Source organism: Burkholderia sp. SRS-25 (assembly GCF_004343765.1).
In the GTDB taxonomy this organism is placed as follows: Bacteria; Pseudomonadota; Gammaproteobacteria; order Burkholderiales; family Burkholderiaceae; genus Burkholderia; species Burkholderia contaminans.
The window spans coordinates 221,325-277,983 of record NZ_PTXM01000006.1; the positions used below are offsets into that span (position 1 = coordinate 221,325).

The window sequence follows — 56,659 nt, forward strand, 5'->3', positions numbered from 1 at the left end:
GTCGCGCGGTGCGCGATTACGTTCGGCGCGTCGCCACGCACGCCGAAGCGTGCGATCAGCGCGGGAATCGCGTCGGCCGGCACCGGGCGCGAGAACAGGAAGCCTTGCGCCTCGATCTCGCCGAGCGCGGCCAGCCATGTGATCTGCTCCTCGGTTTCCGTGCCTTCGACGACGACGGTCAGGCCGAGCGAACGCGCGAGATGCACGATCGACGACACCATCACGCACACGCTGCGATCGTTCGGGATCGCCTGCACGAACGAGCGGTCGACCTTCAGCGTGTCGACGGAGAAGCGGTGCAGGTACGACAGCGACGAGTAGCCGGTGCCGAAATCGTCGAGCGCGATGCGGATGCCGAGCTTCTTCAACGCGACGATCTTCTCGGACACGAGCTCCGGATATTCCATCATCGCGGTCTCGGTGATCTCGATCTCGAGCCGGTTCGCGTCGATGCCGGTGTCCTGTAGCGCCTGCGAGATCGTCTCGATCAGGTCGCCGCGCCAGAACTGCACGGGCGAAATGTTGACTGCGAGCGTCAGCGTGTCGTGGCCGTCGTCGCGCCAGCGCGCGATCTGCTCGCACGCGGTGCGGATCACGAAGTCGCCGATCGGCACGATCAGGCCGGTGGATTCGGCAATCGAAATGAATTCGTTCGCGGAGATGATCCCGTGCTCGGGGTGATCCCAGCGCGCGAGCGCCTCGAAGCCGGTGATGTGGCGGTGCGTGAGGTCGATCTTCGGCTGGTACGCGAGGAACAGCTGCCCCTCGGCGAGCGCGACGCGCAGTTGCTGCTCCCAGCGCATCAGGTGGTCGGCGCGGTGCGACAGGTGCGGCGCATAGAACTGGTAGCAGTTCTTGCCGGCGTCCTTCGCGCTGTACATCGCGAGGTCGGCTTTCTTCAGCAGGTCGATTTCGCTCTCGTTCGCCACCGTGTGCAGCGCGATGCCGATGCTCGCATGCAGCACGAACGAGCTGCCGCGCACGTCGAACGGTTCGCCGAACATCCGGATGATCGCTTCCGCGAGCCGCACCGCGCGCCGCTCGACGTCGTCGCCCTTCATCACCACGACGAACTCGTCGCCGCCGATGCGCGCGAGCGAGCCTTCGTCGCCGACCGCATCGGACAGGCGCGACGCGGTCATCTGCAGCACGATGTCGCCGGCGTTGTGGCCGAGCGTGTCGTTGACGGTCTTGAAGTTGTCGAGGTCGATGAACAGCAGCCCGAGCCGCGATAGGCTCGCCGGCATCGACACGTCGTTGCGCAGCCCGCGCAGCGTCGCATAGCGGTTCGCGAGGCCGGTGAGCAGGTCGTATTCGGCGAGCTGCGTCATTTCACGCTCACGGCCGAGCAGCTTCCCGATCAGGCCCGTTGCGACGCCGAAGAACGCGAGCATCGCGAGCGTGATGAAGCTCGTCATCAGCAGGTAGACGTTGCGCGTGTGGTAGTAGTCCGCGAATTCCTCGGTTTGCGACAGCCCGACCATCACCGCGAGCGGGTAGCCGTCGAGGTGGCGGTACGACACGATGCGCGTCACGCCGTCGATCGGGTCGATGATCGTGCCCGTCACGCGCTCGGCGATCGGGTAAACACCCGACGCGGAAAACGCGCCGGGCGCGTTGCTGACCGAGCCCGTGCGCCGCGCGAGCACCGTGCCGGTATCCGACACGACCGCGATCACGCCTTCCTTGCCGATCGCCGCGTTGTTGTAGAAGTCGTTGGTGAAGTAGCTCGGGTCTTCCGACACGACGACGATGCCCGCGAAGCTGCCGTCCGGGTTGTTCAGGCGCCGCGTCATCTGCAGCGTCCAGTGGCTCGACACGCGGCCGAGTACGGGCTTGCTGATGAACAGGCGGTCGTCGTTGTGCGCGAGGTGGACCTTGAAGTGCTCGCGATCGGACAGGTTGATCGGCTGCGGATGCAGCTCGGCCGTGTTCGCGAACAGGATGCCCTTCGCGTTGACGAGCGACACCTGGATCAGCGTGTCGCTCGGCACGACGCCTTTCTCGACGGCGCTGGCGAGGTTGAAGCGGGCGGGCGATTTCTCGAATTCGAACTTGACGAAGCGGGTGATCTGGTCGACCTGGTGGATCGCCTTGACCGTATGCTGTTCGAGCGCGGAGGACAGGATCGCGGCGGAAGCCGCTGCCTCCTTGTACGCGCTGTCCTTTTCCACCGACAGACGCGCGATGATCACGGCCCACAGCAGCGCGAGCGCCAGCATCCCGAGCAGCGGGATCGCAAATAGCGCACGCCGGCGCGATTTGCGCGGCGCGCGCAGCGGCCGGGTCGGCGGCGTGTGGTTGGACCGGGCGGAGCTCATCGAAGAGGGTGGCGTCCTGCTCGCGTGCGTCATCCGTCTGGATGGCTGACTATGGTTGGGGTTGTCCCGACGTCTGTTCGTTCGCGGGACACGCAACCATGGACAGACCTCCGAAACAACGGATTAGGCCCGATATTACTGGCTGGAACGTTTTTGCGATAGTTGGGCGAATCGTAGGGGGCGCCGGACGGGCCGGCGCCATCGCACATCGCGAAATGTCAGGCGGGTGACAGGAAGGTGCCGTCGACGACCGTGACGACATGGCCGCCGATCCACGTGGTGCCGTCTTCGTCATAGCTGACGAAGATGCGGCCGTCGCGGCCGATCGCCGTACCCTGGCGGGCCGTATACGACTGACCGGGGCGGCGTTCCTGGCGCGTCAGCAGCCCGGCGAGCGCGGCGTTTGCGCTGCCGGTGACGGGGTCCTCGCCGAAGCCGAAATTGCCGCCCGTCATCAGGCAGCGGATTTCGAACGTCGCGGGGCCGCCTTCGGCGTGCGGCGCGTAGACCGCGACGCCGTCCGTGCCGTAGCGGCGCGTGAGTGCCGCCAGTGCGGCCGGATCGGGCGTCAGGCCGATGCAGGCATCCGCCGACTTCAGCCGCACGACCAGCCATGGCGCGCCGTTGTCGACCGCGCACGGCTCGGCATCCAGATCGAGCGCGTCGCTGCGCAGTGCGGCAGCCAGCGCCGCATAGTCTGAACGATCGAGCGGTGTGACGCGTGCCGGGGGCGCGGCGAACGCCCAGCCGTCAGCCTGCTCGCGCAGCGCGACCCGGCCGACCCCGCACTGCTGGATCAGCCGGCCCGGCGTACGCGGCTGTGCGCCGCTTTCCAGGAACGCATGCGCGGTGCCCAGCGTCGGATGGCCGGCGAACGGCAGTTCGCCCTCCGTCGTGAAGATCCGGACGCGGTAGTCGGCTTCCGGATCGGTCGGCGTGCAGAGGAACGTCGTTTCGGAAAGGTTCGTCCAGCGGGCGATCGCGAGCATGTCGTCGTCGCCGAGCGAATCGGCGTCGAACACCACGGCGAGCGCGTTGCCCTTGAACGGCACCGACGTGAACACGTCGACCTGCCTGAAACGGACGAGACGGCCGGGCATCGTGCTGCGTTCGTTACGCAACTTCGGCGATCAGCTCGATCTCGACGCACGCGCCGAGCGGGATCTGCGCCACGCCGAATGCCGAGCGCGCGTGCTTGCCCGCGTCGCCGAACACTTCCGCGATCAGTTCCGACGCGCCGTTCGTCACGACGTGCTGTTCGGTGAAGTCGAGCGTCGAGTTGACGAGGCTCATCAGCTTCACGATGCGCGTGACCTTGTTCAGGTCACCGGTGTGCGCGTGCAGCGTCGCGAGCAGGTCGATCGCAATCGAGCGAGCGGCGGCCTTGCCGTCTTCCGTCTGCAGATCCGCGCCGAGCTTGCCGGCCCAGACCTTGCCGTCTTTCTTCGCGATGTGGCCCGACAGGAAGACCGTGTTGCCGGTTTGCGCGCTCATCACGTAGGCGGCGGCCGGTGCGCCGGCGGTCGGGAGCTCGATGCCGAGCGACTTCAGCTTGTCGTAGACGTTAGCCATGGATTCGATTCCTCGTAGAGAGTCGTGACAGGAAAAAGGGGATCAGAGACGTTCGCGCAGCAGCTTGCCGAGGCGCGCGACGCCTTCCTCGATCTTCTCGGGCGGCACCGTCACGAACGACAGGCGCAGCGTGTTCTGCTGTGCGTTGTCCGCGAAGAATGGTGCGCCCGGCACGAACGCGACGTGATTGTCGACGGCCGTGGCGAGCAGCTTCATGCTGTCGATCTGCGCGGGCAGGTTCACCCAGATGAACATCCCGCCTTCCGGGCGGTTCCACGTGACGCCTTCCGGCATGTGGCGCTCGAGCGCGCCGAGCATCGCGTCGCACTGCGCGCTGTACAGCTCGCGGATCGTCGGGATGTGCTCGTCGAGGAAGCCGTCCTTGATCACTTCGTGCGCGATGCGCTGCGTGAGCGTCGGCGTGTGCAGGTCGGTGGCCTGCTTGGCCTGCACGAGCTTGAAGTGGAGTTCCTCGGGCGCAATGATGTAGCCGATCCGCAGGCCCGGTGCGAGCACCTTCGAGAACGTGCCGAGGTGCACGATGTGATCGGGCGCCATCGACAGCATCGTCGGCAGCGGCTCGCCGCGGTAGTTCAGCGCGCCGTACGGATCGTCTTCCAGCACCGGGAACGGGCTCGACTGCGCGAACGCGGCGAGCGCGCGGCGGCGCTCGACGGGCAGGCGGCGGCCGGTCGGGTTCTGGAAGTTCGGCTGTGCGTACAGCAGGCGCGCGCCTTGCGTGAGTTCGGGCGTCAGGCCGTCCGGCAGCAGGCCCTGCTCGTCGGTCGGCACCTGCACGTAGCGCGGCTCGTACAGCGAGAACGACTGCAGCGCGCCGAGGTAGGTCGGGGTTTCGACGAGGATCGGGCTGCCCGGATCGACGAGCGCCTTGCCGAGCAGGTCGAGCGCCTGCTGCGAGCCGGTCGTGATCAGCACCTGCGACACGCGCACGCTGTAGCGTTCGGCGATCCATTCGCGCAGCGGCAGGTAGCCTTCGGTCGCGCTGTACTGGAGCGCGGCGGCCGGCGCGTCGCGCAGCACGCGATCGGCGGCGGCGCGCATGCGTTCGGCCGGGAACGTGGCAGGGGCGGGCAGGCCGCCGGCGAACGAGATGACCTCGGGGCGTTCCGTGACCTTCAGGATTTCGCGGATCGCAGAGCTCGTCAGCTTGCGTGCGCGTTCGGAAAGCTGCCAGTGCGGCGGATGCAGGTCGCTCGGATTCATAGTCTCCTCGTTCGGATATCGTGGTCAGTCAAGAAAGGTCGTTCGGGCAAATCGCTTCGACGCCGCCGGGTGGGCGGGCGCGAGCGCGATGAAGCCTTCGCGGCCGGGTGGGCAAACCGATCAGGCAAAACGCCCATTATGGCGCAGCTGTTCAGCCGGCGCGAGCCGGTTGCGCGGCGGTGGCGACCGCCGAGCGGCGCCCGAGCACCACGGTGGCGATCACCGCGGCTGCGAACAGCCACGTCGACGGCGTCACCGTTTCGCCGAACAGCAGCGCGGAAAAGGCGATCGTGAAGAAAATCTGCAGCAATTGCACCTGGCCGACGCGCGCGATGCCGCCCATCGCGAGCCCCGCATACCACGCGAAAAAGCCGATGAATTGCGAAAAGAGGGTCACGTAGCCGAAGGCGAGCCACGTGCGCAGCGCGAGCGGGCCCGGATTCGCGGCATGCTGCATCCACGCGAGCCAGCCGACCGGCAGCACGAGGAACGGCGCGGAAACGACGAGCGCCCAGCAGATCACCTGCCAGCCGCCGATCTGGCGCGCGAGGCGCGCGCCTTCCGCATAGCCCAACGCGCCGATGCCGACCGCGACGAGCATCAGTGCGTCGCCGGCCTGCACGGTGCCGCCGCCGTCGCGCAGCGCGAACGCGATCACGAGCGCGCTGCCGGCCACCGCGCTGGCCCAGAACGCCTTCGACGGCCGCTCGTGCGACAGCCAGGCCGCATACAGCGCGACGAACAGCGGTTGCAGCCCGTTGACCACCGCGCCGTGCGAGGCCGGGACCGATTTCATCGCCCACGCGGAGAACACCGGGTACGCGATGATCACGCCGAGCGACGTGATCGCGAGGCTTTTCAGTTGCGCGCGGGTCGGCAGCGGCTCGCGGCGCCACCACAGCAGCAGGCCGGCCGGTACCGCGGCGGCAAGCGCGCGGCCGAGCCCGTTGAGCAGCGGATGGAGTTCGGAGACGACGATCCGCGTCATCGGCAGCGTCAGGCTGAAGATCATCACGCCGATGAGGCCGAGCAGCATGCCCCGGGTTTCGCGCGAATTCATGTGAGGGTTGTCTCCGTGTTGCCGGTATTGGTGTCGTTCAGGGGGGCGAGGTGTTCAGCGCAGCGTGCGCGCGCCCTGCGGCGTGTCGAATTCGGCGACCAGCGCGGGCGGGCCGTCGGCGGTGTCGAGGTCGAGCAGGTGGGCGGCGCCGAGCCAGTCGAGCTGCTCGCGGATCGCGTCCGCACGCGGGTGGGTACCCTTGAGTGCCTTCAGCGCGACGCCGTCGCCCGGCAGCGATTCGGCCGGATGGCGCGCGCTGTCCCACTGGATCAGCGACGGCAGGAGGCCGTCGCCCGCGTCTTGCCATGCGGGGAACGTGCCGTCGTCCGGCACCGTGAGGCCCCAGCTCAGGTCGCCGCGCCGCATTGCGACGACCGGCGGAATGCGCGCCGGGTATTGGCGCTGCCACAGCGCGAGCTGGCGCGGACGGTCGACGCGCGCGACCCAGTGCGCGAGAAACGGGCCCTGCGCGAGCCGCGCGTGCATGGCCAGATCGTCGAGCCCGAACAGGCGCGCGCGCGGCGGCTCCGCGCCGTCGTCCGGCACCGGCGCATCGGGATCGATCGCGATCACTTCGAGGTAGAGCCCGCCCCACGCGCCGAACAGCGCATTGTGGGTCCGCATCAGCGGATGGCGGCCGCCGCCGGCCGGTTCGATGCCGAGGGCGTCGGCGACATGGCGCACGCCTTCATCGAGCGTGCGCGCGGCGATCACGAGATGGTCGAGTGTCAGGGAGCGGGCTGGCATGAACGTCGGTCGGGAAGCGAAAGTGTCATGGTGGGCAGGCGATGCGCGCGGCGGTAGCCGGCCCGGCCGGCGTACCGGCCGCGATGCGGCCGGCGGGCACGGTGCCAGGTGCGGCGGAGCCGGAACGGTGGCCGCACGGCCGCCATTCCGGTCAACTGTAATCGTCGCTACCGGCACAGTAACGGTACAATCGGCGCGATAGCCTTCGGTACAGTTGGAGCTGCCGCCCATGTCCACCGTTCCACTCGCCCAGATTCCCGCGCCGCACGACACGGCCACGCTCACGCTCGTCGACCAGCTTGTCCAGTGGGCGCGACGGCGCATCGACGAGCGCGTGTTCCGGCCCGGCATGCGGATGCCGTCGATCCGCAAGCTCGCGCTCGACAAGAGCGTGTCGCGCTTCACCGTCGTCGAGGCGTACGAGCGCCTCGTCGCGCAGGGCTACCTCGATTCGCGGCGCGGCTCGGGCTTCTACGTGCGCGAGCGCACGGCCGCCGGCCCGCAGCCGGCCGACAGCGTCGCCCGTGTGGCCGAGGCCGCGCCCGTGCACAACACGATCGACGTCGTCTGGCTGCTGCGCAACATGCTGCACACCGTCAGCCCGGAGAAGGGCCCGGGCCTCGGCTACCTGCCGGGCCGCTGGCTCGACGGCGAGCTGATCACCGGCGCGCTGCGCGCGCTCGGGCGCCAGTCGGGCGCGCAGATGCTCGGCTTCGGCACCGCGCAGGGCTTCCTGCCGCTGCGCCAGCAACTGCAGACGCGCCTCGCCGAAGTCGAGATCGGCGCGAAGCCCGAACAGATCGTGCTGGTGTCCGGCATCACGCAGGCGATCGACCTGATCTCGCGGATCTACATGCGGCCGGGCGATGCGGTGATCGTCGGCGATCCCGCGTGGTTCCAGATGTTCGGCCGTTTCGCGGCGCAGGGCGCGCAACTGGTCGGGATGCCGTACACGCCGGACGGCCCCGACCTCGACGCGCTCGAAACCCTGGTGCAGATGTGGCGGCCGAAGATGCTCGTGATCAACTCGGTGCTGCAGAACCCGACCGGCACGTCGTTGTCGGCTGCGCAGGCGTTCCGGATCCTGAAGCTCGCGGAGGCGTACGACTTCCTCGTCGTCGAGGACGACGTGTACGGCGACCTGTGCCCGCCCAGCTATCCGGCCACGCGCCTCGCGAGCCTCGACCAGTTGAAGCGCGTGATCTATCTCGGCAGCTATTCGAAGACGCTCGCGGCGAACCTGCGGGTGGGCTACGTGGCCTGCGCGCCGGAGATCGCGAAGGCGGTCACCGACCAGAAGATGCTGGTCGGGATGACCACGCCCGAGCTCAACGAGCGCGTGCTGTACAAGATCCTGACCGAAGGGCATTACCGGCGCCACGTCGAGCGGCTGCGCGCGCGGCTCGACGGCGTGCGCGACAAGACCGCGCGGATGCTCGAGCGCACGGGGCTCGGGCTCTTCACGATGCCGGCGGCCGGGATGTTCCTGTGGGCCGACACGGGCGTCGATTCGGACGCGCTCGCGGCGGTCGCGCACGAAGCCGGCTTCCTGCTGACGCCGGGCAGCCTGTTCTCGCCGCAGCAATCGCCGTCCACGTGGATGCGCTTCAACGTCGCGAATTGCGGCGATCCGGCGCTCCCCGGGCTGCTCGCGCGCTATATCGATTCGGCGGTGCGGCGCGCGTCGTGACGCGGCGCGGCAGGCCGGCTCTTGAAATGCCGCGCGCCGTCCCCAGATACGCGCGCAAACCGCTGGCGCCAGGCGGTCGTCCTTCATGGGTCCGCCGGCATCGCGCGCCGGGCGCCGGCGTCACCCCCTTTCCAGTTCAAGTAAGAGGAAACAGCATCCATGGCACACGAAACGATGAGCTTTCAGGCAGAGGTCAAGCAACTCCTCCACCTGATGATCCATTCGCTCTACAGCAACAAGGAAATTTTCCTGCGCGAACTGGTGTCGAATGCGTCCGACGCGGCCGACAAGCTGCGTTTCGAAGGGCTCGCGGACAACGCGCTGTACGAGAACGATCCGAACCTGCGCATCCGCATCGGCTACGACAAGGCCGCGCGCACGATCACGATCGACGACAACGGCATCGGCATGAGCCGCGACGAGGCGATCGCGAACCTCGGCACGATCGCGCGTTCGGGCACCAAGGAATTCTTCACGAAGCTGTCCGGCGACCAGCAGAAGGATGCGGCGCTGATCGGCCAGTTCGGCGTCGGCTTCTACTCGGGCTTTATCGTCGCGGACAAGATCACCGTCGAGACGCGCCGCGCCGGCCTGCCGGCGAGCGAAGCCGTGCGCTGGGAAAGCGCGGGCGAGGGCGATTTCACGATCGACGCCATCGAGCGCGCGCAGCGCGGCACGACGATCACGCTGCACCTGCGCGAAGGCGAGGATGAACTGCTGTCGTCGCATCGTCTGAAGTCGATCATCCAGAAGTATTCCGACCACATCGCGCTGCCGATCCTGATGCAGAAGGAAGAATGGGATCAGGAAAAGGGCGAGATGGTCCTGAAGGACGAGGACGAGACCGTCAACCAGGCGAGCGCGCTGTGGACGCGTTCGAAGAGCGACGTCACCGACGAGCAGTACACGCAGTTCTACCAGCACATCGCGCACGATCACCAGGATCCGCTCACGTGGACGCATAACCGAGTCGAAGGTCGCAGCGAATACACGCAGCTGCTGTTCGTCCCGGCGCACGCGCCGTTCGACCTGTGGAACCGCGATTACCGCGGCGGCCTGAAGCTGTACGTGAAGCGCGTGTTCATCATGGACGACGCCGAGCAGCTGCTGCCGCAGTACCTGCGTTTCGTGAAGGGCGTCGTCGACTCGGCCGACCTGCCGCTGAACGTGTCGCGTGAAATCCTGCAGGAAAGCCGCGACGTGAAGGCGATCCGCGAAGGCGTGACGAAGCGTGCGCTGTCGATGCTCGAAGAGCTTGCGAATGCGGAAGAGGATGCCGGCAAGGAGAAGTACAAGACGTTCTGGGGCGCGTTCGGCCAGGTGCTGAAGGAAGGCCTCGGCGAGGATCATGCGAACCGCGAGCGCATCGCGAAGCTGCTGCGCTTCGCGTCGACGCACGGCGACACCGACGCGCAGGACGTGTCGCTTGCCGACTACGTGTCGCGCATGAAGCCCGAGCAGAGCAAGATCTACTACGTGACCGCCGATACGTGGCAGGCCGCGAAGAACAGCCCGCATCTGGAAGTGTTCCGCAAGAAGGGCGTCGAGGTGCTGCTGCTGACCGATCGCGTCGACGAATGGATGCTGTCGTTCCTGCACGAATTCGACGGCAAGCCGCTCGCGAGCGTGGCGCGCGGCGACCTCGATCTCGGCGAGTTGAACGACGAGGAGAAGAAGGCGCAGGAGCAGGCGGGTGAAGCGATCAAGCCGGTCGTCGAGAAGATGAAGGAAGCGCTCGGCGACAAGGTGAAGGAAGTGCGCGTCACGTTCCGCCTGACCGATTCGCCGTCGTGCCTCGTCGCGGACGACAACGACATGAGCGGCTACCTGCAGCGCATGCTGAAGGCGGCCGGCCAGAACGCGCCGGCGATGCAGCCGATCCTCGAGATCAACCCGGAGCACGCGCTCGTGAAGCAACTGAACGCCGACAGCGCCGATTTCGGCGACTGGTGCCACCTGCTGTTCGATCAGGCACTGCTCGCCGAAGGCGGCATGCTCGACGATCCGGCAAGCTTCGTGAAGCGGACCAACGCGCTGCTGCTGTCGCGCGCCGCGTGAACGCGCGGATGCGATTCGACGGCGGTCAGGCCGGCTGGCGCGAGACGCCGCGGCCTGGCTGCACGCTTGACCAGCGCGACTGGCTGACGCGCGGCGGATCGCTCACCGCGCACCTCGCGCGGCTCGGCCGCGTGAATGTGCGCGTGACGCGCGAGGCCGTCGACTGCCCGTGGTTCGACGAGCCGGACGCGCTCGCCAGTGCGCCGCGCGCACCGATGTGGGTGCGCGAGGTGATCCTGTCGGTCGACGGCACGCCGTTCGTCGCAGCGCACAGCATCGCGCCGCTCGCGGCCAGCAAGGGCGTGTGGCAGGCGATGCGGCGGCTGCGCACGCGGCCGCTGGCGGAGCTGCTGTACAGCGATCCGCAGGTCGAGCGTTCGGCGCTCGTCAGCCGGCGCGTGATCGCCGGCCATCCGCTGTATGCGCTGGCGACCCATGCGCTTGGCGGGGCGCGCGCGCCGCATTCGTTCGCCGCGCGGCGCTCGGTGTTCCAGCGTCACGGCAAGCCGTTGATGGTCACCGAGTGCATGCTGCCGGCGCTGTGGCGCCATCTCGATGCGCACGGCGACGGGCCGCGTTCGGGCGGGCCGGGTGGAGGCGCGTGATGTTGCGCGGATTCCCGCCGGTCGTCGCGGCAAATACGCACACGATGATCCTCGGCAGTTTTCCGGGCGAGGCGTCGCTCGATGCCGCGCAGTACTACGCGCATCCGCGCAACCAGTTCTGGCGGCTGCTCGGCACGGTGCTTGGCGAGCACGGGCTGCATGAGCTCGCGTATGACGCGCGGCTCGAGCGCGTGTTGAAGCACGGCATCGGCATCTGGGACGTGCTCGATGCGTGCCATCGGCAAGGCAGTCTCGATTCCGCGATCCGCAATGCGAAGCCGAACGACTTCGCGTCGTTGCGCGAGCATGCGCCGTTGCTGAAGAAAGTGTGTTTCAACGGGAAGACGGCGGGGCGGTTTGCCGAGGTGATCGGTCAGGCCGGGTACGACACGCTCGTGCTGCCATCGTCGAGCCCGGCGAATGCGATGCTGTCTTTCGAGCAGAAGCTCGCGCAGTGGCGTGGAATCCTTTCCTGAAGGATCGGCCCTTTCGGCATCTGCCATTGGCCTCCCGACGCGATCGCGCGGCCGTCACGCTGCGAAGACGACCTCGATGTGCCCTTCGACTTCCGATTGACGATCGGGCCCGACGACGATGTGCACGTCGCGTCCGAGCTTCGCCAGACATTCGAGCATCTTCGTTTCGCTGACGCCGCGAAACTGCCCGCGCAGCATGTTCGACAGCTTCGGCTGCGTGATGCCGAGCAACCGGGCCGCGTGCTGCTGTGTCCATTGGCGCGCCTTGATGATTTCCGCGATCTTCGCGGCGAGTTGGGCTTTCACCCGCATTTCGGCGGCATCGTGCATGCCGAGATCGGCGTAGACGTTGCCGCTGCCCTGTTCGATTTCGATCATCGCCTTACTCCTTGTGCGTGTGCTTCGGCCGCTTTCAGACGTTCGCGGACGAGATCGCTGTCCGGCCTCGGTGTTGCGATACCGATCGACGACTTCTTCTGGAAACAGTGCAGCACGTACACGCTGCTGCCGAGCTTCACCGTATAGACCGCGCGATACGTGCCGTTGTCTTCCGATTCAACGATCTCGAGCACGCCGGCCGAGCCGAATCCTTTCAACGGCTTGGCCTGATCGTGCTTGCGTCCCGTCTGCGCCAGATACAGCGCATAGCCGAACGTGTCCTGCACGGCTTGCGGCATCGCTTTCAAATCCTTGCGCGCTGAGCCGAGCCAGTACAGCGGTTTGATGTATGGATCCATCGATGAATTTATCCCTATTTGGGTATATTTTCAAGCGGTGCGCACGAACGCCGTGCGGCCGCTCAAATGCGGTATCGCGAGCGGGCAGGGCGGGGTGGTAGGGGCAGCAGTCGGCAGATCGAGCAGCACCGACGGGTGACGCCGGTTCAGTACCGGATGCGAGCGTGGCGAAGGCGAATGCGCATGTGACCTGCCGAGCAGGGCCGATTCGTCACATTCTTGCGTTGCGCGGGACCCGAGACAATTCAGCCGTTCGACAGAGCGCTGTCACGGCGTATCGATGATGGAAGGCGGACGGGTGTTTCTTCCCGGCCCGCCGTTGCAGCAGCGGGGTAAGCGAAGCTCAATCGTCCCTGCCCCATCGCCACCGCGGCTTCTCGCCCTTTACCCAGCACACCGCGGTGAGCAGCGTGACCAGCACTACGATGCAGGCGCCATACGCGAACGGCGACTCGCGCGGCGGCACGAGCCATGCGCTCGCGATGATCCCGATCGCGAACAGCAGCAGCACGACCCACCCTTGCCAGGCCACCGGCAGCCCCCATCCCCAGCCGTAGCGTTTGGCCGGAAACCAGATCTTCCTTTCGTTCGACGTCATGTGTTCTCCAGTGATCCGCGAATGCAGCGTAGCGCCGACGCGATTCAACGTCACGAGAGGCCGCGCGTGGGTCGCGGTCTCCGTTCTCCCACCAATGCTATCCTCTCGTCCGCTAAAACCAGCTTCACCCAGCGAGATTCATACATGACCCGACTGATCAAGCGCGCGTCCGCCGAGGCGCGCGCGTCCAAGCGCAGCAAGCCGTCCGCGTACAACGGCTCCGAAAAACTCCAGCCGCCGCGCGTGAAGCGCCGTCCCGAGATCGACGAACACGACGACGTGCCGGTGCTCGAAGCCCCGCGCAAGCCGCGCTTCGCGCCCGTCACGTTCTCGGAAGAGGGCGGCGTGCGCTTCCTGCACTTCGGCACCGAGTGGGTACAAGGCGCGATGCGGATCTCGAAGCCGCTGCATATCGAGCTCGAATACGCACAGCAGATGATGGCGTGGCTGCTGTTCCTCGAAACGCCCGAGCGGATCGTCCAGCTCGGGCTCGGCACCGGCGCGCTGACCAAGTTCTCGCACCGCTTCCTGTCGCACGCGAAGGTCGAGGCCGTCGAGCTGAACCCGGCCGTGATCGTCGCCGCGCGCACGATGTTCGCGCTGCCGCCCGACGATGCACGTCTCGCCGTGCATGAAGCCGACGCCTGGGATTTCGTCAACGATCCGGCCAACCGAGGCACGACGGGCGCGATCCAGATCGACCTGTACGACGCGACCGCGCGCGGCCCCGTGCTCGACAGCGTCGCGTTCTACCGCGCGGTGCGCGGCTGCCTCGCCGGCGCGGGCATCGCGACGATCAACCTGTTCGGCGATCATCCGAGCTTCGTGCGCAACATGAAGCACCTGAACGCGGCGTTCGATCACCGCGTGATCGCGCTGCCGGAAGTGCATGACGGCAACCGGATCGCGATCGCGTTCTCGGGCCCCGCGCTCGACGTGTCGTTCGCGCAGCTCGACGAACGCGCGAAGCTGATCGAGGACACGCTGAAGCTGCCCGCGCGCAAGTGGGTGAAAGCTTTGAAAGAAACCACCGGCGCACGCGACACCTCGTTCGCGATCTGACGCTTCATGCACCAGCGGCATGCCGGTGCAACCACGCGACAGGGGGCGGATCACCTCGGGTTCGCCCCTGCTTGACCGCGTGCCCGCGGCTCCTATACTGGCGCGAAGCCAGGGGAGCCGCAGCCTACCCGTTTTGCGCTCCTCTCGGCGCCGTACCCGCTCAACAAGATCGATAACCGGGAAAGATGAGGAGACGTCATGGCTCACGATGCCGACGCCAACCGGGCCGCGAAGCGCTGGCTCTGGCTGCTGGTACTGCCGCTGATCGCGATGGTCTGGGTACCGTCGTACAGCAAGATCGAACCGCAATGGTTGGGTTTTCCGTTTTTCTACTGGTACCAGCTGCTTTGGGTCTTCATTAGCGCGGTGATCACCGCGTTCGTGTACTTCAAGACCAAGAACGCTTGGAAGGCGAGCGGCCCGCAGGGAGGTGCGCGATGAATCTCGGCGCAACCTTCGTCTTCGTCCTGCTGTTCATCGGCGTCACGATCATCGGTTTCCTGGCCGCGAACTGGCGGCGCGGCGATCTCGCCCATCTCGACGAATGGGGCCTCGGCGGCCGCCGCTTCGGCACGATCGTCACGTGGTTCCTGCTCGGCGGCGACCTTTACACCGCCTACACGTTCGTTGCGGTGCCCGCGCTCGTGTTCGGCGCCGGCGCGATGGGCTTTTTCGCGTTGCCGTACACGATCCTGATCTATCCGTTCGCGTTCGTCGTGTTTCCGAAGCTGTGGAGCATCGCGAAGCGGCACGGCTACGTGACGGCCGCCGACTTCGTCAACGCACGCTACGGCAGCCGGATGCTCGCGCTGGCGATCGCGGTGACGGGCATCGTCGCGACGATGCCGTACATCGCGCTGCAGCTCGTCGGCATCGAGGTGGTGATCGGCGCGCTCGGCTTTGACACGACCGGCTTCGTCGGCGACCTGCCGCTGATCATCGCGTTCGCGATCCTCGCCGCGTACACGTACACGTCGGGCCTGCGCGCGCCCGCGATGATCGCGATCGTCAAGGACATCCTGATCTACATCACGATCGCCGCGGCGGTCATCGTGATCCCCGCGAAGCTCGGCGGCTTCGGGCACATCTTCGCGAGCGTCCCGCCTGCGAAGCTGCTGCTGAAGGCGCCCGACGCGATGAGCCTGAACGGCTACAGCGCGTACGCGACGCTCGCGATCGGCTCCGCGCTCGCGCTGTTCCTGTATCCGCACTCGGTGACGGCGATCCTGTCGTCGTCGTCCGGCAACTCGATCCGCCGCAACATGGCGATGCTGCCCGCGTATTCGTTCGTGCTCGGCCTGCTCGCGCTGCTCGGCTACATGGCGCTCGCGTCGGGCGTGAAGGACATGCCGCAGTACGCGCCGTACTTCAAGGCGTTCGGCCCGAACTTCGCGGTGCCCGCGCTGTTCCTCCAGTATTTCCCGTCGTGGTTCGTCGGCGTCGCGTTCGCGGCGATCGGCATCGGCGCGCTGGTGCCGGCGGCCATCATGTCGATCGCGGCCGCGAACCTGTACACGCGCAACATTCACCGCGAGTTCGTGAACCGCAACATGTCGCACGACCAGGAAACGCACGTCGCGAAGCTCGTGTCGCTGATCGTGAAGGTCGGTGCGGTCGCGTTCATCCTCGGGCTGCCGCTGACCTATGCGATCCAGCTGCAGCTGCTCGGCGGGATCTGGATCATCCAGACGCTGCCCGCGATCGTGCTCGGCCTGTACACGCGCGTGCTCGACCATCGCGGCCTGCTGGCGGGCTGGGCGGCCGGCATCGTGTGCGGCACGTGGATGGCGATCTCGCTGAAGCTGGCCAGCTCGATCTTCACGATCCACCTGTTCGGCCTCGCGATTCCCGGCTATGCGGCCGTGTGGTCGCTGGTCGTGAACCTGGTGGTGGCGGTGGTGGTGAGCGTGCTGGTGCGCGTGATGGGCATGGCGCATGCGGAGGATCGCACGCGGCCGGAGGACTATCTCGACGTGGTGGAAGGCTGACGCTGCCTGCACGGCCATGCAATGAAAAGGCCCGCCACCGGCAAGGTGGCGGGCCTTGTCTTTCGTGTTAGCCCTGCGCGCGCTCCGCGAGGCTCTCGCGCTGCGACAGGTCCTCGACGTTGACCATCCAGTGCACGCCGAAACGATCCTTCGCCATCCCGAAGCCGAGCGCCCAGAACGTCTTGCCGAACGGCATCGTCACTTCGCCGCCGTCGGCGAGCGCATTGAACAGCTTCTGGCCTTCCTCGACCGTCGCCGGATTCAGCGACAGCGAATAGCCGGCGTGCATGCCGCCGCCGGGCTGGCTGCAGTCGCCATCCGAGCACATGATCATCGAGTCGCCGATCGTGAAGCTCGCGTGCATCACCTTGTCGGCCATCTCCGGCGTCATCGGGTAGTCGGGATTCGGCGGCGCGTCCTTGAAGTGCATCTTGAACATCGTCTTCGCACCGAGTGCCTTTTCGTAGAACTGAAGGGCTTCGTCGGCGCGACCGTAGAACGTCAGGTACGGTTGGACTTGCATCGTTGTCTCCTGTATTGAGGGGGCCGGCCTGCGCATCCGCGCGGGTTCGGCGTCGAGCAAGACTGACTGGGAAAGGGCGCATCGGGAAGCGGCCGACGCACCCGTGACGTGGATTGTAGTGCGCGTGCTTGACGATGGAATGAAAATTAAAAACGGCCGCGAACATGACGTTCGCGACCGTGTGCGGCGTGCGTGCTGACGGCTGTTGCCAGTGTTGCTGACAGCCGCTGACGCTTGTTGTGGCTCAGCGGCTCAGCGGCTCAGCGGCTCAGCGCAGCGAGTCGATCAGCTTCTCGAGCTTCACCGCATCGGCGGCGAATACGCGGATGCCTTCGGCGAGCTTCTCGGTTGCCATCGCGTCGTCGTTCAGCTGGAAGCGGAACGCGGCCTCGTCGATCGCGACGCGCGAGGCGGGCTTGTCCTGCAGCGCTTCCGGCGACAGCTTGCGCGTGACGGTCTCGTTGCTGTCCTGCAGCTTCTGCAGCAAATCGGGACTGATCGTCAGCAGGTCGCAGCCGGCGAGTTCGGTGATCTGGCTGGTCGTGCGGAAGCTCGCGCCCATCACTTCGGTCGTGTAGCCGAACGTCTTGTAGTACGTGTAGATGCGGCGCACCGACTGCACGCCCGGATCGTTCGCGCCGCCGTCCTTCTCTTCATTCCACTCGGCGCCGGCCTGCTTCTTGTACCAGTCGTAGATGCGGCCGACGAACGGCGAGATCAGCTGTGCGCCGGCTTCCGCGCATGCAGCAGCCTGCACGAGCGAGAAAAGCAGGGTCATGTTGCACTTGATCCCTTCCTTCTGCAGCACTTCGGCCGCGCGGATGCCTTCCCACGTGGAGGCGAGCTTGATCAGGATGCGCTCGCGGCCGATGCCGGCTGCTTCGTACAGCTTGATGAGTTCGCGGCCCTTGTCGATCGAGCGCTGCGTGTCGAACGACAGGCGCGCGTCGACCTCGGTCGACACGCGGCCCGGGATCAGCTTCAGGATCTCGGTGCCGAATGCGATCAGCAGGCGGTCGATGATGAAATCGGTGCTTTCGTTGCGATGATCGCGGACGGTTTTCTCGAGGATCGGCTTGTACGCATCCTTCTGGACGGCCTTCAGGATCAGCGACGGGTTCGTGGTCGCGTCCTGCGGCTGGTATTGCGCAAGCTGCTGGAAATCGCCCGTGTCGGCGACGACGGTCGTGTACTGCTTCAGCTGGTCGAGTGCGGTAGTCATGGCGATTCGGAAGAAGGGCGCAAGGCGCCGGGTTCTCACGGGCCGCGCGAACGCGGCGGCGAAGCGAGGCGGCGCCGGGCACCGCCTCCGATCCGCTATTCTAGGCCCGATTCGTGTCGGGCACGTTCTGGCGTGTCCGATGGCCGCAGCGGCGGGCGCCGTGCCGCGTCACGCGGGGCGGCGCGCGTTCAGGATCACCTGCGTGACGATCCCCGCCACGAGCCCCCAGAATGCCGAGCCGATCGACAGCAGCGTGAGGCCCGACGCGGTGACCATGAACGTGACGAGTGCTGCTTCGCGCTGCTTCACGTCCTGCATCGCGTTCGCGAGGCCGCTCATGATCGAGCCGAACAGCGCGAGCGCGGCGACCGATACGACGAGCGCTTTCGGCAGCGCCGCGAACAGCGCGGCGATCGTCGCGCCGAAGATCCCCGCGACCAGGTAGAACGTGCCGCACCACACGGCGGCCGTGTAGCGCTTCTCGCGATCCTCGTGCGCTTCCGGGCCCGTGCAGATCGCGGCCGTGATCGCCGCGAGGTTGACGCCGTGCGAGCCGAACGGTGCGAGCAGCAGCGACGCGAGGCCGGTGGTGGCGATCAGCGGCGACGACGGGGTCCGATAGCCGTCCGCGCGCAGCACCGCGATGCCCGGCACGTTCTGCGACGCCATTGCGACGACGAACAGCGGAATGCCGATGCTGACGATCGACGCGATCGAGAACGCGGGCATCGTGAACACGGGTTTCGCGAACGCGATGTGAAAGCCGCTGAAGTCGAGCAGGCCGAGACCGCCGGCCGCCGCCGTGCCGACGATCAGCGTCGTGACGATCGCATAGCGCGGCGCGAGCCGCTTGATGATCAGGTACGTGAAGAACATCGCGAGCACGAGCGCCGTCTGGAACTGCGCGGCGCGGAAGATCTCGATGCCGATCTCGAACAGGATGCCCGCGAGCAGGGCGGCCGCGATGCCGGCCGGAATCTTGCGCATCAGCGTGTCGAACAGCCCGCTCACGCCGACGGCCGTCAGCAGCACCGCGCAGACGACGAACGCACCGATCGCCTCGGGGTAGGGCACGCCGGGCAGCGATGCGATCAGCAGCGCGGCGCCGGGCGTCGACCACGCGACGACGACGGGCGCGCGAAAGCGCAGCGACAGGCCGATCGTCGTCAGCGCCATGCCGATCGACAGCGCCCAGATCCACGACGAGATCTGCGCATCGGTGAGGTGGGCGGCGCGGCCGGCCTGGAACATCAGCACGAGCGAGCTCGTGTAGCCCGTCATCATCGCGACGAAGCCGGCGACGAGTGCCGACACGGAGGTATCGGCGAAAAAGCGGCGGCCGCCGGCGCGGCTGGCGCTCGCGGTGGGCGAGGGGTTCATGCTATCTCCGGGGGGGAGGCCGCTCGGACGCGGCCTTCGTGCTTGGTGGGTGTCGTTACTTGCTGAGTGCGCGCATCGCGGTTTCGAGGCCCGCGAGCGTGAGTGGATACATGCGATGGCCGAGCAGGTCGCGGATCACCGCGACCGATTGCCGGTATTCCCATAGCCGCTCGGGCTCGGGGTTCAGCCACGCATGATGGGGGAACTGGTCGGCGAGGCGGCGCAGCCATACGGCGCCGGCTTCCGGGTTGTTGTATTCGACCGAGCCGCCGGGCTGCAGCACTTCGTACGGGCTCATCGTGGCATCGCCGACGAATATCAGCTTGTAGTCGGGCGTGAACTTGTGCAGCACGTCCCACGTCGCGGTGCGCTCCGAGTGACGGCGGCGGTTGTTCTTCCACAGGTGGTCGTACACGCAGTTGTGGAAGTAGAAGAATTCGAGGTGCTTGAACTCGGCCTTCGCGGCGGAGAACAGCTCTTCGGTGCGCTTGATGTGATCATCCATCGAGCCGCCGACGTCGAGCAGCATCAGCACCTTCACGTTGTTGTGGCGCTCGGGCACCATCCGCAGGTCGAGCCAGCCCGCGTTCGCTGCGGTGCTGCGGATCGTGCCGGGCAGGTCGAGCTCCTCGGCGGCGCCTTCGCGCGCGAAGCGGCGCAGCCGCCGCAGCGCGACCTTGATGTTGCGCGTGCCGATCTCGACGGAATCGTCGTAGTCGCGGTACGCGCGCGCCTCCCACACCTTCACCGCGGTGCGGTTGCCGTTCGACGGGCCGCCGATGCGCACGCCTTCCGGGTTGTAGCCGCCGTGCCCGAACGGCGACGTGCCGCCGGTGCCGATCCACTTGTTGCCGCCTTCGTGGCGCTCCTTCTGCTCGTCGAGCAGTGCCTTCAGGCGCTCCATCAGCTTGTCGAGCCCGCCCATCGCCTCGATCTGCGCCTTTTCCTCGGGTGACAGCTCGCGCTCGAGGCGTTTCTCGAGCCAGTCGAGCGGAATGTCGAATGCTTCGGACGGCAGCGCGGACACGCCGTGGAAATATGCGCCGAACGCCTGGTCGAACTTGTCGAAGTACTGCTCGTCCTTGACGAGCGTCATCCGCGCAAGGAAGTAGAACGCGTCGATCGACGGCGAGATCAGGCCGGCCTTCAGCGATTCGAGCAGCGTCAGGTATTCCTTCACCGAGACGGGCAGCTTGGCTGCGCGCAGCGCGTAGAAGAAATTGAGCAGCATGGCCGGGCCTTCGCGGGTGAGGGAGGATTACCGGTTGTGCCGGTTCATGTAGACGAGCCGTTCGAGCAGGCTCAGGTCCTGCTCGTTCTTCAGCAGCGCGCCCGCGAGCGGCGGCACGATCTGCTTCGCATCCACGCCGCGCAGCTGGTCGGCCGGAATGTTCTCGGCGAGCAGCAGCTTCAGCCAGTCGAGCAGCTCGGACGTCGACGGCTTCTTCTTCAGGCCCGACACACCGCGCAATTCGAAGAAACTCTCGAGCGCCGCGCGCAGCAGCTCTTCGCGGATGTCCGGGAAATGGACCGCGACGATCTTCTGCATCGTCGCCGGGTCGGGAAACTGGATGTAGTGGAAGAAGCAGCGGCGCAGGAACGCGTCGGGCAGCTCCTTCTCGTTGTTCGACGTGATGATGACGAGCGGGCGGTGCTTCGCGCGGACCGTTTCGCGTGTTTCGTACACGTGGAACTCCATCCGGTCGAGCTCGCGCAGCAGGTCGTTCGGGAATTCGATGTCGGCCTTGTCGATCTCGTCGATCAGCAGCACGCTCGGGTGCTCGGCATCGAACGCCTGCCACAGCACGCCCTTGACGATGTAGTTCGAGATGTCCTTCACGCGCTCGTCGCCGAGCTGCGAATCGCGCAGCCGCGATACGGCGTCGTATTCGTACAGGCCCTGCTGCGCTTTCGTGGTCGACTTGATGTGCCACTGCAGCAGCGGCATGTCGAGCGCGGCGGCCACTTCCTCGGCGAGCATGGTCTTGCCGGTGCCGGGCTCGCCCTTGATCAGCAGCGGGCGTTGCAGCGTCAGGGCGGCATTGACCGCGAGCTTCAGATCGTCGGTGGCGACGTAGTGCGAGGACCCTTCGAAACGCATGGCGGCGCTCTTCTCAATCGGGGGAAAAAACCCAGTATAAGTCAGAAGGGCTGTCCGGTTGGGCCGCGCCCGCGTATCGTTGCGGGGCTGTGGCGGGGAGAACCGGGGTGCCTTGTGGACGCGTTCCCCGCCGACGCGGTACAATCTGGCCGTTTTTTTTGGCCTGCGTGGCGACCTGATAAGCATAACGGCGCGGGCCGTTGCCGCTTCGGCGCCAGTTTCCCCTCAAGCTAGGTTACAAGAGCTATGAACAAATTCGTCGGCAAACACGTCGTTGTCGCAGCGCTCGTGGCGCTCGCGGGCAGCGCGCAGGCGGCCGGTGTGGTCGGCAACCCGAAGGACGGGGCGAGCAAGGCCGCCATGTGCATCGGTTGCCACGGCATCCAGGACTACCGCGCGGCGTATCCGGAGGTCTACCGGGTGCCTGTCCTCGGCGGCCAGAACCAGCAATACCTCGAGAACGCGCTGAAGGCCTATCGCAAGAAGGATCGTCACTTCCCGTCGATGAATGCGATCGCCGGTTCGCTGACGGACCAGGACATCGCGGATCTGGCGGCGTACTACGCCGTCCAGAAGGCCGACACGAAGGACAATCCCTACAAGTAAAGCGCGCGCCGCCGATCTGACCGGCGGGACAGGAGCATTCATGAACAACGCATTCAAGACGGCGGCGGTTGCACTGGCGGCCGGCCTCGCGATCGGTACCGCACACGCGGCGGACATCACGAAGGGCAAGGAACTGGTCGAATCGCACAACTGCGCCGCCTGCCACGGCGCGCAGATGAACAAGCCGATCAACGCCGAATATCCGCGCCTCGCCGGCCAGCACGCCGACTACCTCGTGTGGGCGATGCGCCAGTACCAGATGGGCCTGACGAATCCGCTGCTCGGTCGCAACAACGCGATCATGCAGGCGCAGGTGCAGAGCCTGTCGGTCAGCGACATGAAGGACATCGCGGCCTACATCGAGTCGCTGAAAGAAACCGATCTCGTGTTCAAGAAGTAAGCGCGACGGGCCCGACGGGCTCGCGCAGTAAAAATACCCCGCCGAGGCGGGGTATTTTTTTGTCCGCGCGCCGGCGCCGCGGCGCTCAGTCGCGCGAGGCGCGACGCAGGATGCGCTGCAGGTACGCGTCGGTATCGGGCGGCGTGCTGGTGCGCTGCGCTTCCCAGATCGTCTCGCCGAGGCATTCCATGATCACGTGCTGCGCGTCGTGGGTCGAGTCGAGCTTGGCCGCGAGCTTGTCGTGCGCGGCGCGGATGCCGGGCGGCTGATCGATCGACAGCTGCTCGCTGATCGCGAGATGCATCGACAGGTGCAGGAACGGGTTCGTGCGGCCTTCCTCGGGCGTGTACTCGCGCGCGGTCGCGCCATCGGCGTCGGCGAGTTCGTCGTGGTACTCGGGATGCTCGACGATCCAGTCGGCTGCCATCGCTTCCAGCGGCGTCAGGATCTCGCCGGCGCGCTGCTTGCGCCAGGTCTCGGTGAAAAAGCGACGCACTTCGTCGCGGCTTGGATTGAACATGGTGGGGAAACGTCGTGATTCGGACGGCGTGATGCCGCGTCGCGCATTGTACGCCGGGTCGGCGGACGGCGCTGGCGGCGGGCGGGAGCGGGGTGGCGGTGCCGGTCGTCAGCGGGACGCTCCGGTACGCCGTGCAGGCCGGTTTCCACGGTGCCCGGCCAGCGCCCGGGAACGGGTAAGCGCGGGCTAGGCTCGCCGCCGCCGCACCGTTACACTCCGACGATTTCCGGCGCCACGCCGATCGTCCCCATTCCATCATGACCGACACCGCCCGCCCGTCGTCCGCCGCCCTGCAGGGCACGCTCTATGTCGCGCTGTCCGCCGCCGCATTCGGCGCGATGGCGATCTTCGGCCGCTACGCATATGCGGCCGGCGTCGACGTGCTCGGGCTGCTGATCGTGCGCTTCGCGATCGGCGGCGCGGTGCTCGCCGCGATCGCACGGCATCGCCGCGTCGCATGGCCGCGCGGGCGCGCGCTCGCGCCGCTCGTGGCGATGGGGGCGCTCGGCTACGTGGGGCAGTCGTTCTGCTATTTCAGCGCGCTGCAGCACGCGCAGGCGAGCCTAGTCGCGCTGCTGCTTTACCTGTATCCGGCCTTCGTCACGCTGCTGGCCGCATGGTGGCTCGGCGAGCGCCTCACGCGCGCGAAGGGCGTTGCGCTCGTGCTGTGCGTCGCGGGTTCGGCGCTGATGGTCGGCGGCGGGCATGGCGAGCCGCTCGGGATCGCGCTCGCGCTGGCCGCCGCGGTGATCTATTCGCTGTACATCGTCGGCGGCACGAAGGCCACGCGCGGCGTCGATCCGCTCGCGACCACCGCGATCATCTGCCTGTCGGCAACCGCGACGCTCGTGGCGATCGCCGTCGTGCGGACCGCTGCGTTCGGCGCGCCGCCGCGCTGGCCCGCGACGGCCGGCGGCTGGGCGTCGATGCTCGCGATCGCGCTCGTGTCGACGGTCGCCGCGATGCTCGCGTTCTTTGCCGGGCTCGAACGGCTTGGGGCCGCACGCACGTCGATGCTGTCGACGCTCGAACCGGTCGTGACGGTCGCGCTTGCGGCGCTGCTGTTCGGCGAAGCGCTGTCGCCGCTGCAGTGGGCGGGCGGCGTGGCGATTCTGGCTGCCGTGCTGGCGCTGGTGCGCGCGGGCGGCGCGGCGGCAGACGACGCGACGGCGACGTCCAACGCGTAGTCCGGACGGGGAAAGTGGGGTGATGGCGCGGGTGGAGACGCGCTATCGTGGTTGCGGCTGCGGCTGCGGCTGCGGTTGCGGTTGGACGGCCGACCGACGGCCTACGGCCGACGTGGCGCGCATGCGCCCGGCCGCGTGGCGCCGGGCGGCCTGCGGCACGTCAGCGGCGGTGGCGCGTCACTCGTTGGGCGGCGGCGTCTTCGGCCGGAATTCGCACAGCGGCTCGATCGCGCAGTGCCAGCATTCGGGCCTGCGGGCCTTGCACACGTAGCGCCCGTGCAGGATCAACCAGTGATGCGCGTCCTGCAGGAATTCCTTCGGGGTGAACTTCTCGAGCGCGGACTCGACGGCGCGCACGTCCTTGCCCGGCGCGAGGCCGGTGCGGTTCGCGACGCGGAAGATATGCGTGTCGACCGCGATCGTCGGCTGGCCGAACGCGGTGTTCAGCACGACGTTCGCGGTCTTGCGGCCGACGCCCGGCAGCCCTTCGAGCGCTTCGCGATCGGCCGGCACTTCACCGTCGTAGCGGTCCAGCAGGATCCGGCACGTCGCGACCACATTTTTCGCCTTGGTCCGGTACAGGCCGATCGTCTTGATGTACTCGGTGACGCCTTCTTCGCCGAGTGCGACGATTTGTCGCGGGGTGTTCGCGACCGGAAACATCTTCCGCATCGCCTTGTTGACCGATACGTCGGTCGCCTGCGCGGACAGCATCACGGCGATCAGCAACTCGAACGGCGTCGAGTATTCGAGCTCGGTGGTCGGATGCGGATTGAGGCTCTGCAGCGTTTCGTAGATCGCGCGTCGTTTGCTGGCGTTCATGGAGCGTTCTGGTCGGGCGGTGCGGACGGCCCTCCCGGGCCGTCGTTGCCTGCGTCGTTCTCTTCGTCGTTGCCGCGCGCGGCCGCCGCTTCGGCGTCGCGCTGGGCCTGTTGTTCGGCGAGCCGCTTGCGGCGCGCCTCGGCCGCATCGATCTGCGCCTGGACGGCCGCGCTCACGCCTTCGGTGTTCTTCGGTCCGGCGTCTTGCCCGGACAGCTCTTCCTTCTTCTTGCGCGCCCGTTCGAGCGCGGCGGCGATGATCGCGCGCTTCTTCGCGTCGGCGTCGTCCGCTGCCGGTGCGGCGGATCGGGTTTCCGCTTGTGCCGCAGCCGGCTTCGCGGCACTGGCCGCGCGGCGGGCGGCCGCGCGCGCTTCGGCGGCCTCGCGTTCGCGGCGCTGGCGCGCGAGCCGCAGGTCATGGTGCTCGCGTGCGGCATCGGCCTGTTCCTGCGACCACGCGTCCCAGCCGGTGCGTTCGCCGGTCACCGGCAGCATCGCGATACAGTCGACCGGGCAGGGCGGCACGCACAGGTCGCAACCGGTGCACTGCGACTCGATGATCGTGTGCATCTGCTTCGGCGCGCCGACGATCGCGTCGACCGGGCACGCCTGCATGCACAGCGTGCAGCCGATGCACAGGCTTTCGTCGATGAAGGCGACCGCGCGCGGATGCTCGCTGCCGTTGACGGGGTTCAGCGGAATCACCGGTTTGCCGAGCAGGCTCGACAGGCGCGCGATGCCTTCGGCGCCGCCGGGCGGGCACTGGTTGTAGTTCGCGTCGCCGGCGGCGATCGCCTCGGCGTACGGGCGACAGCCGTTATAGCCGCACTTCGTGCATTGCGTCTGGGGAAGCAGATCTTCGATGCGATCTGCGAGTGTTTTGGAATCGGTCACGGTGACAACGGGCGCAGCGGCGCCGAATGGCTCTCGGCCGCGTGAAGCTCGGCCGGAAAGGTTTGCCAAAGCTCGATTATCGCCGATTTCCCGCATTGCGCTGGACGCCGTCTGTGCGCATAATCGAACCGCTTTTTTGCAGGGGCTCAGCAGGAGGGCGGCCGCCCGCGGCGCGCTCGTTCCAGGGTGCGCCGGCGCCAAGGCGGTGGGGGTGCCGGTCCGGATCACGCGGCTCACATAGCAAAACGCCACCATGAATCAGCCAAAAATCAAAAGAGATCCTGAAGGTACGCGCCGCCGCATCCTGATGGCGGCGGCCGAAGAGTTCGCGAGTGGAGGGCTGTTCGGCGCGCGCGTCGACCAGATCGCGCGCCGGGCCGAAACCAACGAGCGCATGCTCTATTACTACTTCGGCAGCAAGGAGCAGTTGTTCACGGCCGTGCTCGAACACGCGTTTTCCGCGTTGACCGAGGCCGAGCGCGAGCTCGATCTTGACGGCGTCGCGCCGGTCGAAGCCGTCACGCGGCTCGCGCATTTCGTTTGGGACTACTACCGCGACCATCCGGAACTGCTCAGGCTCATCAACAACGAGAACCTGCACGAAGCGCGCTACCTGCACAAGTCGACGCGGATCCGCGAGATGATGTCGCCGATCGTCGCGAAGCTCGGCAACGTGCTGATGCGCGGCCAGAAGGCCGGGTTGTTCCGCGCCGACGTCGATCCGTTGCGCTTCTACGTGACGCTGTCGGGGCTCGGCTACTACATCGTGTCGAACCGCTTCACGCTCGCCGCGACGCTCGGCCGGGACTTCACCGACGCCGACGAGCGCGCGGAGATGGTCAGGATGAACACCGAAGTGCTGCTCGCGTATCTGCTGAGGCGCTGATGCGCTGACCGCGCTGAAGCGGCCGCCGGATGCAAAAACGCCGCCGTGCGCAGGCAACGGCGGCGTTTTTTCGTCGGAACGCGGTGCTCAGGCAGCCTTGCGCGTGCGCACGGCCTTTGCGCGCGGGCTGCCGGCGGCGGCGCGTTTCGCGGCCGGAGCAGCCTTGACGGGAGCCGGTGCGGCGGCCTTCGCCGGCACCTTCGCACGTGTGCGCTTCGCTGCCGTGGCGCGCGTCGTTTCGGCCGGTGTGTCGCCTGCCGGCACGGCGGAGAGCGTCTTGGTGGCCCGCGTTTCCGGGACATCCTTCGTCGCACCGTGCTTCGGTTCCGGTGCATGCTCGCGGATGAAATCGCGCAGCTGCGGATAGATGATCGTGCGCCAGCGGCGGCCCGAGAAAATCCCGTAGTGACCGCACTTCTCGGCGGTCAGGCTGCGGCGCTGGTCCTGCGGGATGCCCGTGCACAGCTCATGCGCGACGTGCGTCTGGCCGCTGCCCGAGATGTCGTCGAGTTCGCCCTCGATCGTCATCAGCGCGGTGTGCCGGATGTCCTGCGGACGCACGCGTTCGCCTTGGACATCCCACGTGCCTTCGGCCAGGCGGAATTCCTGGAACACGACGCGGATCGTCTCGAGGTAATACTCGGCGGCCATGTCGAGCACCGCGTTGTATTCGTCATAGAAGCGGCGGTGCGCTTCGGCGTCGTCCTCGTCGCCGCGCAGCAGGCTCTGGTAGAAATCCCAGTGCGATTGCGCGTGGCGTTCCGGGTTCATCGCGACGAAGCCCGTGTGCTGCAGGAAGCCCGGATACACCTGACGGCCTTCGCCCGGATAGTTCGCCGGCACCGTGTGGATCACGTTGTTCTCGAACCACGCGGTCGAGTGCTGCGTGGCGAGCGAATTCACCGACGTCGGGCTGCGGCGCGCATCGATCGGGCCGCCCATCATCGTCATCGTGAGTGGCGTGTCCTCGCCGCGGCTCGCCATCAGCGAGATCGCCGCGAGCACCGGCACCGTCGGCTGGCACACCGAGATCACGTGCAGGTTGCGCGCGCCGATGTGACGGATGAACTCCTGGATGTACGCGATGTAGTCGTGCAGGTGGAACGGGCCGGTCTCGACCGGCACCATCCGCGCGTCGATCCAGTCGGTGATGTAGACCTTGTGATCCTGCAGCAGCGTGCGCACGGTGTCGCGCAGCAGCGTCGAGTGGTGGCCCGACAGCGGCGCGCAGACCAGCACGACCGGTTCGTCCTTCAGTTGCGTGACGGCGTCGGCGTCGTCCGAATAGCGCTTGAAGCGCAGCAGCCGGCAGAACGGCTTCTCGACGATCGTCTGCTCGACGATCGGGATGTTGTGGCCGTCCTTGACGATCTGATGAATGTTGAATTCGGGCTTCTCGTAATCCTTGCCGAGCCGGTACATCAGCTCGTACGCGGCGGCCATCCGCGTCGCGCCCGGCATCAGCGAGAACGGGCTGGACGGATTGGCGAACGATTTGGAAGCGGCCTGGGCCCAGGCCGTCAGCGGGCTCAGCATGGCGCGCTGGAATTCGTGCAGTTGGTAAAGCATGCAGACTACTCCCGCGTGGGGGACGGTGCGCAAGGGCGGCGTGGGGCGTCGCGGCGTGCCGTGTGGGTCAGCGACCGGCCATGGTGCACTGCAGCCGGACAATCGCGTCGATCATATCGGACAACGATGGGTGGTGCAATGCAACATTTCCCCGATTTTTCATCAAAGTTTTGCGATTTGACGATCTCTGACCAAGCCGCTCGCGCCCCCGTTCAACGCCCCGTCGCCACGGCAGGCGCGGGCTGGCCGGCTGCGCGTGCCATCGCGTCCTCGTGGTGCATCAGGTTCATCGCGGTATGCACGAGCGCCACGTGCGAGAACGCCTGCGGGAAGTTGCCGACGAGCCGTCCGGCCACCGGGTCGTACTCCTCCGCGAGCAGCCCGAGGTCGTTCGACAGCGCGAGCAGCCGGCTGAACAGGCGGTGCGCGTCGTCGATCCGGCCGAGCAGCGCATAGTTGTCGACCAGCCAGAAGCTGCAGGCGAGAAACGTGCCTTCGCCGGGCGGCAGGCCGTCGTCGTAGTCGGTCGTGCGATAGCGCATCACGAGCCCGTCGTGCAGCAATTCCCGCTCGATCGCCTCGACCGTGCCGACGATGCGCGGATCTTCCGGCGGCAGGAAGCCGAGCAGCGGCATCAGCAGCACGCTGGCGTCGAGTTCGTCGCTGCCGTAGCTCTGCGCAAACGCCTGTTTGCTTTCATGCCATGCGTTGTTGCACACGTCGGCATGGATCTGGTCGCGCAGCGCGCGCCAGCGGTCGAGCGAGCCGGGCAGCCGGAACATCTCCGCCGACTTGATCGCGCGGTCGAACGCGACCCACGCCATCACCTTCGAGAACGTGAAATGGCGGCGGCCGCCGCGCGTTTCCCAGATCCCTTCGTCGGGTTCCTGCCAGATCTTCTCGAGATGGTCGAGGAGCGCGCATTGCACGGACCAGACCGTGTCGTCGGCCTGCAGGCCGCCTACCCGCGCGAGGTGCAGCGCGGCCATCACCTCGCCGAACACGTCGAGCTGGAGCTGGTTCGCGGCGCCGTTGCCGATGCGCACCGGCTTCGAGTCCTGGTAACCGGGCAGCCAGTCGAGCTCCATTTCCGGCAGCCGGCGTTCGCCGGCGATCCCGTACATGATCTGGATCTGCTCGGGCGAGCCGGCCATCACGCGGCCGAGCCACGTGCGCCACGCGCGCGCCTCGTCGTAGTAGCCGCCGCGCATCAGCGCGAGCAGCGTGATCGTCGCGTCGCGCAGCCAGCAGTAGCGATAGTCCCAGTTGCGGTTGCCGCCGATCTTCTCGGGCAGCGACGTGGTCGGCGCCGCGACGATGCCGCCGGTCGGCTCGTATGCGAGCGCCTTCAGCGTGATCAGCGAGCGGCGCACGGCGGCCGCGTAGCGGCCCTGCACCTGGCAGCGGCCCGACCATTCGAGCCAGTAGTTCTCGGTGCGCGCGAGCATCGACAGCGGATCGCGCGCGGGCGGCAGCCGCAGATGCGAGGCTGCGTAGCTGAGCGAGAACGGCACGCGCTCGTCGGCGCTCACCGTGAATTCCGCGAGCGTGTGGAGATTCTTGCCGGTGAGCGGCACCGGCGTGCGCAGCACGACGGTGTCGGGGCCCGCGATCGCCTTCATGCCGTCCTCGCGGGTCAGCTGCGTGACCCACGGGATCGAGAATCCGTAGTCGAAGCGCAACACGAGCTCCATGCGCATCTTCATCGTGCCGTGGCGGCCGACGACGATCCGCACCAGTTCGGACCAGCCGTTGCCGGGCGGCATGAAGTCGACCACGGTGACGGCGCCGTCGGCGCTTTCGTAGTCGGTTTCGAGAATCAGCGTGTCGCCGCGATAGCGGCGCGTCGTGTGCGTGATCGCGGCGTCGGCGGCCGGTGCGAGCAGCCAGCGGCCGTGCTCGGGGGTGCCGAGAAGCGCCGCGAAGCAGGCGCCCGAATCGAAGCGGGGCCAGCACAGCCAGTCGACGGAGCCGTCTTTAGCGATCAGCGCGGCGGTGTGGCCGTCGCCGACGAGGGCGTAGTCTTCGATCAGGGCAGGCATGGGCAGGCGATCCTTGGGTATTCGAGTTCACAATGCGGACGGCGGCGGCCAAGGCTTCACGCGCTGGCACCGCGCCCCGTATACTCGGCCGGGCGGCGGAGCGCATGAACGGCCGGCGTTTCGTCCTATCTCAACACTTGAAGCGACTCGACGCAAGGAGGATTCAATGCCCAACCGTTTACGCGAGCGTGACGCACGCGCTTCGACACGAGGGTTCCCGCTTAGGCTCGCTCACTGGATGAAAGGTTTCGCGCTCGTGCTTTCCCTTTCCGCGACCCACGCATTTGCGCAGCAATCGCCCGCCCCGGCCGCCGGCGTCTACAACCTGCTCGTCGGCACCTATACGGGAGGCGGCAGCGATGGAATCTATGTTTACCGCTTCGATACGAAAACCGGCAGTGTCGCGCCGGTATCGTCGGCGAAGACCGTGAATCCGTCGTACCTGTTGCCGAGCCGCGACGGTCGCACCGTCTACGCGGTCAACGAACTGCCCGGCGACGACGGGCCGGCGACGACGCGCGGCGGCGTCAGCGCATTCCGCTTCGATGCGAAGACGGGCGCGCTGAGTTTCATCGACCGCGTGTCGTCGGAAGGGAACGATCCTTGCTATCTCGCGCTGTCGCCCGACGGCAAGTACCTGGTGACCGCCAACTACTCGGTCGCCAAGGATCCGGGCGGCAGCTTTTCGGTGTTTCCGCTGCGCGACGACGGCGCGATCGGCCAGGCCGCGCTGACCGTGCACCATGAAGGCACGGGGCCCGTGAAGGGCCGCCAGGATGGCGCGCACGTGCATTCGACGGTGTTTTCGCCGGACGGCCGTTATCTGTTCGTACAGGATCTCGGCGCGGACAAGCTCTACGGCTACCGCTACACGGTGGACGGCAGCCGCGGGCTGATCAGCCCGACCGACACGCGCTACACGCCGGTGAAGGCGGGCTCGGGCCCGCGTCACATGGTGTTCGGCGCCGACGGCCGGTACGCGTACGTGACGAGCGAGCTCAACGCGTCGGTCGAGGTGTTCGGCTACCACGACGGCAAGCTGACGCCGGTCGAGACGGTGCCGATGACCGCGCCGGGCTTCAAGGGCAAGGTCGGCGGCGGTGCGATCCACCTGTCGCCGGACGGCCGCTTCCTGTACGTGAGCAACCGCGGCGACGCGAACGACCTGGTGATTTACGCAGTGAACCAGGCCGACGGCCGGCTGAAGCACGTCGGCCGCCAGTCGAGCCTCGGCAAGACGCCGCGCGAGTTCCTGATCGATCCGACCGGCAAGTGGCTGATCGTCGGCAACCAGGACAGCGATACGTTCTACGTGTTCAGCCGAAATGTCGAAACGGGGCAGCTCGGCCCGAATCCGCAGAAGGTGGAGGTCGGCAAGCCGGTCGACTTCAAGCTGGTGCCGGTCGCGTCGTAAATTGCGGCCGATTTCCGGTCGATGCAAGAAGGGCGCTGCCGATGCAGCGCCCTTCGTATGTCGGGCAGCCGCTTGCGCGGCGCGCCCGTATCGATGCCCGCAGCCGTGCTGCCGGCGTGCTCAGTCGGCAGCGGCCGGCACGAGCACCTCGCGGCTGCCGTTGATGCCCATCGCCGACACGAGGCCCGCGGCTTCCATCTGCTCGACGAGCCGCGCCGCGCGGTTGTAACCGATGCGCAACTGCCGCTGCACCGACGAGATCGACGCGCGCCGCGTGCGCACGACGAACGCGACGGCTTCGTCGTACAGCGGATCGGCTTCAGCATCCGGTGCATCGCCGAACAGGTCCTGCGTCGCGCCGTCGGCGGCCGGGCCGTCGAGGATCCCTTCCTCGTATTGCGGCTCGCCGAACTGCTTCAGGTACTCAACGACCCGATGCACTTCTTCGTCCGCGACGAATGCGCCGTGCACGCGCTGCGGATAACCGGTGCCCGGCGGCAGGAACAGCATGTCGCCCATCCCGAGCAGCGATTCGGCGCCCATCTGGTCGAGGATCGTGCGCGAGTCGATCTTCGACGACACCTGGAACGCGACGCGCGTCGGGATGTTCGCCTTGATCAGGCCCGTGATCACGTCGACGGACGGACGCTGCGTCGCGAGGATCAGGTGGATGCCGGCCGCACGCGCCTTCTGCGCGAGGCGGGCGATCAGCTCTTCGATCTTCTTGCCGGCGACCATCATCAGGTCGGCCAGCTCGTCGATCACGACGACGATCAGCGGCAGCGTCGACAGCGGCTCCGGATCCTCGGGCGTCAGCGAGAACGGGTTGCCGATCTTCTTTTCCTTTGCCTCGGCATCGCGGATCTTCTGGTTGAAGCCCGCGAGGTTGCGCACGCCGACGGCCGACATCAGCCGGTAGCGCTTTTCCATCTCGCCTACGCACCAGTTCAGTGCGTTCGCCGCGAGCTTCATGTCGGTGACGACCGGCGCGAGCAGGTGCGGGATGCCTTCGTAGACCGACAATTCCAGCATCTTCGGGTCGATCATGATGAGCCGCACGTCCTCGGGTGTCGCCTTGTACAGCAGCGACAGGATCATCGCGTTGATCGCGACCGACTTGCCCGAGCCCGTCGTGCCCGCGACGAGCATGTGCGGCGCCTTCGCGAGATCGGTGACGACCGGGTGGCCGGTAATGTCCTTGCCCATCGCGATCGTCAGCTGCGAGGCCGAGTGCTGGTACTGGCGCGACTCGAGAATTTCCGACAGGCGGATCATCTGGCGCTTCGCGTTCGGCAGTTCGAGGCCCATGCAGGTCTTGCCGGGAATCGTCTCGACGACGCGGATCGACGTGAGGCCGAGGCCGCGCGACAGGTCCTTCATCAGCCCGACGATCTGGCTGCCGCGCACGCCGAGCGCGGGTTCGATCTCGAAGCGCGTGATCACGGGGCCGGCGGATGCGCCGACCACCGTCACCGGCACCTTGAATTCCTGCAGCCGCTGTTCGATCACCTGCGCTGTTTGCGCGAGGTGTTCGTCGGTGATCGTTTCGATGTCGCCGGAAGCGGACGCGCGCTCGAGCAGGTCGAGCGTCGGCAGTTCGACGCTGAACGACGCGGGTGCGTGGAATTCGAAGGCGTTCGGGCGCGGCTGGCGCGCGGGGGTGTCGGGGGCCGGGGAGCCGGCTGCGGCAGGTGCGGCCGGTTCGGTTGCCGGGGTGGTTGCTTCGGCCGGCGGGGCAGCGGGGATCGCCGGTGCGGACAGGCTCGCGCCGGGGATCGTTGCTGCGGGTTGCGGCGGTACCACGGGCGATGTGGCTGACGGTGCCGCGGCGACATTCGACACGGCCCAGCTTGCCGGCGACGAGGTCGGGGCGGCCGGGGGGGCGAACGTCGTGGCTTCGATGGCAGCAGGTGCGGAAGCAATCGACGGAGCCAGTGCCGCAGTGGTTGCGCCGAAGGATGTCAGCGAGCCGGAGATCGGTTGAGCCGGAGTTGTCGCGGCGGTGGTGATCGGTGCGACTGCGCCGGAGGACGTTGCCGTCGTGGCGGCAGGGGCCGCCGGCACGGGCAGGCTCGCGGCCGGCTGCGATGCGATTGCGCCGGAGGGGCTGAATGTGCCGAATGCCGTACCCGTCGACGAGGTTGCCGGGGTGGCCGGATGCGTCGGGGCAGGCGCGGCGGACGGAGCAGCGCTCGAGCCGGACATGACATTCACGGGTGCCGAGGGAGAGACCGCCGGCGTGCTCGAACCGGATGTCGAGGCCGTCGGGCTGGCTGTCGACGGCGTCACGGCAGGCACGACGGGCGATGCGGGTGTTGTTGCCCGGGAGAACGAACCGTCAGTCGTGTCCGTCACGGTCGATGCCGATGCGGTCGGCGACGACGTGGCGCCGGTCACGACGGGGGAAGACACAACCGCGGATGCCGAAGCGGCCGGCTGCGACAGCGAAGCCGACGAAGCACCGGTGACGCCGATCGGAGATGCCGGCGGAACAACTGCAAAGGTCGTCGCAACCGGTTGAGCAAGCGAGCCGGATGCCGTGCCGATCACCCCATCCGACGAGTCGGAAACGGTGACAGGCGCAATGCCCGATGCGAATGCAGGCGCTTGCGCGGTCGAACCGTGGGCGGTGCCGACGAGCGGTGACGCAGTCCCTGCCGAAGCCGTTTGCGTGGCGGCAAACGGTTGAGCGGCAACCGGCGATTTCGGCAATTCCTCGGTGACAGGCGTATTTGTCGTGGCCGGTTGTGCCGTCGAAGGCGTCCACGTCCATGCTGTCGCTGGTGCGGTGCCTTGAGCGATTGCCGCCGGCGGCGCTGCAGGTTCCACCGTGTCCGGCTTGTCAGCATCCAGTGCGGCACTCGACGCAGCCGGTGCCGCCGCCGCAAACGGCCTGGTTTCGGCACTTGCGCGCGGCGTCGTTTCGGCGATCGGCGAAGAGGGGAGGGCCGCGAACGGCGCGATGTTCTCGGCGGGCTTCACGTCGGCGTGCGCATCAACGATGTCCTGCACGCTGGCCGATGCGGTGCGATCGATTGCAGGAGCGGGTTGCGCGGTGGACTTGTCGTCGGTATCGAACGATGCCGGCGGGTTGCTCGTGGCGGGGTCTTGGGCCGCCTCGGTCCTTGCTTGCGCGAAGGCGGCATGGGCCGCTTCCGATCCCGTCACATTCGTCGATGACTCGGCGACCGGGTTCCAGGCGGACGCGTCGAACGCGGAAACCGGCGGGCTGGCGAGGTCTTCCCACGGTGCGAGGTCGATGGGCGCGTCGAACGACGGCGCGGGCGCGATCCCCGATGCCGGCGTGGCAGCGACATCGTTCGCGTGCCGGATCTCGTCATTGGCGTGATGAGGGAACGCGCCGTCGTCGCCGCTGGTATTCGACACCGTGTGCGGTGCGGCGGCGTCGAATGCCACGGCGCCCGCATCGGAGATCGGTGCATGGGCAGCGGGCGCTGCCGGCATGAACGCGTCGAGCACGATCGGTGCGTTGTCGTCGTACGCCGGCGCCGGATCGTGGGCGAGCGGAGCACTGGCGTCACGCGCTGCGAGGCCGTGGGCCGTGGAGGCGAGCCCGGTCGGCACGGCCGCTGCCGCCGGCGCTGCCATGCCGGCAGCAGCCGCGGCGACACCGGCCACGGTTGCCGCTGCCGCCGCGTGCCCGGCATCGTCCTGCGCACCGGCCAGTGTCGCCCACTGGGCGGTGCTGGCTTCGATCGAGCGCAGCGTGTCGTGCACGCTCGGCGCCGGTGTGATCGGCGCGGCAGGCTTTTCCGTCCACGCATAGAGCGGTGCACGCGCTGGCGTCGGCTGTGCCGGGCGACGTCGTGCCGCATCGGGCGGAAGGCCGGCCGAACCGGTTCCTGCGGCGGGGCGTACCGGCGGGCGCTGCGGCTGCGTGGCGGCCGGCCGCGGCGTGACCGTGGCACGCGGCGGGGTCGGCTTCAATGCGGCGGTGGCCGGCCGCGCGGCAGTCGGCCGCGGGCGGACAGGTTGGAATCCGGCAGGAAGCGGGGCCGGATCGGGGCGCGGGACTTGCGAGTTCGCGGCTGCACGCGCGAGGCTGGCGGTGCTGCCGGTCGTCGGCGGCGGCATCGCGGTGGCCGGCGTGATCGGCGCGGGCGGTGTCGGCATGCTGCGCTGGGGCGCGGTCGGTTTCAACCAGCCCGACGGCGCGACAGGTTCCACGTGCGGGCGCGCAGGCGTGCTGCTGCGCGGCTTCGGCCGCGCCTGCGGGTCGGGTTTCCATAGCGTCGGGCGCGAATACCGGCCGTTCTGGCGCGGCGCCATCGAATTGACGGTATGCGCGGTGGTCGGCTGGACGACGTCGTCGTCGCGATGCAACGCGCTGCGCGGCAGGTCGGCGATGCCGCGCGCTTCGTCATCACCGCCGTCGCGCGCCAGCTTGACGCCGAACGACGTATCGACCCACGCGGCGAATTGGCGCCAGCCGATGCCGGTCAGCCAGGGCAGCCCGGCGAAGAACAGCACGACCATCGCGACCGGCGTGCCGATCGGGCCGAGCACGTGGGCGAAGCCTGCCGAGAACGCATGGCCGAGCGCGTTCGAGTCGGGGCCCGACAGCGGGCTCGTCAGCGTGCAGCTCGCCACGAATACCGCGGCGAAGCCGAGCCACAGACGGATCGAGCCGCGTCCGGCAAGCCCGACACCGCCAGGCAGCATCGCCTGCACGAGACGCCAGAAGAGAAGGAGGAACCAGACGGCGGAGATGCCGAACCAGCCGAAGACTACCGTGTGCATGCTTTGAAACAGGAGTGGGGAGGGGCGCGCGGGGCGCGACCCGCCGAGTTTAACCGGCCGGCGAACAAGACTCTAACGCGGCGTGCATTCAGATTCACGCCGTGCGACGCGTGGCGCGGCACACGCGCGTGGCGCGCCACGCGAAGGCGGTCGGTCGGCCTTCGCGCGCGCCGTGCATCAGGGGCTCCGGTGCGTGAAGGTGAGCGTTGCGCCGGACGTGGTCACGAGCTGCAATTGCTGCGGCTCGCGCATCTGCACGCCGGTCTTGTCGACGTGGGCGAGCGCGTCGAGGTACGCGGTTTCGAGCTGGCCGCCGAGCGTATTCGGGCAGGCCATCCGCGTGCCGGCGAGCGGCCCGAAGCTCAGCAGGCCGTTCTTGATCGCGTAGGTGCCCATGTAGCGATTGCAGCCTGAGAACCCGCTGGCGCGCCGGATGCCCGAGTCGGTCGACAGTGCGAGCTTGATCGGCTCGCCGTTGTCGCCGTGCGGGATCGCGCGCTGCGTGCCGTCGGCATTCAGCCAACTGGTGAGTTCCCAGCTCGTATCGTCGAGCAGCTGGACGGCGGCCGGGTTGTACGGGTCGGGCGCGGGGGCGGCGGAGTCGGGATGGGTCGGCATCGCGCAGGCGGCGAGAAGCGTGGCAAGCGTCAACGCACAGAGCGGCGCGCGCAACGGGCGAAGCAGGCCGTTGCGTGCGCGTGCGGCGGCGGACAGGTGGGACATGAGCCTCGTTCCTCATCGGATTCTGATCAAGGCGTAAGAGTAACGCACCCGTGCCGCGGCAGGCGAGCCGACACTTCACGCGTGAAAACGTTCGCAGCCCGCTCGCGAGCGGCCCGCGGCCAGTTGCCGGCGCGGCGAAACGCGCAAAACCGGCGCCGTGGCGCGTGTTAACATCGGAGCCGTTTTCGTCCTCCACCAGAAGCGGGTAATCACATGCAGATCGGTCAGCGGCTCGGTACGCCGCTCTCACCCTCGGCCACGCGCGTCATGCTGCTTGGCGCCGGCGAACTCGGCAAGGAAGTCATCATCGCATTGCAGCGGCTCGGCGTCGAAGTCGTCGCGGTCGACCGCTATCCCGATGCACCGGGCCACCAGGTCGCACATCGCGCGCACGTGATCGACATGACGGACGCCGCCGCGTTGCGCGCGCTCGTCGAGGCGGAGCGGCCGCACCTGATCGTGCCGGAGATCGAGGCGATCGCGACCGATGCGCTCGCGGCGATCGAGACGGCCGGCCTCGCCGAGGTGATCCCGACCGCGCGCGCGACGCAGCTCACGATGAATCGCGAAGGAATCCGCCGGCTCGCGGCCGAGGAGCTCGGCCTGCCGACCTCGCCGTATGCGTTCGCGGATTCGTTCGAGGCGTTCAGCGCGGCGATCGCGAAGATCGGCATGCCGTGCGTCGTCAAGCCCGTGATGTCGTCGTCGGGCAAGGGGCAGTCGGTCGTGAAGACCGAGGCCGACGTGAAGCCGGCGTGGGACTACGCGATGGCTGGCGGGCGTGTGAACCACGGCCGCGTGATCGTCGAGGGCTTCGTCGATTTCGACTACGAGATCACGCAGCTCACCGTGCGCGCGATCGATCCGGCGACGAACGCCACCCGCACCTATTTCTGCGAGCCCGTCGGCCACGTGCAGGTCGCGGGCGACTACGTCGAATCGTGGCAGCCGCAGCCGATGAGCGCGGTGGCGCTCGAGAAGTCGCGCGAGATCGCGCACAAGGTCACCGAGGCGCTCGGCGGGCGCGGGATGTTCGGCGTCGAGCTGTTCGTGCGCGGCGACGACGTGTGGTTCTCCGAGGTGAGCCCGCGGCCGCACGATACGGGCCTCGTCACGCTCGCGTCGCAGCGCCAGTCGGAATTCGAGCTGCACGCGCGTGCCATTCTCGGGCTGCCGGTCGATCCGGCGCTCGGTACGCCGGCCGCGTCGGCCGTGATCTACGGCGGGCTCGACGAGCGCGGGATCGCGTTCGAGGGCGTGCGCGACGCGCTCGCGGTGCCGGGCACCGACCTGCGCCTGTTCGGCAAGCCGGAAAGTTTCGCGAAGCGGCGCATGGGCGTCGCGCTGGCGACCGGCGCGACCGTCGACGAAGCCCGCGACCGCGCGAAGCGCGCCGCCGCGGCCGTCCGGCCGGTGTCGGCCCGCTGACGTAATCAGGAGAGGACGATGACGCCGAAGTGGCTGCGTATCGGAAAGCTGGCCGCCGCGCTGGCGCTTGCAGTGAGCCTCGCGGGTTGCGGGCTCGCGGCCGCACCGTGCCGGGTGGCCTCGGCCGGGCTCAAGATCGTGCCGCTCGTCGGCCATGTCGCGGCTGCGCCGACCGACGCGTGTGCCGACGTCATCGATCCCTGATCGCGACCCGCTCGCCAACAACAATCACGCGCCCCGCGGGGCGCGTTTCCACCCGTCTCGTGAGAGGACCTGCATGATTCGCCAAACCCTCGCCGCGCTCGCGCTCGCCGGCACGGCTGTTTCCGTCGCGCATGCCGCGCAGCTGACCGTCGAGGAGATCGACGCCGATTCGCGCCAGTTCACCGTCTACCAGTGCGCGAACCAGAAGCAGCCGGTGCGCGTGTCGTACTGGCTCGCGGGCAACGGCCAGAGCTTCGCGCTCGTGCCGGTCAACGGGAAGCAGATGCTGTTCGTCGACACCGTGTCGGCGTCGGGCGCGCGCTACCAGGCCGGCCGCTATACGTGGTGGACGAAGGGCAAGGAGGCGACGCTGCGCGACGAGATCGCCGACCAGAGCTCGCCGCCGCTGCTGGGCGACTGCGTGCAGGTCGAGAAGAAAAAGAAGAAGGGCTGAGCGCCGGGCGGGAACTCGGATCGTATCGCAGGTGCCGGCCGGTGGCCGGCTTCCGGGCCTGACAGCTCGGCACGCCGGCTGGCAGCGGGAGATTGGGCAAGACGATACGGGATCGGGCCCCTTAAATCGTCCACTGGCCGATTCGGATAGCCCGATCGGGGCCTTCCCCCGGCCGCGCGGGCCTGCCCGGGCCCGCCGCGCGAACCGCCGTTGTGGCGGTTCGCCGCGTTGTCACGGACAGATGGCCGCGCAGTGCTACAATACGCCCCTTTCCGCCGGCATTCGCGCCGAACGGAGTCCGCACGGCCTGGCGTCCAGCGTTCACATTGAACCGGTCCCAAGCGCCAGAGCGGCGCCGCGCGGCGCGCCGCGGCTCCGTCTATTTCCGAATTGTGATGAGCGCAGGCCCGGCTGGCCTGACGCACGATGTCCCCGCCGCGCCTTTTGAGCGAAACGCCACCATGTCCGATTCTGTCGCCAAGCCCGTCGACGCAACCTTCGATCAATTCGGCCTTGCCGCCGATATCCTGAAAGCCATTGCGGAGCAGGGCTATACGACGCCGACGCCGATCCAGGCGCAGGCCATTCCGGTCGTGCTCGCCGGCCGCGACGTCATGGGCGCCGCGCAAACGGGCACCGGCAAGACCGCGAGCTTCTCGCTGCCGATCATCCAGCGCCTGCTGCCGCAGGCCAACACGAGCGCGTCTCCGGCGCGCCACCCGGTGCGCGCGCTGATCCTCACGCCGACCCGCGAGCTCGCCGACCAGGTCGCCGCGAACGTGCACGCGTATGCGAAGCACACGCCGCTGCGCAGCGCGGTCGTGTTCGGCGGCGTCGACATGAACCCGCAAATGGCCGAACTGCGCCGCGGCGTCGAGATCCTGATCGCGACGCCGGGCCGCCTGCTCGATCACGTGCAGCAGAAGACGGCGAATCTCGGCCAGGTGCAGATCCTCGTGCTCGACGAAGCCGACCGGATGCTCGACATGGGCTTCCTGCCGGATCTGCAGCGCATCCTGAACCTGCTGCCGAAGGAGCGCCAGACGCTGCTGTTCTCGGCCACCTTCTCGGGCGAAATCAAGAAGCTCGCGTCGACCTACCTGCGCAACCCGCAGACGATCGAGGTCGCGCGCAGCAACTCGACGAACGCGAACGTCACGCAGATCGTCTACGACGTCGCCGAAGGCGACAAGCAGGCGGCCGTCGTGCAACTGCTGCGCGATCGCGGCCTCAAGCAGGTGATCGTGTTCTGCAACAGCAAGATCGGCGCAAGCCGCCTTGCGCGCAATCTCGAGCGCGACGGCGTGGTCGCGTCGGCGATCCACGGCGACAAGACGCAGATCGAACGGATGCAGGCACTCGACGCGTTCAAGCGCGGCGAGATCGAGGCGCTGGTCGCGACCGACGTGGCCGCGCGCGGCCTCGACATCGCCGAACTGCCGGCCGTGATCAACTTCGACCTGCCGTTCAGCGCGGAAGACTACGTGCACCGGATCGGCCGTACCGGCCGTGCGGGTGCGACGGGCGACGCGCTGTCGCTGTGCAGCCCGAACGAGCGCAAGCAGCTCGCCGATATCGAGAAGCTGATCAAGCGTCCGCTCGAAGTGCAGACGCTCGCGCTCGACAAGCCGGCGCGCCATCGTCACGACGAGCGAGGCAGTGAGCGCGGCGGCGATCGCAACAGCGAGCGCGGTGGCGAACGAGGCGGTGAGCGAGGCGGCCGTCGCGATCGCGATGAGCATCGTGGCGCAGCGGGGCGCCGGCCGGCCGGCGCCGAGCGCGGCCATCACCGTCGCCACGAAGCGCCGGTCGACGATTTCTTCCTGAAGCCGTACGAGCCGTCGGTGCCGGCGAAGCAGCACGACGACGCGCAGCCTGCGCAGCAGCCCGAGAAGAAGGGACCGAAGCGTCAGGTCGCCGCACTGCTCGGCGGGTTCGGGATGCCGCGCAAGCCGTCGGCTTAAGCCGGGAGGACGTGACGGCGCAGCGCGCGAGCGCTGCAGGAGAAGCGGGTGCATGCGATGAGCATGCGCCCGTTTTTCATTGTGGCTGCGGCTCGATGGGGGAAGCCAGCACGCTGCGTCGGGGGGGATGCAGTCGGCATCCGGCTCAATCCCCGGTCGCCGCGAAATCGGCGCGCTGCGTGCGTCAGCCGGCCTGCGGCCCGAAGCGCATCGCCCATGCGGCCGTGGCGGCGGCGTAGAACGTATCGAGCGTGGTGCCTGCGAGCGTGCCGTCGGGGGCAAGACCCAGGTGCGCGGCCGCGGCCTGCAGCGCCGGCAGCGGATTGTTGCGTTCGAGCGCGGTCGCGCCGGTCTGCTTGCTGAGCTTCTCGCCGTTGGCATCGACGACGACGGGCACGTGCAGGTATTGCGGCGTCGGCACGCCGAGGCAGTGCTGCAGGTGAATCTGGCGTGCGGTCGAGTCGAGCAGGTCGGCGCCGCGCACGACGTGCGTGATGTGCGCGTCGGCATCGTCGACGACGACCGCGAGCTGGTAGGCCCATTGGCCGTCCGCGCGCTTCAGCACGAAATCGCCGACCTCGGTCGCGAGGTTCTGCGATTGCGTGTGCTGCCAGCGATCGTCGAACGTGACGATCGCGTCGTCGCCGTCCGGCACGCGCAGCCGCCAGGCGCGCGCGGGCTTGCCGTGCAGCCCGGTGCGGCAGGTGCCCGGGTAGGCGAGCGTCGTGTGGCGCTCGTGCGCGGCGCGCAGCGAATCGGCGATTTCCTTGCGCGTGCAGCCGCACGGATAGACGAGCCCGGCCGCGACGAGCCGCTCGAGCGCAGCCGTATACGCAGCATCGCGCGTGCTTTGCCAGACGGGCGGCTCGTCGGGCGTCATGCCGAAATGCGCGAGCGTCGCGAGGATGTCGTCGGCGGCGCCGGGCACCGTGCGCGGGCCGTCGAGATCCTCGATGCGCACGAGCCATGCGCCGCCGTGCGCGCGCGCGTCGAGCCAGCTCGCGAGGGCGCCGACCAGCGAGCCGAAATGCAGCGGGCCGGTGGGCGACGGCGCGAAGCGGCCGCGATAGCCGGTCATCGGGGCGCGGGGCAGTGCGCGCTTACGCGGCGCTGGCCGCCGGTACGCAGGCCGGGCACGATTTGCCGGGCACGTAGCTCGGCGACTGTTGCGCTTCCGGCGTGACGACCGCGCGGCACGCGAAGCACGTGACGTTCTCGGTGGGCTGGAGTTGCGGATTCAGCGCGGTGCGGTAGTCGAACACGAAGCAGTCGCCGTGATAGTGCGCGCCGCCGACTTCCTCGAAGTACTTCAGGATCCCGCCTTCGAGCTGGTACACGTTCTCGATGCCGATTTCCTTCATGTGGATCGCGGCCTTCTCGCAGCGGATGCCGCCCGTGCAGAACGACACGACCGTCTTGCCTTCGAGGTCGGCGCGGTTCGCGTCGATCACTTCGGGGAATTCGCTGAACTTGTCGATCCGGTAGTCGAGCGCGTCGTCGAACGTGCCGACGTCGACTTCGAAGGCGTTGCGCGTGTCGAGCATCACGACCGGGCGGCCCGTGTCGTCGTGGCCGCGGTCGAGCCAGGTCTTCAGCGTGCGCGCGTCGACGAACGGCGCACGGCCGAGTTCCGGCTTGATCGCCGGCTTCTTCATCGTGATGATTTCGCGCTTCAGGCGCACGAGCATGCGGCGGAAGGGCTGCGAGTCGGACAGGCTTTCCTTGAACTGCAGCGTCGCGAACTTGCCTTCGAACAGCGGATCGTGGCGGATGTAAGCAATGAACGCGTCGGCGGCTTCGCGCGTGCCGGCGATGAACAGGTTGATGCCTTCCGGCGCGAGCAGGATCGTGCCGCGCAGGCCGAGTTCGTTGCAGCGGGCGGTGACGAGCGGGCGCCATTGCTCGTTCGTGTCGAGCGACACGAAGTGGTAGGCGGCGAGATTGACGATGGTCATGATGGTCCGACGGGAAAACGGCCGCACGGCGGCCCGCAAAAAAGGGTGCGAAGCCGGGGCGTTGATTCGAAAAACCGTATTATCCCGCAAACCGCGCCCAGGCCGGCACCCTGCCGTTTGGCCAGCCATGCGACGGGCGGTCGCGCACATCGGCCGAACGGCCAGGGCGGGGATTTTTTGGGCAGCCTGCGCGGCGAGGCGGCTACAATAGCGCCCATGTCAGATCCCCGCTTCGTCCATCTTCGCGTTCACTCCGAATTCTCGATTGCCGACGGCATCGTGCGCATTGACGACATCGTCAAGGCTGCGGCCGCAGACGGTCAGGGCGCGCTCGCGCTCACCGATCTCGGCAACGCATTCGGCCTCGTCCGTTTCTACCAGGAAGCCCGCGGCAAGGGCATCAAGCCGATCGCCGGCTGCGACGTCTGGATCGCCAATCCGGATGATCGCGACAAGCCGTCGCGGCTGCTGCTGCTCGTCAAGGACAAGGTCGGCTACCTGAATCTGTGCGAGCTGCTGTCGAAGGCGTGGCTCACGAACCAGTATCGCGGCCGTGCAGAGCTCGACGCGAGCTGGCTCGACGGCGAGCTCTCGCGAGGGCTGCTCGCGCTTTCCGGCGCGCAGCAGGGCGATATCGGGCTCGCGCTTGCCGCGGGCAACGAAGACGCCGCGCGCCGTCACGCCGAGCGCTGGGCGAAGGTGTTCCCGGGCGGCTTCTACATCGAGCTGCAACGTTACGGCCAGCCGGGCGCCGAGGCTTACATCCAGCAGGCCGCGACGCTCGCCGCGGCGCTGAAGCTGCCGGTCGTCGCGACGCACCCGACGCAGTTCATGACCGACGACGATTTCACCGCGCACGAGGCGCGCGTGTGTATCTCGGAGGGCGACATCCTCGCGAATCCGCGGCGCCAGAAGCGTTTCACGACCGACCAGTATTTCCGTACGCAGGACGATATGGTCGCGCTGTTCGCCGACCTGCCGTCTGCTATTGCGAACACGGTCGAAATCGCGAAGCGCTGCAACCTGAAGCTCGAGCTCGGCAAGCCGAAACTGCCGCTGTTCCCGACACCGGACGGCATGTCGCTCGACGACTACCTGGTCCAGCTGTCGAAGGAAGGGCTCGAGACCCGCCTCGCGCAGCTGTATCCGGTCGAAGCCGAGCGCGACGCGCAGCGCGACACGTATTACAAGCGGCTCGAATTCGAATGCGGGACCATCACGAAGATGGGCTTTCCGGGCTACTTCCTGATCGTCGCGGACTTCATCAACTGGGCGAAGAACAACGGCGTGCCGGTCGGCCCGGGCCGCGGCTCGGGTGCCGGTTCGCTGGTCGCGTACGCGCTCGGCATTACCGACCTCGACCCGCTGCGCTACAACCTGCTGTTCGAGCGTTTCCTGAACCCGGAACGCGTGTCGATGCCCGACTTCGACATCGACTTCTGCCAGCACGGCCGCGACCGCGTGATCCAGTACGTGAAGGAGAAGTACGGCGCGGACGCCGTGTCGCAGATCGCCACGTTCGGCACGATGGCCGCGAAGGCGGCCGTGCGCGACATCGGCCGCGTGCTCGACCTCGGCTACATGTTCACCGATGGCATCGCGAAGCTGATCCCGTTCAAGCCGGGCAAGCACGTGACGATCGCCGACGCGATGAAGGAAGAGCCGCAGCTGCAGGAGCGCTACGACCACGAGGACGAAGTGCACCAGCTGCTCGATCTCGCGCAGCGCGTCGAGGGCCTCACGCGTAACGTCGGGATGCACGCGGGCGGCGTGCTGATCGCGCCCGGCAAGCTGACCGATTTCTGCCCGCTGTACACGCAGGGCGACGACGGCGGCGTGGTCAGTCAGTACGACAAGGACGATGTCGAAGCCGTCGGCCTCGTGAAGTTCGACTTTCTGGGTCTCACGACGCTGACGATCCTCGATTGGGCCGAGCGCTACATCCGCCGCCTCGATCCGTCGAAGGCCGACTGGTCGCTCGCGCAGGTGCCGCTCGACGATCCCGCGTCGTTCCAGATCCTGAAGAAGGCCAACACGGTCGCGGTGTTCCAGCTGGAAAGCCGCGGGATGCAGGGCATGCTGAAGGATGCGCAGCCCGACCGCTTCGAGGACATCATCGCGCTCGTGTCGTTGTATCGTCCGGGCCCGATGGACCTGATCCCGAGCTTCTGCGCACGGAAGCACGGCCGCGAGAAGGTCGAGTATCCGGATCCGCGCGTCGAACCCGTCCTGAAAGAGACCTACGGCATCATGGTCTATCAGGAGCAGGTGATGCAGATGGCGCAGATCATCGGCGGCTACTCGCTCGGCGGCGCGGACTTGCTGCGTCGCGCGATGGGCAAGAAGAAGCCCGAGGAGATGGCCAAGCACCGCGAGATCTTCGCCGAGGGTGCAGCGAAGAACGGCCTCACGCGCGAGAAGTCCGACGAGATCTTCGACTTGATGGAGAAGTTCGCGGGCTACGGCTTCAACAAGTCGCACGCGGCAGCCTACGCGCTGCTCGCGTATTACACCGCGTGGCTGAAGGCGCACCATCCGGCCGAATTCATGGCGGCCAACATGACGCTCGCGATGGACGACACCGACAAGGTGAAGATCCTGTTCGACGACTGCGTCGTGAACAACCTCGTCGTGCTGCCGCCGGACATCAACGCTTCGCATTACCGGTTCGAGCCGGTCGCCGAAGCCGACGGCAAGCGCTCGCGCACGATCCGCTACGGCCTCGGCGCGGTGAAGGGCAGCGGCCAGAACGCGATCGAGGAAATCCTGCGCGCCCGCGAGGAAAAGGCGTTCACCGACCTGTTCGACTTCTGCGAGCGGATCGACCGGCGTATCGTCAACCGCCGCACGGTCGAGGCGCTGATCCGTGCCGGCGCGTTCGATTCGCTGAACACGAACCGTGCGCAGCTGATCGCGTCGGTGCCGCTGGCGATGGAGGCGGCCGATCAGGCCGAGGCGAACGCGATGCAGGCCGGCCTGTTCGACATGGGCGCCGAGTCGCCGCACGCGCATGCGCTCGTCGACGAGCCCGCGTGGGACGACAAGCGCCGCCTGCAGGAAGAAAAGGGTGCGCTCGGCTTCTACCTGTCCGGCCACCTGTTCGACGCATATCGCGACGAAGTGCGCCGCTTCGTGCGGCAGAAGGTCGGCGACCTGAAGGAAGGGCGCGACAAGCTCGTGGCCGGCATCATCGCGTCGCTGCGCACGCAGATGACCCAGCGCGGCAAGATGCTGATCGCGTTACTCGACGATGGCTCGGGCCAGTGCGAGATCACGATCTTCAACGAGCAGTTCGAGGCGAACAAGGCGCTGTTCAAGGAAGACGAACTGCTGATCGTGCAGGGGCAGGCGCGCAACGATGCGTTCACGGGCGGTATTCGCTTCACTGCCGATACCGTGATGGATCTCGAGCGCGCGCGCAGCCGCTATGCGCAGGCTGTCCGGCTGACGATGAACGGCAACGCCGACGCGGCCGCATTGCGCCGCGTGCTCGAGCCGCACGTGTCGAAGGACGATCCGGCGGCGAACGTGGTTGAAGCACCGGCGCCGCGCGGCGGCGGGCGCGATGGCGGTCGTCGCCCGCAGGCGCCGCTGCCGAACGGGCTCGCGGTGCAGGTCCACTACAGCAACGCGCGGGCACAGGGTGAAATGCGCCTCGGCGACGCATGGCGCGTGAAGCCGAGCGACGTGCTGCTCGCGGAGCTGCGTGCGACGTTCGACGGCAGCGTCGTCGAAATCACGTACTGATCGCGGCTTCGCAGGACGGCTGTCGCGCCATGCGGCCCGTCGCATCGCCATCGCGCGGTGCGGCGGGCCGTTTTTGCATGTTCACGCAAACGGGGTCTTGGGCTGGCCATCCGGACGCTATACAATTCGGCGCTAGCCGCACGAACGCGGCGCTGACCGCCGCTTGCCCCGGCGGATTACGCCGGCATCGCGCACAGAAACGGGGGCGGATCCGTGCGGCGAGCGGTGACATGCGACCAGGGCGCCCCGGAACCGGATGCCGTGATATGGCCCGTCGCGACGACAAAAAACTGACAGTCTCCACATGACCATGGCCAATGTGAACCCGACGCAGCGCATCCTCGTGATCCGGATCGATTTTCTGGGCGACATGTTGTGCACAACGGCGTTTCTCCGTGCGCTGAAGGAACGCTGGCCCGGCGCGGAACTCCATGTGGTCGCGAACCGCTACAACGCGGCCGCGCTGGCCGGAAACCCGGACGTCGACACGATCCACACCTACGTCTATAGCCGTCAATGCGAGCGCAACGACCGTCCCGGGCGGATGCGCGCGTTCTTCGACCGGCTGCGGCTGGTGCGTCGCCTGCGTCGCTTGCGGTTCGACCTCGTGGTCGTGCCGAACGGCGGCATGCATCGCAGCAGCATGCAGTTCGCGCGCCAGATCGGCGCGAAGGATTGCCGCTGGCACGATGCCGAGACCGAATTCGACGATCGCAAGCCCGAGCACGTCGCCGAGCGGCCAATGTGCCACGAGGCGTTGTCGGGTTTCCGGCTCGTACCCGAACTCGGCCGCGCCGACGTCGACCGCCTAGCGTTGTCGGTTCATCCCGACCGCGCGCTGCAGGATGCGTGGTACCGGCTGCTCGGCGCGCGCACGAAGGCGCGCGTCGGGCTGTTCGTCACGAACAAGGCGCTCGAGCGCCGCTGGCCGGCCGATCGCTGGCGCGACCTCGCCGAGCGGCTCGCGCCGCATGCCGACGTGATCGTGTTCCGCGACCCGGCCGTCGGCCATGCTCCCGAGAACGATTCGTGGCGCGACGTGTGTGCGCGCCATGTTGCGCCGTCGTCGGTCGCCGAGCTGGTGGCCGCGGCAAGCCTGCTCGATGTGATCGTCTCGGCCGACAGTGCCCCCGTGCATCTCGCGTCGGCACTCGGCGTGCCCGTCGCCGCGCTGTTCGAGGACCGTCCCGAGAAATATCTGCGCTGGCATCCGCTCGGTGTACCACACGTGATCCTGCGCGCCGGCGCGACCGTCGACGCAATCGGCGTCGACGCGGTCGAGCGTGCGGTGAATCACCTGCTGCCGCAGGCCGCCCATCGCGACGAACCGTTGGCAGACGCCGTACACGCGCAGCCGGCGGCTGCCGCGGCGACGCCGGTGGTCATGGCCGTCGCTTCGTAGCGCCCCGGGCATCGCAGGCACCCCGTACGCCACCGGCGCGCGGTGTGCCTGCCGCGCCGCACCTCGCGAGCGGGGCCGCATCAGGCTAACCGCACGGCCGATTCGCCATGTCGCGCCGGCTGCTGCAAAATCCTGTAAATTGCCAGCCTTGTTCAGCCAGCCAGACACACCCGCCGTGGCCCTGTTTTCTTCTGCCCGCCCGCCCAGAACCATCCTCGTTGCAGCCCCTCGCCGTATCGGCGATGTGCTGCTGACGACGCCGCTCGTCCGTTCGCTGAAAGCCCGCTGGCCGGAAGCACAGATCGACATGCTGGTGTTTCGCGGCACCGAAGGCGTGCTCGAGCACAATCCGGACGTGCGGCGCGTGATCGTCGTTGCGCAACGCGCGGGCTTCCGCGAGCGGCTGCGCGACGCGCTGTCGATGTGGCGTCGCTACGACCTTGCGTGCGCGGCGTTGAGCTCCGACCGGCCGCGCTTCTACAGCTGGTTCGCGGGCCGCAAGCGGGTCGGCCTCGTCGATCCGAACCGCGTGACGTGGCTCACGCGGATGATGTTGAACGGGATCGCGATCAATCACCACGAATCCGCGCATACGGTCGTCAGCACGCTGGCGCTTGCCCCCGTGATCGGCATCGAGCCGGTGTCCGAGGTCGTCGCACCCGGTATCGGCGACGATCCGGCGCGGCGCGCGCGCTTCGACGCGTGGCTGGCCGAATCGCCGGCGATCCGTGCCGGCAAGCCGCTGGTCGTCCTGCATCCGTACCCGATGTTCCGTTACAAGCAATGGCGGCTCGACGGTTGGGTCGAGATGATCGGCTGGCTGCGCGAGCACGGCTTTGCGGTCGCGCTGTCGGGCGGCCCCGCAGACAGCGAGCGCGAGTATGCGGAGCAGGTCGCGGCCGAAGCGGGCGGCGATGTACTGAACCTGGTCGGCCGCCTGACGTTCGGCGAAAGCGCCGAACTCGTGCGGCGCGCACGGCTTTTCATCGGGCCCGACACCGGCGCGACGCACGTCGCGGCCGCGACCGGCACCGACACGATCGCGCTGTTCGGCCCGTCCGATCCCGTGCGCTGGGGGCCGTGGCCGCAGCACTGGCCGGCAACCGAGAATCCGTGGCCGCTGCGCGGCTCGGGGCGGCACGGGAACGTGTGGCTGCTGCAGGGAGAGGGTGATTGCGTGCCGTGCCGGCACGAAGGCTGCGAGCGCAGGGTCGACAGCCGCAGCGACTGCCTCGCCAATCTCGGTGCGCAGCGCGTGAAGGCTGCGGCGGCCGAGATGCTTGGACTGAATACGCCTGGCCCGGCCGAAGCCGTCGTCGATACGTCGCGACTGCACCGGACCTCCTCCGACTGACGCGCAGGCGACGCGCGTTTCCTGCCGGTTGCCGGCGGCTTGTTTGGCGACGAGCCTGCCGCCCGGCCCGTTTCCGTCGAAGACCGATCGTGAACGCCGCGGTGCCCGAAGCGACCGCCGGCGGAGCGTCGGCCGCTGCGCGCTACGCGCTGCGCCGGATCGCCGACGTTTCGCGCGGCAGCGCCTCGGCGCGCTCGCCGCAGCCGAGCAGGATGCCGGCCAGCAGCACGATCAGGTGCCCTTCGGCGAAATCGAGCAGCAGCGAATTGGCGAGACTGCCGATCGCGAAGATCGCGAGCCAGCCGAGCAGCAGATGCCGCGAGCGCGGATCGAGCGTGCGGCTGCCGCGCGCAATCTGCACGATCAGGTTGACGAACAGCACCAGGCCGAGCGTGCCGAGTTGCACGGCCATCAGCAGGTATTCGTTGTGCGGGTTCGACGTGAGCTGGCCTTCGGCCGCCGTCTTGCCTGCCGTGAGCTTCTCGAATTCGGATTCGAGGCCGCCCGCGCCATAGCCGATCAACGGGCGCTGGCGATACAGCTCGAGCCCCTTCTTGTACCACTCGAGGCGCAGCCCGGACGACGTGACCGCGTCGCTTTGATGGTATTGCTGCACTTCCGACGCGACCTCCGCGAGACGGCCGTTGCGCATCGTGCCGACCGCAACCACGAGGGCCACGCCGGCTAGCGCGAGCACGCCGGCGGCGAGCCCCGCGCGCAGCGCCGATTGCCGGCGCAGCAACAGCACGAAACGCAAGGCGACGACGAGGATCAGCAGCAGCGCGATGACCTGCCCGGTGCGTCCCTGCAGCATCACGAACACGTTGACGAGCGACCACGCGGCGACGCCCGCATACGCGGCGCGCGACAGCGTCGTGCGGGCCGCCAGCGCGAGATCGGCCGCCTGGTAGAACAGCAGCGCGCCGAACATGCCGGCGGCGATGTGGTTCTTGAACACCCAGGCGCGTGACAGCGGCAGATCGGTCGCGTGCGCGGGCCCGATCGCGGTCAGGCCGAGATAGTTGGTCGTCGACAGGATCAGGATCACGCACAGCGTGCCGAACCAGCAACGCCGCACGATCGGCGCCCAGTTCGAATGACGGAAGGCGAGCACGGCGAATGGCAGCAGCAGCAGCTTGTCGTACTTGGCCACCCAGTTCCACGCCTTGTTGTGCGGCGCGACCGTATAGGTGACGCTGGCGGCCAGCGCGGCCAGGATCAGCAGCGCCGCGAGCGAGGCCGGGTCGGTGACGAACGAGCGCATCTCGCGCCAGAACTCGGGAGAAATCACGAGCGCGGCGGCGAACAGCCCGCAGAACACGTTGGTCAGCGCGGTCGAGACGGGCACCATGCAGAGCGCGGCGACGGCGAATGCGCGGGCAGCGGTCAGGCGCCGCGAGGCGGGAGCGGAAAACGAAAGCATCGGAACCTGTCGAATGGACGAATGCGGCTTGCGTACGTCGTGCTGCGCGCCGCGCGCCCCGGCGGGAGATCCGGGACGAACGGCGCAGAGTATACGCGAAGCAGGGCGCGTTTCCGTGTCGTTTACGGGGCCGGATCAAACGAATCCGATTACCCGGGCGCGATCAGCTGAACGCGCGCTTGATCCGCGAGCGCAGCAGCGCGCGCTTCAGGCGTCCAACGACTGCCGGCGTGTCGAGCGCGACGCGCGTGCCGGCCGGCTCGCCGCGATGCAGGAAATAGCGGTCGAACGTCGCCTGGGTCATGCCCCATTTGTTCAGAAACTGGCGGCGGCCATCGTTCTTGACGATCTTGCCCGTGCTCTTCTGCTGGAAGTGGTAGACGAGGCTGTCGCCGACCCCGATGAAGATCCGGCAGCCGGCGTCCCAGAATTTCATCGAGAAGTCGTTGTCGCTGCTCATGCCGGGCGACAACTCGCTGCTGTAGCCGCCGATCCGGTTCCACCAGTCGCGGTGCACGAGCGTCGGCGGCCAGGTCGAGCCGAGCCAGTCCGCGCGCACGAGCTTCGGAGCCGCCGCGACGAGGCCCGCCGCGTCGAAATGTTCGACGTCGCGGCCGAAATTGCTGACCACGACGCACGGGTTGCGCGTGTCGACCGGCTCGACCATCGTGCCCGACAGCATGAAGAGGTCGGTCGGCATCTGTTCGATGCGGCGTACGAGCGCCGTGTCCCAGCCGGGGCAGCAGAACATGTCGTCGTTCATGTAGACGACGTAGTCGCGCGTGGCGCGCGCGGCGGCCCAGTTCACCGCGTGGCATATGCCGATGTTGGTCGGCGATGCGGTGTGCTCGATCCCTTCGCTGCGCACCCAGTCGAGCGTGCCGTCCGAGCCGTCGTTCACGTGCACGATGATCTGGTGGTCGTACGCTGAGTGGCGGCGCAGGCTGTCGACGACGAGCTTGAGGTACGGCAGGTTGTTCCAGGTCGGAATGATGATGGAGAACATGGCGGTCGGATTCGGTAGTCGTCGTGGCGGGCGGCGCGTGGCGCCGCCGGTCGGGCGGGCGCGCGCGGCGCGGGCAGGCCGGCATTGTAACGCCGGGCCGGCTGCATGCCGGGCGGGCGCCTAGCGTGCCCGTTCGTGGTCGAGCTTCAGGAAGCGGTAGTACACGGTTTCCGCGTTGAACACGGCGATCATGAACCCGGCGCGGCCGTCGAGAAAGCCGCGGCGCAGCACATAGGTGCGCACGAACGCCCAGGCGCCGCGCGCGAGCGCCTTGCCGAAGCCGCCGCGCTGGCCGGCGGCGCGGCGCTGGCGCGCGCCGGCCGTCGAATACGTGTCGAGCTTGCGCACGACGGTTTCGAAATCCTCGTACGAGTAGTGCATCAGCTTGCCGGACAGCCGCTGCGCGGCGCCGTCGAACACGAGGCGTTCGTGCACGAGATCGTCCGAGAAGCGCGCGGCGCCGCGCCGGAACAGGCGCGGGATCCAGTCCGGATACCAGCCGCTGTGATGGATCCACTGGCCGCAGAAGCTCGACAGACGGTCGACCGCATAGACCTGCGCGGCCGGCGCGCGGATTGTGTCGCGGATCGACTGCGCGAGTTCCGGGGTGACGACTTCGTCGGTATCGAGGGACAGGATCCAGTCGGTGTCGAGCGCATCGAGCGCGCGGTTCTTCTGCGGGCCGAAGCCCGGCCAGTCGCGCTCGACGATCACGCGTGCGCCGTGCGCCTGCGCGATCGCGACGGTATCGTCGGTGCTGCCGCCGTCGATGACGACGACGTCGTCGGCGAACGACAGCGCGGCCAGGCACTGTGCGAGCCGCGCGGACGCGTTGAGGGCGATGAGTGCGACGCCGAGGGAGGGTTCAGCCATGAAATCGTCGGAAAAGGCGGAGAAAACGGTGAGCGGCAGTATACCCGCGGCCCGGCCGCCGCCCGCATCGGCCATGACCGTGCCGGCCGGGGCGGTGCGGCTATAATGTTGAGCCCTTTTCGGCACCCGCCCGACAGGGCGACATCCCGGGCGGCCACGCCCGGGCGCCGCTTCGCGGCTCAAGAAGGATTGCCTTGGAAACCCAGAACACTCTTCGCAAACCGATGGACGGCACGGGCACCTCGCCCGTGACGGTCCTCAAGCGCCTGTGGCCGTACATCCGGCCGCTGATCGGCATCGTGGTGCTCGCCGTGATGACGATGGGCGTCGTCGCGGCCACCGAGGCCGGTATTCCGGCGCTGCTCAAGCCGCTGCTCGACCACGGCTTCGGCTCGCACGGCAGCGACCGCGCGAAATGGTACGTGCCGATGGCCGTGATCGGGCTCGCGCTCGTGCGCGGCGTGTCGCAGTACGCGTCGAATTACCTGCTCAACTACGTGTCGAACCGCATCCTGCTGCAACTGCGGCTCGAGATGTTCCAGCGGATGCTGCACACGGGCGCGTCGTTCTTCCAGCGCGAGACGGCGAGCACGGTGATCAACGCGATCGTGTTCGAGGTCAACCAGATCCTGTCGGTGCTGACCGGCGTGATGGTCACGCTCGTGCGCGATTCGCTGACAGTGATCTTCCTGCTCGGCTACCTGTTCTACCTGAACTGGCGGCTCACGCTGATCGTCGCGGTGATCCTGCCGGGCATCGGCTGGCTCGTCAGCAAGATCAACCGCCGCCTGCGCCGCCTGAACCGCGAGCACCAGACACTGACCAACGAGCTGTCGTACATCGTCGAGGAGACGGTCGGCGGCTACAAGGTCGTGAAGGTGCACAACGGCGAAGCATACGAGATGGACCGCTTCACGCAGATGAGCAAGCGCCTGCGCGGCTACGCGATGCGCATGACGATCTCCGGCGGCCTCGCGCAGCCGCTCACGCAGTTCCTCGCGTCGATCGCGCTCGCGGTCGTGATCACGATCGCGGTGGTGCAGTCGTCGAACGACCAGACGACGGTCGGCGGCTTCGTCGCGTTCGTTACGTCGATGCTGCTCGTGATCTCGCCGCTCAAGCACCTGATCGACGTCAACCAGCCGCTGCAGCGCGGGATGACGGCGGCCGAACTGATCTTCGGGCTGATCGACGAACCGGCCGAGCCGCAGGGCGGCGGCCGGTCGCTGGAACATGCGCGCGGCGACATCGAGTTCCGCAACGTGACGTTCGACTACGGTGCGGCCGAGCGGCCGACGCTCGACCGCATCTCGTTCAAGGTCGCGCCCGGTGAAATGATCGCGCTCGCGGGCCCGTCCGGCAGCGGCAAGACGACGCTCGTGAACCTGCTGCCGCGCTTCTTCGACCCGACCGACGGGGCGATCCTGGTCGACGGCGTGCCGGTGGCCGACTACGATCTCCATGCGCTGCGCGGCCAGATGGCAATGGTCAGCCAGGACGTCGTGCTGTTCAACGACACGATCGCCGCGAACGTTGCGTACGGCCAGACGCCCGACCGCGCACGCGTGCAGGCCGCGCTCGAGGCCGCGAACCTCGCCGATGCGGTCGCCGCGATGCCCGACGGGCTCGACACGCTCGTCGGCGGCAACGGGATGCGGTTGTCCGGCGGCCAGCGCCAGCGGCTCGCGATCGCGCGCGCGATCTACAAGGACGCGCCGATCCTGATCCTCGACGAAGCGACGTCGGCGCTCGACTCGGAATCGGAGCGCCACGTGCAGGCCGCGCTCGAACGGCTGATGGAAGGCCGCACGACGCTCGTGATTGCGCACCGGCTGTCGACGATCGAGCGTGCGGACCGCATCCTCGTGCTTGAGGCCGGCAAGATCGTGGAGGAGGGCAGCCACGACGAATTGCTGCGCCACGGCGGCCTCTACGCGCACCTGCACCGGATCCAGTACCAGCAGCAGGCGGCGTAACGCGCGGTCATGGGGCCCCGCGACACCGTGTGCTAGTCTTCATCGGGCAGTCCGAGTGGTTTCGTTCGACGTGACAACACGGAGGGAAGGCACGATGAAGAAGATGCACGGGATGATGCTGGCCGCGCTGATCGCGGCGGGTTTCGCCGCGCCGGCCGCGATGGCGCAGGACCATGACCACCACGACGACCAGGGCGGCCACGGCATGCAGCGCGGCCATGGCCCGAAACACATGCCGCCCGGCCAGATGCGCCATGAGGGCGACGTGCCGCCGCGCTGGGCCGACCAGCCGCGCCGCGAGTGGCACAAGGGCGACCGGCTTCCGCCCGAGTTCCGCGATCGCCAGTACGTGATCGACGACTGGCGCGGCTATCGCCTGAGCCCGCCGCCGCGCGGCTATCAATGGGTCGGCGTCGGCGGGGATCACCTGCTGGTGCAGATCGGTTCCGGCATCGTGCTGCGGATCGGTGACTGACCTGGCCGACGGCCCGGCACGGATCGCGATGCCGCGATGCGCGCCGGGCAGCCGGATCAACGCGTCACTTTGCCGCCGCGTGGCGGAACCAGCGGCGCTCGATTTTCGACATCACCCAGCACACGCCCAGCGCACACACGGTGCCGAGCGCCACCTCGCCGAGCCGCATCAGCGGAATGTCCCACAGCGGGCCGTTGCCCGGAAACAGCAGCACGATCGTCGCGGTCACGCCGCCGAGCCGTGCGGCGCTGCCGACGTTCAGGCACCAGCAGCAGACGATCACGACCGCGACCGTAATCGCATACGCGACGAGGCGGTCTCCGCCGAGCGCCGCGCCGGCGAAGCCGAGCACGCCGCCGACCATCGCGCCGACGAACTGGTCGCGCGACAGCGACATCGTGTCCGAGTAGTTGTGCTGCGTCACGGCGATCGCGGTGATCGCCGCCCACACGGCCTGCTCGGTGTGCAGTGCGCGGCCGATCACGTACGCGAGGCATGCGCCGCACACTGCCTGCAGCGCCATCAGCCCGCCTTGCGCGAGCCGTTCGCTGAATGACAGCCCCTTGAACAGATCGAAGATCGACTGCTGGATCTGCTGGCGGGCTTCGTTGAGTGTCCTGATCGTATCCATCATGCGTTGGCCAAGAAGCAGGTGATGGCGGCGCGCCGGTGTCAGCGCGCCTGTTCGGGCGATGCGGCGGCCGGTTCGTCGGCGGCTGCATCACCGTTCGCGACGCGCGTTTCGGGCATCACGAGCCAGACCAGCAGCACCGCGAGCGCACCGGCGCTCGCGAGCCCGAAGAAGCTCACGGCGTTGCCGAAGTGATCGGCGACGTAGCCGGCCGCCGCCGTGCTGAGGGTCGCGCCGATCCCGGCCGCGAGCCCGAAGAGCCCGATGCACAGGTTGTAGCGGCCTTTGCCGCCTGCGACGTCGGCCGCGATCAGCGGCAGCATCACGCCGAATACGGCCGCGCTGATGCCGTCGAGCATCTGCACCGGTACCAGCAGGTACGGGCTGCTCACGCCGGCGAACAGCAGCGCGCGAACCGGCAGCGCCGAGAAGCCGAGCAGCAGGATCGGCCGGCGCCCCCAGCGTTGCGCGGAGCGGCCGACCCACGGTGACAGCATCGCGACGATCGCTTGCGGCACGATGATGCACGCGGCGATCACGAGCTGCACGTTCTCGCCCATTCCGGCCGTGACTTCGCCGG

General features: G+C 67.8%; 49 protein-coding genes (2 of these 49 only partly in view). 21 read left to right on the forward strand and 28 right to left on the reverse strand.

What is annotated here, in order from left to right; genetic code table 11:
- From C5O79_RS09555 to C5O79_RS09585, 6 genes are all read right to left on the reverse strand, one after another.
- A protein-coding gene (locus tag C5O79_RS09555) for an EAL domain-containing protein (RefSeq protein ID WP_046544684.1) crosses the window boundary here: on the reverse strand, positions 1-2,321 show its 5' portion. 19 nt of this gene lie to the left of the window's left edge; the window shows 2,321 of its 2,340 coding nt (coding positions 1-2,321); its start codon is at positions 2,319-2,321; the stop codon falls past the left edge of the window.
- Between the two features lie 218 nt (positions 2,322-2,539).
- Complete coding sequence (locus C5O79_RS09565; protein WP_131931348.1) at positions 2,540-3,421, reverse strand: PhzF family phenazine biosynthesis protein; 882 nt, start codon at positions 3,419-3,421, stop codon at positions 2,540-2,542.
- Between the two features lie 13 nt (positions 3,422-3,434).
- A complete protein-coding gene (locus C5O79_RS09570) occupies positions 3,435-3,893 on the reverse strand; it encodes a RidA family protein (protein WP_011352811.1) in 459 nt (152 codons plus the stop codon).
- Positions 3,894-3,935: 42 nt separating this feature from the next.
- Positions 3,936-5,117 carry a PLP-dependent aminotransferase family protein gene (locus C5O79_RS09575; protein ID WP_047852437.1) on the reverse strand — a complete coding sequence of 394 codons (1,182 nt, stop codon included), beginning with the start codon at positions 5,115-5,117 and terminating at the stop codon, positions 3,936-3,938.
- Between the two features lie 151 nt (positions 5,118-5,268).
- Entirely contained in the window at positions 5,269-6,177 is a 909-nt protein-coding gene (locus tag C5O79_RS09580) for a DMT family transporter (protein ID WP_122474221.1), read from the reverse strand.
- Between the two features lie 54 nt (positions 6,178-6,231).
- Positions 6,232-6,924: a VOC family protein gene (locus C5O79_RS09585; protein WP_122474220.1), complete on the reverse strand. Its 693-nt coding sequence runs from the start codon at positions 6,922-6,924 to the stop codon at positions 6,232-6,234.
- A gap of 229 nt (positions 6,925-7,153) precedes the next feature.
- Between C5O79_RS09585 and C5O79_RS09590 the strand changes: the two genes are divergently transcribed.
- The 4 genes from C5O79_RS09590 to C5O79_RS09605 all read left to right on the forward strand — a co-directional run bounded on the left by C5O79_RS09590 (position 7,154) and on the right by C5O79_RS09605 (position 11,753).
- Entirely contained in the window at positions 7,154-8,614 is a 1,461-nt protein-coding gene (locus tag C5O79_RS09590; RefSeq protein ID WP_039370360.1) for a PLP-dependent aminotransferase family protein, read from the forward strand.
- A gap of 159 nt (positions 8,615-8,773) precedes the next feature.
- Positions 8,774-10,672, forward strand: coding sequence for a molecular chaperone HtpG (htpG, locus tag C5O79_RS09595; protein WP_046544687.1), 1,899 nt, complete (start codon positions 8,774-8,776; stop codon positions 10,670-10,672).
- Positions 10,673-10,680: 8 nt separating this feature from the next.
- Entirely contained in the window at positions 10,681-11,277 is a 597-nt protein-coding gene (locus C5O79_RS09600; RefSeq protein WP_089484450.1) for a chorismate lyase, read from the forward strand.
- Positions 11,277-11,753, forward strand: coding sequence for a DNA-deoxyinosine glycosylase (locus C5O79_RS09605; protein WP_122474219.1), 477 nt, complete (start codon positions 11,277-11,279; stop codon positions 11,751-11,753). The genes C5O79_RS09600 and C5O79_RS09605 overlap by 1 nt, the downstream gene beginning before the upstream one ends.
- A 54-nt stretch (positions 11,754-11,807) precedes the next feature.
- Here the strand turns inward: C5O79_RS09605 and C5O79_RS09610 are convergent, their stop codons facing one another.
- The 3 genes from C5O79_RS09610 to C5O79_RS09620 form a co-directional block, all read right to left on the reverse strand.
- Positions 11,808-12,131, reverse strand: coding sequence for a helix-turn-helix transcriptional regulator (locus C5O79_RS09610; protein WP_046544689.1), 324 nt, complete (start codon positions 12,129-12,131; stop codon positions 11,808-11,810).
- Positions 12,128-12,490: a type II toxin-antitoxin system RelE/ParE family toxin gene (locus C5O79_RS09615; RefSeq protein WP_046544690.1), complete on the reverse strand. Its 363-nt coding sequence runs from the start codon at positions 12,488-12,490 to the stop codon at positions 12,128-12,130. Before C5O79_RS09615 ends, C5O79_RS09610 begins: the two co-directional genes overlap by 4 nt.
- A 343-nt stretch (positions 12,491-12,833) precedes the next feature.
- Positions 12,834-13,088, reverse strand: coding sequence for a hypothetical protein (locus C5O79_RS09620; protein WP_047852431.1), 255 nt, complete (start codon positions 13,086-13,088; stop codon positions 12,834-12,836).
- A gap of 144 nt (positions 13,089-13,232) precedes the next feature.
- Between C5O79_RS09620 and C5O79_RS09625 the strand changes: the two genes are divergently transcribed.
- The 3 genes from C5O79_RS09625 to C5O79_RS09635 all read left to right on the forward strand — a co-directional run bounded on the left by C5O79_RS09625 (position 13,233) and on the right by C5O79_RS09635 (position 16,138).
- Complete coding sequence (locus C5O79_RS09625) at positions 13,233-14,150, forward strand: spermidine synthase (RefSeq protein ID WP_046544691.1); 918 nt, start codon at positions 13,233-13,235, stop codon at positions 14,148-14,150.
- A 198-nt stretch (positions 14,151-14,348) separates the two neighbouring features.
- The gene (locus C5O79_RS09630; protein ID WP_011352801.1) at positions 14,349-14,591 is read left to right on the forward strand and encodes a DUF3311 domain-containing protein; all 243 of its coding nucleotides are present in this window, start codon (positions 14,349-14,351) and stop codon (positions 14,589-14,591) included.
- Complete coding sequence (locus C5O79_RS09635) at positions 14,588-16,138, forward strand: sodium:solute symporter family protein (protein ID WP_046544693.1); 1,551 nt, start codon at positions 14,588-14,590, stop codon at positions 16,136-16,138. Before C5O79_RS09630 ends, C5O79_RS09635 begins: the two co-directional genes overlap by 4 nt.
- 67 nt (positions 16,139-16,205) lie before the next feature.
- On the opposite strand, the gene C5O79_RS09640 is transcribed toward C5O79_RS09635, so the two are convergent.
- From C5O79_RS09640 to C5O79_RS09660, 5 genes are all read right to left on the reverse strand, one after another.
- Complete coding sequence (locus C5O79_RS09640; RefSeq protein WP_046544694.1) at positions 16,206-16,661, reverse strand: VOC family protein; 456 nt, start codon at positions 16,659-16,661, stop codon at positions 16,206-16,208.
- Positions 16,662-16,929: 268 nt separating this feature from the next.
- Entirely contained in the window at positions 16,930-17,883 is a 954-nt protein-coding gene (gene tal, locus C5O79_RS09645) for a transaldolase (protein ID WP_039370385.1), read from the reverse strand.
- Positions 17,884-18,051: 168 nt separating this feature from the next.
- Entirely contained in the window at positions 18,052-19,263 is a 1,212-nt protein-coding gene (locus C5O79_RS09650; protein WP_046544695.1) for a benzoate/H(+) symporter BenE family transporter, read from the reverse strand.
- A gap of 55 nt (positions 19,264-19,318) precedes the next feature.
- Positions 19,319-20,494 (reverse strand): VWA domain-containing protein, encoded by a 1,176-nt coding sequence (locus tag C5O79_RS09655; protein WP_034190734.1) that lies wholly within the window; start codon positions 20,492-20,494, stop codon positions 19,319-19,321.
- A gap of 27 nt (positions 20,495-20,521) precedes the next feature.
- Complete coding sequence (locus tag C5O79_RS09660) at positions 20,522-21,364, reverse strand: MoxR family ATPase (RefSeq protein WP_011352794.1); 843 nt, start codon at positions 21,362-21,364, stop codon at positions 20,522-20,524.
- Between the two features lie 246 nt (positions 21,365-21,610).
- Here C5O79_RS09660 and C5O79_RS09665 point away from each other — a divergent pair, with 246 nt between their 5' ends.
- Positions 21,611-21,970, forward strand: coding sequence for a c-type cytochrome (locus C5O79_RS09665; protein WP_011352793.1), 360 nt, complete (start codon positions 21,611-21,613; stop codon positions 21,968-21,970).
- A gap of 40 nt (positions 21,971-22,010) precedes the next feature.
- Positions 22,011-22,370 (forward strand): cytochrome c, encoded by a 360-nt coding sequence (locus C5O79_RS09670; RefSeq protein WP_027786804.1) that lies wholly within the window; start codon positions 22,011-22,013, stop codon positions 22,368-22,370.
- A gap of 85 nt (positions 22,371-22,455) precedes the next feature.
- Here the strand turns inward: C5O79_RS09670 and C5O79_RS09675 are convergent, their stop codons facing one another.
- Entirely contained in the window at positions 22,456-22,890 is a 435-nt protein-coding gene (locus tag C5O79_RS09675; RefSeq protein ID WP_011352791.1) for a DUF1841 family protein, read from the reverse strand.
- 257 nt (positions 22,891-23,147) lie between these two features.
- Here C5O79_RS09675 and C5O79_RS09680 point away from each other — a divergent pair, with 257 nt between their 5' ends.
- Positions 23,148-24,077: a DMT family transporter gene (locus tag C5O79_RS09680; RefSeq protein WP_046544696.1), complete on the forward strand. Its 930-nt coding sequence runs from the start codon at positions 23,148-23,150 to the stop codon at positions 24,075-24,077.
- Between the two features lie 177 nt (positions 24,078-24,254).
- On the opposite strand, the gene nth is transcribed toward C5O79_RS09680, so the two are convergent.
- Both nth and rsxB read right to left on the reverse strand, forming a co-directional pair.
- Positions 24,255-24,899: an endonuclease III gene (gene nth, locus C5O79_RS09685; protein ID WP_046544697.1), complete on the reverse strand. Its 645-nt coding sequence runs from the start codon at positions 24,897-24,899 to the stop codon at positions 24,255-24,257.
- On the reverse strand, positions 24,896-25,888 hold the full coding sequence (gene rsxB, locus C5O79_RS09690) for an electron transport complex subunit RsxB (protein WP_046544698.1): 993 nt from the start codon (positions 25,886-25,888) through the stop codon (positions 24,896-24,898). The genes nth and rsxB overlap by 4 nt, the downstream gene beginning before the upstream one ends.
- Before the next feature lie 157 nt (positions 25,889-26,045).
- Here rsxB and C5O79_RS09695 point away from each other — a divergent pair, with 157 nt between their 5' ends.
- A complete protein-coding gene (locus C5O79_RS09695; RefSeq protein ID WP_046544699.1) occupies positions 26,046-26,678 on the forward strand; it encodes a TetR family transcriptional regulator in 633 nt (210 codons plus the stop codon).
- Between the two features lie 87 nt (positions 26,679-26,765).
- Here C5O79_RS09695 and phaZ read toward each other — a convergent pair whose 3' ends face one another.
- Positions 26,766-28,247 carry a polyhydroxyalkanoate depolymerase gene (gene phaZ / locus C5O79_RS09700; RefSeq protein ID WP_046544700.1) on the reverse strand — a complete coding sequence of 494 codons (1,482 nt, stop codon included), beginning with the start codon at positions 28,245-28,247 and terminating at the stop codon, positions 26,766-26,768.
- A 212-nt stretch (positions 28,248-28,459) separates the two neighbouring features.
- A complete protein-coding gene (locus tag C5O79_RS09710) occupies positions 28,460-30,289 on the reverse strand; it encodes a glycoside hydrolase family 15 protein (protein ID WP_039370411.1) in 1,830 nt (609 codons plus the stop codon).
- 166 nt (positions 30,290-30,455) lie between these two features.
- Here C5O79_RS09710 and C5O79_RS09720 point away from each other — a divergent pair, with 166 nt between their 5' ends.
- Complete coding sequence (locus tag C5O79_RS09720; protein WP_122474218.1) at positions 30,456-31,703, forward strand: lactonase family protein; 1,248 nt, start codon at positions 30,456-30,458, stop codon at positions 31,701-31,703.
- 120 nt (positions 31,704-31,823) lie between these two features.
- Here C5O79_RS09720 and C5O79_RS38805 read toward each other — a convergent pair whose 3' ends face one another.
- On the reverse strand, positions 31,824-36,464 hold the full coding sequence (locus tag C5O79_RS38805; protein WP_122474217.1) for a DNA translocase FtsK: 4,641 nt from the start codon (positions 36,462-36,464) through the stop codon (positions 31,824-31,826).
- 177 nt (positions 36,465-36,641) lie between these two features.
- Positions 36,642-37,187 (reverse strand): META domain-containing protein, encoded by a 546-nt coding sequence (locus C5O79_RS09730; RefSeq protein ID WP_046544703.1) that lies wholly within the window; start codon positions 37,185-37,187, stop codon positions 36,642-36,644.
- A gap of 213 nt (positions 37,188-37,400) precedes the next feature.
- Between C5O79_RS09730 and purT the strand changes: the two genes are divergently transcribed.
- The 4 genes from purT to C5O79_RS09755 all read left to right on the forward strand — a co-directional run bounded on the left by purT (position 37,401) and on the right by C5O79_RS09755 (position 41,237).
- Positions 37,401-38,615 (forward strand): formate-dependent phosphoribosylglycinamide formyltransferase, encoded by a 1,215-nt coding sequence (purT, locus tag C5O79_RS09735; protein WP_122474216.1) that lies wholly within the window; start codon positions 37,401-37,403, stop codon positions 38,613-38,615.
- An 18-nt stretch (positions 38,616-38,633) separates the two neighbouring features.
- Positions 38,634-38,819: a DUF6726 family protein gene (locus tag C5O79_RS09740; RefSeq protein ID WP_046544705.1), complete on the forward strand. Its 186-nt coding sequence runs from the start codon at positions 38,634-38,636 to the stop codon at positions 38,817-38,819.
- Between the two features lie 73 nt (positions 38,820-38,892).
- Positions 38,893-39,273: an MliC family protein gene (locus tag C5O79_RS09745; RefSeq protein WP_011352779.1), complete on the forward strand. Its 381-nt coding sequence runs from the start codon at positions 38,893-38,895 to the stop codon at positions 39,271-39,273.
- Positions 39,274-39,668: 395 nt separating this feature from the next.
- The gene (locus C5O79_RS09755) at positions 39,669-41,237 is read left to right on the forward strand and encodes a DEAD/DEAH box helicase (protein WP_047852420.1); all 1,569 of its coding nucleotides are present in this window, start codon (positions 39,669-39,671) and stop codon (positions 41,235-41,237) included.
- Positions 41,238-41,421: 184 nt separating this feature from the next.
- On the opposite strand, the gene gluQRS is transcribed toward C5O79_RS09755, so the two are convergent.
- A complete protein-coding gene (gluQRS, locus tag C5O79_RS09760; RefSeq protein ID WP_046544707.1) occupies positions 41,422-42,315 on the reverse strand; it encodes a tRNA glutamyl-Q(34) synthetase GluQRS in 894 nt (297 codons plus the stop codon).
- Between the two features lie 22 nt (positions 42,316-42,337).
- Positions 42,338-43,192, reverse strand: coding sequence for a sulfurtransferase (locus C5O79_RS09765; protein WP_047852419.1), 855 nt, complete (start codon positions 43,190-43,192; stop codon positions 42,338-42,340).
- 216 nt (positions 43,193-43,408) lie between these two features.
- On the opposite strand from C5O79_RS09765, the gene dnaE reads away from it, so the two are divergent.
- The 3 genes from dnaE to C5O79_RS09780 all read left to right on the forward strand — a co-directional run bounded on the left by dnaE (position 43,409) and on the right by C5O79_RS09780 (position 49,695).
- Positions 43,409-46,939, forward strand: a complete 3,531-nt coding sequence (gene dnaE / locus C5O79_RS09770; protein ID WP_046544709.1) for a DNA polymerase III subunit alpha — start codon at positions 43,409-43,411, stop codon at positions 46,937-46,939.
- 310 nt (positions 46,940-47,249) lie between these two features.
- Complete coding sequence (locus C5O79_RS09775) at positions 47,250-48,341, forward strand: glycosyltransferase family 9 protein (protein WP_046546269.1); 1,092 nt, start codon at positions 47,250-47,252, stop codon at positions 48,339-48,341.
- 175 nt (positions 48,342-48,516) lie between these two features.
- Positions 48,517-49,695 (forward strand): glycosyltransferase family 9 protein, encoded by a 1,179-nt coding sequence (locus tag C5O79_RS09780; RefSeq protein ID WP_046544710.1) that lies wholly within the window; start codon positions 48,517-48,519, stop codon positions 49,693-49,695.
- A 142-nt stretch (positions 49,696-49,837) separates the two neighbouring features.
- On the opposite strand, the gene C5O79_RS09785 is transcribed toward C5O79_RS09780, so the two are convergent.
- The 3 genes from C5O79_RS09785 to C5O79_RS09795 all read right to left on the reverse strand — a co-directional run bounded on the left by C5O79_RS09785 (position 49,838) and on the right by C5O79_RS09795 (position 52,997).
- Positions 49,838-51,118 carry an O-antigen ligase family protein gene (locus C5O79_RS09785; RefSeq protein WP_122474215.1) on the reverse strand — a complete coding sequence of 427 codons (1,281 nt, stop codon included), beginning with the start codon at positions 51,116-51,118 and terminating at the stop codon, positions 49,838-49,840.
- 163 nt (positions 51,119-51,281) lie between these two features.
- Positions 51,282-52,124 (reverse strand): glycosyltransferase, encoded by an 843-nt coding sequence (locus C5O79_RS09790; RefSeq protein WP_122474214.1) that lies wholly within the window; start codon positions 52,122-52,124, stop codon positions 51,282-51,284.
- A gap of 120 nt (positions 52,125-52,244) precedes the next feature.
- Entirely contained in the window at positions 52,245-52,997 is a 753-nt protein-coding gene (locus tag C5O79_RS09795; protein ID WP_046546270.1) for a glycosyltransferase family 2 protein, read from the reverse strand.
- A gap of 224 nt (positions 52,998-53,221) precedes the next feature.
- Between C5O79_RS09795 and msbA the strand changes: the two genes are divergently transcribed.
- Positions 53,222-54,973, forward strand: a complete 1,752-nt coding sequence (msbA, locus tag C5O79_RS09800; protein ID WP_311766333.1) for a lipid A export permease/ATP-binding protein MsbA — start codon at positions 53,222-53,224, stop codon at positions 54,971-54,973.
- Positions 54,974-55,067: 94 nt separating this feature from the next.
- Entirely contained in the window at positions 55,068-55,448 is a 381-nt protein-coding gene (locus C5O79_RS09805) for an RcnB family protein (RefSeq protein ID WP_046544714.1), read from the forward strand.
- Between the two features lie 64 nt (positions 55,449-55,512).
- Here the strand turns inward: C5O79_RS09805 and C5O79_RS09810 are convergent, their stop codons facing one another.
- Both C5O79_RS09810 and C5O79_RS09815 read right to left on the reverse strand, forming a co-directional pair.
- The gene (locus C5O79_RS09810) at positions 55,513-56,079 is read right to left on the reverse strand and encodes an FUSC family protein (RefSeq protein WP_046544715.1); all 567 of its coding nucleotides are present in this window, start codon (positions 56,077-56,079) and stop codon (positions 55,513-55,515) included.
- Between the two features lie 41 nt (positions 56,080-56,120).
- On the reverse strand, positions 56,121-56,659 hold the 3' end of the coding sequence (locus C5O79_RS09815) for an MFS transporter (RefSeq protein WP_046544716.1). It continues 721 nt past the right edge of the window; the window shows 539 of its 1,260 coding nt (coding positions 722-1,260); the start codon falls outside the window, past its right edge; the stop codon is at positions 56,121-56,123.

Coding starts and splice junctions, on each gene's coding strand:
- C5O79_RS09565 (WP_131931348.1), bottom strand. CDS start 3,421: ATGCCCGGCCGTCTCGTCCGTTTCAGGCAGGTCGACGTGTTCACGTCG.
- C5O79_RS09570 (WP_011352811.1), bottom strand. CDS start 3,893: ATGGCTAACGTCTACGACAAGCTGAAGTCGCTCGGCATCGAGCTCCCG.
- C5O79_RS09575 (WP_047852437.1), bottom strand. CDS start 5,117: ATGAATCCGAGCGACCTGCATCCGCCGCACTGGCAGCTTTCCGAACGC.
- C5O79_RS09580 (WP_122474221.1), bottom strand. CDS start 6,177: ATGAATTCGCGCGAAACCCGGGGCATGCTGCTCGGCCTCATCGGCGTG.
- C5O79_RS09585 (WP_122474220.1), bottom strand. CDS start 6,924: ATGCCAGCCCGCTCCCTGACACTCGACCATCTCGTGATCGCCGCGCGC.
- C5O79_RS09590 (WP_039370360.1), top strand. CDS start 7,154: ATGTCCACCGTTCCACTCGCCCAGATTCCCGCGCCGCACGACACGGCC.
- htpG (WP_046544687.1), top strand. CDS start 8,774: ATGGCACACGAAACGATGAGCTTTCAGGCAGAGGTCAAGCAACTCCTC.
- C5O79_RS09600 (WP_089484450.1), top strand. CDS start 10,681: ATGCGATTCGACGGCGGTCAGGCCGGCTGGCGCGAGACGCCGCGGCCT.
- C5O79_RS09605 (WP_122474219.1), top strand. CDS start 11,277: ATGTTGCGCGGATTCCCGCCGGTCGTCGCGGCAAATACGCACACGATG.
- C5O79_RS09610 (WP_046544689.1), bottom strand. CDS start 12,131: ATGATCGAAATCGAACAGGGCAGCGGCAACGTCTACGCCGATCTCGGC.
- C5O79_RS09615 (WP_046544690.1), bottom strand. CDS start 12,490: ATGGATCCATACATCAAACCGCTGTACTGGCTCGGCTCAGCGCGCAAG.
- C5O79_RS09620 (WP_047852431.1), bottom strand. CDS start 13,088: ATGACGTCGAACGAAAGGAAGATCTGGTTTCCGGCCAAACGCTACGGC.
- C5O79_RS09625 (WP_046544691.1), top strand. CDS start 13,233: ATGACCCGACTGATCAAGCGCGCGTCCGCCGAGGCGCGCGCGTCCAAG.
- C5O79_RS09630 (WP_011352801.1), top strand. CDS start 14,349: ATGGCTCACGATGCCGACGCCAACCGGGCCGCGAAGCGCTGGCTCTGG.
- C5O79_RS09635 (WP_046544693.1), top strand. CDS start 14,588: ATGAATCTCGGCGCAACCTTCGTCTTCGTCCTGCTGTTCATCGGCGTC.
- C5O79_RS09640 (WP_046544694.1), bottom strand. CDS start 16,661: ATGCAAGTCCAACCGTACCTGACGTTCTACGGTCGCGCCGACGAAGCC.
- tal (WP_039370385.1), bottom strand. CDS start 17,883: ATGACTACCGCACTCGACCAGCTGAAGCAGTACACGACCGTCGTCGCC.
- C5O79_RS09650 (WP_046544695.1), bottom strand. CDS start 19,263: ATGAACCCCTCGCCCACCGCGAGCGCCAGCCGCGCCGGCGGCCGCCGC.
- C5O79_RS09655 (WP_034190734.1), bottom strand. CDS start 20,494: ATGCTGCTCAATTTCTTCTACGCGCTGCGCGCAGCCAAGCTGCCCGTC.
- C5O79_RS09660 (WP_011352794.1), bottom strand. CDS start 21,364: ATGCGTTTCGAAGGGTCCTCGCACTACGTCGCCACCGACGATCTGAAG.
- C5O79_RS09665 (WP_011352793.1), top strand. CDS start 21,611: ATGAACAAATTCGTCGGCAAACACGTCGTTGTCGCAGCGCTCGTGGCG.
- C5O79_RS09670 (WP_027786804.1), top strand. CDS start 22,011: ATGAACAACGCATTCAAGACGGCGGCGGTTGCACTGGCGGCCGGCCTC.
- C5O79_RS09675 (WP_011352791.1), bottom strand. CDS start 22,890: ATGTTCAATCCAAGCCGCGACGAAGTGCGTCGCTTTTTCACCGAGACC.
- C5O79_RS09680 (WP_046544696.1), top strand. CDS start 23,148: ATGACCGACACCGCCCGCCCGTCGTCCGCCGCCCTGCAGGGCACGCTC.
- nth (WP_046544697.1), bottom strand. CDS start 24,899: ATGAACGCCAGCAAACGACGCGCGATCTACGAAACGCTGCAGAGCCTC.
- rsxB (WP_046544698.1), bottom strand. CDS start 25,888: ATGCGGGAAATCGGCGATAATCGAGCTTTGGCAAACCTTTCCGGCCGA.
- C5O79_RS09695 (WP_046544699.1), top strand. CDS start 26,046: ATGAATCAGCCAAAAATCAAAAGAGATCCTGAAGGTACGCGCCGCCGC.
- phaZ (WP_046544700.1), bottom strand. CDS start 28,247: ATGCTTTACCAACTGCACGAATTCCAGCGCGCCATGCTGAGCCCGCTG.
- C5O79_RS09710 (WP_039370411.1), bottom strand. CDS start 30,289: ATGCCTGCCCTGATCGAAGACTACGCCCTCGTCGGCGACGGCCACACC.
- C5O79_RS09720 (WP_122474218.1), top strand. CDS start 30,456: ATGCCCAACCGTTTACGCGAGCGTGACGCACGCGCTTCGACACGAGGG.
- C5O79_RS38805 (WP_122474217.1), bottom strand. CDS start 36,464: ATGCACACGGTAGTCTTCGGCTGGTTCGGCATCTCCGCCGTCTGGTTC.
- C5O79_RS09730 (WP_046544703.1), bottom strand. CDS start 37,187: ATGTCCCACCTGTCCGCCGCCGCACGCGCACGCAACGGCCTGCTTCGC.
- purT (WP_122474216.1), top strand. CDS start 37,401: ATGCAGATCGGTCAGCGGCTCGGTACGCCGCTCTCACCCTCGGCCACG.
- C5O79_RS09740 (WP_046544705.1), top strand. CDS start 38,634: ATGACGCCGAAGTGGCTGCGTATCGGAAAGCTGGCCGCCGCGCTGGCG.
- C5O79_RS09745 (WP_011352779.1), top strand. CDS start 38,893: ATGATTCGCCAAACCCTCGCCGCGCTCGCGCTCGCCGGCACGGCTGTT.
- C5O79_RS09755 (WP_047852420.1), top strand. CDS start 39,669: ATGAGCGCAGGCCCGGCTGGCCTGACGCACGATGTCCCCGCCGCGCCT.
- gluQRS (WP_046544707.1), bottom strand. CDS start 42,315: ATGACCGGCTATCGCGGCCGCTTCGCGCCGTCGCCCACCGGCCCGCTG.
- C5O79_RS09765 (WP_047852419.1), bottom strand. CDS start 43,192: ATGACCATCGTCAATCTCGCCGCCTACCACTTCGTGTCGCTCGACACG.
- dnaE (WP_046544709.1), top strand. CDS start 43,409: ATGTCAGATCCCCGCTTCGTCCATCTTCGCGTTCACTCCGAATTCTCG.
- C5O79_RS09775 (WP_046546269.1), top strand. CDS start 47,250: ATGGCCAATGTGAACCCGACGCAGCGCATCCTCGTGATCCGGATCGAT.
- C5O79_RS09785 (WP_122474215.1), bottom strand. CDS start 51,118: ATGCTTTCGTTTTCCGCTCCCGCCTCGCGGCGCCTGACCGCTGCCCGC.
- C5O79_RS09790 (WP_122474214.1), bottom strand. CDS start 52,124: ATGTTCTCCATCATCATTCCGACCTGGAACAACCTGCCGTACCTCAAG.
- C5O79_RS09795 (WP_046546270.1), bottom strand. CDS start 52,997: ATGGCTGAACCCTCCCTCGGCGTCGCACTCATCGCCCTCAACGCGTCC.
- msbA (WP_311766333.1), top strand. CDS start 53,222: ATGGACGGCACGGGCACCTCGCCCGTGACGGTCCTCAAGCGCCTGTGG.
- C5O79_RS09805 (WP_046544714.1), top strand. CDS start 55,068: ATGAAGAAGATGCACGGGATGATGCTGGCCGCGCTGATCGCGGCGGGT.
- C5O79_RS09810 (WP_046544715.1), bottom strand. CDS start 56,079: ATGGATACGATCAGGACACTCAACGAAGCCCGCCAGCAGATCCAGCAG.